General features: G+C 42.6%; 49 protein-coding genes (2 of these 49 only partly in view). 28 read left to right on the plus strand and 21 right to left on the minus strand.

The window, feature by feature from the left end; translation table 11 throughout:
- The 7 genes from infC to V6M43_RS10810 form a co-directional block, all read left to right on the plus strand.
- Positions 1-209, plus strand: partial view of a translation initiation factor IF-3 gene (infC, locus tag V6M43_RS10780; RefSeq protein ID WP_332735111.1) — the end only. 382 nt of this gene lie to the left of the window's left edge; only the last 209 of its 591 coding nucleotides appear in the window; its start codon lies off the left edge, out of view; its stop codon occupies positions 207-209.
- Between the two features lie 133 nt (positions 210-342).
- A complete protein-coding gene (locus V6M43_RS10785) occupies positions 343-5604 on the plus strand; it encodes a S8 family serine peptidase (RefSeq protein WP_332735113.1) in 5262 nt (1753 codons plus the stop codon).
- 116 nt (positions 5605-5720) lie between these two features.
- On the plus strand, positions 5721-5921 hold the full coding sequence (gene rpmI, locus V6M43_RS10790) for a 50S ribosomal protein L35 (RefSeq protein ID WP_039129490.1): 201 nt from the start codon (positions 5721-5723) through the stop codon (positions 5919-5921).
- 33 nt (positions 5922-5954) lie between these two features.
- The gene (gene rplT, locus V6M43_RS10795) at positions 5955-6299 is read left to right on the plus strand and encodes a 50S ribosomal protein L20 (protein ID WP_039129487.1); all 345 of its coding nucleotides are present in this window, start codon (positions 5955-5957) and stop codon (positions 6297-6299) included.
- 182 nt (positions 6300-6481) lie between these two features.
- On the plus strand, positions 6482-7885 hold the full coding sequence (locus tag V6M43_RS10800; RefSeq protein ID WP_332735116.1) for an arginine decarboxylase: 1404 nt from the start codon (positions 6482-6484) through the stop codon (positions 7883-7885).
- A 101-nt stretch (positions 7886-7986) separates the two neighbouring features.
- Complete coding sequence (locus V6M43_RS10805) at positions 7987-8859, plus strand: DUF6089 family protein (protein ID WP_332735118.1); 873 nt, start codon at positions 7987-7989, stop codon at positions 8857-8859.
- A 9-nt stretch (positions 8860-8868) separates the two neighbouring features.
- Complete coding sequence (locus V6M43_RS10810; protein ID WP_332735119.1) at positions 8869-9768, plus strand: TraB/GumN family protein; 900 nt, start codon at positions 8869-8871, stop codon at positions 9766-9768.
- A gap of 90 nt (positions 9769-9858) precedes the next feature.
- On the opposite strand, the gene V6M43_RS10815 is transcribed toward V6M43_RS10810, so the two are convergent.
- A complete protein-coding gene (locus tag V6M43_RS10815) occupies positions 9859-10275 on the minus strand; it encodes a nucleoside-diphosphate kinase (protein ID WP_039129479.1) in 417 nt (138 codons plus the stop codon).
- Positions 10276-10334: 59 nt separating this feature from the next.
- On the opposite strand from V6M43_RS10815, the gene V6M43_RS10820 reads away from it, so the two are divergent.
- Together V6M43_RS10820 and V6M43_RS10825 are read left to right on the plus strand one after the other, a co-directional pair.
- The gene (locus tag V6M43_RS10820) at positions 10335-11348 is read left to right on the plus strand and encodes a DHH family phosphoesterase (protein ID WP_332735122.1); all 1014 of its coding nucleotides are present in this window, start codon (positions 10335-10337) and stop codon (positions 11346-11348) included.
- A gap of 3 nt (positions 11349-11351) precedes the next feature.
- On the plus strand, positions 11352-12290 hold the full coding sequence (locus V6M43_RS10825) for an FKBP-type peptidyl-prolyl cis-trans isomerase (protein WP_332735124.1): 939 nt from the start codon (positions 11352-11354) through the stop codon (positions 12288-12290).
- A 197-nt stretch (positions 12291-12487) separates the two neighbouring features.
- On the opposite strand, the gene folP is transcribed toward V6M43_RS10825, so the two are convergent.
- Positions 12488-13264, minus strand: a complete 777-nt coding sequence (gene folP / locus V6M43_RS10830; RefSeq protein WP_332735125.1) for a dihydropteroate synthase — start codon at positions 13262-13264, stop codon at positions 12488-12490.
- A gap of 106 nt (positions 13265-13370) precedes the next feature.
- On the opposite strand from folP, the gene V6M43_RS10835 reads away from it, so the two are divergent.
- Genes V6M43_RS10835 through V6M43_RS10845 form a run of 3 tightly spaced genes read left to right on the plus strand, consistent with a single transcriptional unit; the run spans position 13371 to position 16139 of the window.
- Positions 13371-13916 (plus strand): DUF1599 domain-containing protein, encoded by a 546-nt coding sequence (locus V6M43_RS10835; RefSeq protein WP_332735126.1) that lies wholly within the window; start codon positions 13371-13373, stop codon positions 13914-13916.
- Positions 13917-13949: 33 nt separating this feature from the next.
- On the plus strand, positions 13950-15071 hold the full coding sequence (locus V6M43_RS10840) for a BT_3928 family protein (protein ID WP_332735128.1): 1122 nt from the start codon (positions 13950-13952) through the stop codon (positions 15069-15071).
- Positions 15072-15098: 27 nt separating this feature from the next.
- Positions 15099-16139, plus strand: coding sequence for an ABC transporter permease (locus V6M43_RS10845; RefSeq protein WP_332735130.1), 1041 nt, complete (start codon positions 15099-15101; stop codon positions 16137-16139).
- Positions 16140-16147: 8 nt separating this feature from the next.
- On the opposite strand, the gene V6M43_RS10850 is transcribed toward V6M43_RS10845, so the two are convergent.
- Positions 16148-16429 carry a DUF721 domain-containing protein gene (locus V6M43_RS10850; RefSeq protein WP_332735132.1) on the minus strand — a complete coding sequence of 94 codons (282 nt, stop codon included), beginning with the start codon at positions 16427-16429 and terminating at the stop codon, positions 16148-16150.
- Between the two features lie 402 nt (positions 16430-16831).
- Complete coding sequence (gene recF, locus V6M43_RS10855; RefSeq protein ID WP_332735134.1) at positions 16832-17971, minus strand: DNA replication/repair protein RecF; 1140 nt, start codon at positions 17969-17971, stop codon at positions 16832-16834.
- Between the two features lie 62 nt (positions 17972-18033).
- Between recF and pdhA the strand changes: the two genes are divergently transcribed.
- Genes pdhA through V6M43_RS10875 form a run of 4 tightly spaced genes read left to right on the plus strand, consistent with a single transcriptional unit; the run spans position 18034 to position 20973 of the window.
- Positions 18034-19029, plus strand: coding sequence for a pyruvate dehydrogenase (acetyl-transferring) E1 component subunit alpha (pdhA, locus tag V6M43_RS10860; RefSeq protein WP_332735136.1), 996 nt, complete (start codon positions 18034-18036; stop codon positions 19027-19029).
- Positions 19030-19047: 18 nt separating this feature from the next.
- Complete coding sequence (locus V6M43_RS10865) at positions 19048-19731, plus strand: YfgM family protein (protein WP_332735138.1); 684 nt, start codon at positions 19048-19050, stop codon at positions 19729-19731.
- Between the two features lie 14 nt (positions 19732-19745).
- Entirely contained in the window at positions 19746-20246 is a 501-nt protein-coding gene (ribH, locus tag V6M43_RS10870) for a 6,7-dimethyl-8-ribityllumazine synthase (RefSeq protein ID WP_039129454.1), read from the plus strand.
- 4 nt (positions 20247-20250) lie between these two features.
- The gene (locus V6M43_RS10875) at positions 20251-20973 is read left to right on the plus strand and encodes a (Fe-S)-binding protein (protein ID WP_332735140.1); all 723 of its coding nucleotides are present in this window, start codon (positions 20251-20253) and stop codon (positions 20971-20973) included.
- 15 nt (positions 20974-20988) lie between these two features.
- On the opposite strand, the gene V6M43_RS10880 is transcribed toward V6M43_RS10875, so the two are convergent.
- Positions 20989-21561, minus strand: a complete 573-nt coding sequence (locus V6M43_RS10880; protein WP_332735142.1) for a fasciclin domain-containing protein — start codon at positions 21559-21561, stop codon at positions 20989-20991.
- Positions 21562-21690: 129 nt separating this feature from the next.
- Between V6M43_RS10880 and V6M43_RS10885 the strand changes: the two genes are divergently transcribed.
- The 4 genes from V6M43_RS10885 to V6M43_RS10900 are packed head-to-tail and all read left to right on the plus strand — an operon-like array spanning position 21691 to position 24769.
- The gene (locus tag V6M43_RS10885) at positions 21691-22104 is read left to right on the plus strand and encodes an EVE domain-containing protein (RefSeq protein WP_332735144.1); all 414 of its coding nucleotides are present in this window, start codon (positions 21691-21693) and stop codon (positions 22102-22104) included.
- A 2-nt stretch (positions 22105-22106) separates the two neighbouring features.
- The gene (locus tag V6M43_RS10890; RefSeq protein WP_332735146.1) at positions 22107-22796 is read left to right on the plus strand and encodes an SIR2 family NAD-dependent protein deacylase; all 690 of its coding nucleotides are present in this window, start codon (positions 22107-22109) and stop codon (positions 22794-22796) included.
- Between the two features lie 58 nt (positions 22797-22854).
- Complete coding sequence (locus V6M43_RS10895; protein WP_332735148.1) at positions 22855-24147, plus strand: hypothetical protein; 1293 nt, start codon at positions 22855-22857, stop codon at positions 24145-24147.
- A gap of 43 nt (positions 24148-24190) precedes the next feature.
- Positions 24191-24769 carry a porin family protein gene (locus V6M43_RS10900; RefSeq protein WP_332735150.1) on the plus strand — a complete coding sequence of 193 codons (579 nt, stop codon included), beginning with the start codon at positions 24191-24193 and terminating at the stop codon, positions 24767-24769.
- A 61-nt stretch (positions 24770-24830) separates the two neighbouring features.
- Here the strand turns inward: V6M43_RS10900 and V6M43_RS10905 are convergent, their stop codons facing one another.
- The 3 genes from V6M43_RS10905 to V6M43_RS10915 are packed head-to-tail and all read right to left on the minus strand — an operon-like array spanning position 24831 to position 26310.
- Positions 24831-25034: a dodecin family protein gene (locus tag V6M43_RS10905; RefSeq protein WP_039129435.1), complete on the minus strand. Its 204-nt coding sequence runs from the start codon at positions 25032-25034 to the stop codon at positions 24831-24833.
- A 25-nt stretch (positions 25035-25059) separates the two neighbouring features.
- Complete coding sequence (locus V6M43_RS10910) at positions 25060-25374, minus strand: hypothetical protein (protein ID WP_039129432.1); 315 nt, start codon at positions 25372-25374, stop codon at positions 25060-25062.
- 48 nt (positions 25375-25422) lie between these two features.
- Complete coding sequence (locus V6M43_RS10915; RefSeq protein ID WP_332735153.1) at positions 25423-26310, minus strand: hypothetical protein; 888 nt, start codon at positions 26308-26310, stop codon at positions 25423-25425.
- A gap of 212 nt (positions 26311-26522) precedes the next feature.
- Here V6M43_RS10915 and gyrA point away from each other — a divergent pair, with 212 nt between their 5' ends.
- Positions 26523-29135 carry a DNA gyrase subunit A gene (gene gyrA, locus V6M43_RS10920; RefSeq protein WP_332735155.1) on the plus strand — a complete coding sequence of 871 codons (2613 nt, stop codon included), beginning with the start codon at positions 26523-26525 and terminating at the stop codon, positions 29133-29135.
- A 35-nt stretch (positions 29136-29170) separates the two neighbouring features.
- On the plus strand, positions 29171-30454 hold the full coding sequence (locus V6M43_RS10925; RefSeq protein WP_332735157.1) for a tetratricopeptide repeat protein: 1284 nt from the start codon (positions 29171-29173) through the stop codon (positions 30452-30454).
- Between the two features lie 247 nt (positions 30455-30701).
- Here the strand turns inward: V6M43_RS10925 and V6M43_RS10930 are convergent, their stop codons facing one another.
- Entirely contained in the window at positions 30702-31973 is a 1272-nt protein-coding gene (locus V6M43_RS10930) for an NAD(P)/FAD-dependent oxidoreductase (protein ID WP_332735159.1), read from the minus strand.
- A gap of 68 nt (positions 31974-32041) precedes the next feature.
- On the minus strand, positions 32042-33274 hold the full coding sequence (gene serA, locus V6M43_RS10935; protein WP_332735161.1) for a phosphoglycerate dehydrogenase: 1233 nt from the start codon (positions 33272-33274) through the stop codon (positions 32042-32044).
- Positions 33275-33413: 139 nt separating this feature from the next.
- Here serA and V6M43_RS10940 point away from each other — a divergent pair, with 139 nt between their 5' ends.
- From V6M43_RS10940 to V6M43_RS10950, 3 genes are read left to right on the plus strand one after another with little or no spacing between them, the layout of a single operon-like run.
- Positions 33414-34628 (plus strand): serine hydrolase domain-containing protein, encoded by a 1215-nt coding sequence (locus V6M43_RS10940; protein ID WP_332735163.1) that lies wholly within the window; start codon positions 33414-33416, stop codon positions 34626-34628.
- 39 nt (positions 34629-34667) lie between these two features.
- The gene (locus V6M43_RS10945) at positions 34668-36173 is read left to right on the plus strand and encodes an NAD(P)H-hydrate dehydratase (RefSeq protein ID WP_332735165.1); all 1506 of its coding nucleotides are present in this window, start codon (positions 34668-34670) and stop codon (positions 36171-36173) included.
- A gap of 7 nt (positions 36174-36180) precedes the next feature.
- Entirely contained in the window at positions 36181-37245 is a 1065-nt protein-coding gene (locus V6M43_RS10950; protein WP_332735167.1) for a proline iminopeptidase-family hydrolase, read from the plus strand.
- A 33-nt stretch (positions 37246-37278) separates the two neighbouring features.
- Here V6M43_RS10950 and V6M43_RS10955 read toward each other — a convergent pair whose 3' ends face one another.
- The 8 genes from V6M43_RS10955 to V6M43_RS10990 form a co-directional block, all read right to left on the minus strand.
- A complete protein-coding gene (locus V6M43_RS10955) occupies positions 37279-38442 on the minus strand; it encodes a sialidase family protein (RefSeq protein WP_332735169.1) in 1164 nt (387 codons plus the stop codon).
- A gap of 2 nt (positions 38443-38444) precedes the next feature.
- On the minus strand, positions 38445-39944 hold the full coding sequence (locus tag V6M43_RS10960) for a sialate O-acetylesterase (protein ID WP_332735171.1): 1500 nt from the start codon (positions 39942-39944) through the stop codon (positions 38445-38447).
- Positions 39941-41128, minus strand: coding sequence for an AGE family epimerase/isomerase (locus tag V6M43_RS10965; RefSeq protein ID WP_332735173.1), 1188 nt, complete (start codon positions 41126-41128; stop codon positions 39941-39943). The genes V6M43_RS10960 and V6M43_RS10965 overlap by 4 nt, the downstream gene beginning before the upstream one ends.
- Before the next feature lie 17 nt (positions 41129-41145).
- On the minus strand, positions 41146-42393 hold the full coding sequence (locus V6M43_RS10970) for an MFS transporter (protein WP_332735175.1): 1248 nt from the start codon (positions 42391-42393) through the stop codon (positions 41146-41148).
- Positions 42394-42401: 8 nt separating this feature from the next.
- The gene (locus V6M43_RS10975; protein ID WP_332735177.1) at positions 42402-43622 is read right to left on the minus strand and encodes a hypothetical protein; all 1221 of its coding nucleotides are present in this window, start codon (positions 43620-43622) and stop codon (positions 42402-42404) included.
- Entirely contained in the window at positions 43567-44508 is a 942-nt protein-coding gene (locus V6M43_RS10980) for a dihydrodipicolinate synthase family protein (RefSeq protein WP_332735179.1), read from the minus strand. The genes V6M43_RS10975 and V6M43_RS10980 overlap by 56 nt, the downstream gene beginning before the upstream one ends.
- Positions 44509-44640: 132 nt before the next feature.
- Positions 44641-46221 carry a RagB/SusD family nutrient uptake outer membrane protein gene (locus tag V6M43_RS10985; RefSeq protein WP_332735181.1) on the minus strand — a complete coding sequence of 527 codons (1581 nt, stop codon included), beginning with the start codon at positions 46219-46221 and terminating at the stop codon, positions 44641-44643.
- Between the two features lie 27 nt (positions 46222-46248).
- A complete protein-coding gene (locus tag V6M43_RS10990) occupies positions 46249-49632 on the minus strand; it encodes a SusC/RagA family TonB-linked outer membrane protein (protein WP_332735183.1) in 3384 nt (1127 codons plus the stop codon).
- A 137-nt stretch (positions 49633-49769) separates the two neighbouring features.
- On the opposite strand from V6M43_RS10990, the gene V6M43_RS10995 reads away from it, so the two are divergent.
- Entirely contained in the window at positions 49770-50477 is a 708-nt protein-coding gene (locus V6M43_RS10995; protein ID WP_332735184.1) for a FadR/GntR family transcriptional regulator, read from the plus strand.
- Here V6M43_RS10995 and V6M43_RS11000 read toward each other — a convergent pair.
- The 3 genes from V6M43_RS11000 to V6M43_RS11010 all read right to left on the minus strand — a co-directional run bounded on the left by V6M43_RS11000 (position 50453) and on the right by V6M43_RS11010 (position 55355).
- On the minus strand, positions 50453-52756 hold the full coding sequence (locus V6M43_RS11000; protein ID WP_332735185.1) for a GH92 family glycosyl hydrolase: 2304 nt from the start codon (positions 52754-52756) through the stop codon (positions 50453-50455). The genes V6M43_RS10995 and V6M43_RS11000 overlap by 25 nt on opposite strands.
- A 10-nt stretch (positions 52757-52766) precedes the next feature.
- A complete protein-coding gene (locus tag V6M43_RS11005) occupies positions 52767-54014 on the minus strand; it encodes a DEAD/DEAH box helicase (protein WP_332735187.1) in 1248 nt (415 codons plus the stop codon).
- 63 nt (positions 54015-54077) lie between these two features.
- A complete protein-coding gene (locus V6M43_RS11010) occupies positions 54078-55355 on the minus strand; it encodes a hypothetical protein (RefSeq protein ID WP_332735189.1) in 1278 nt (425 codons plus the stop codon).
- 135 nt (positions 55356-55490) lie between these two features.
- Between V6M43_RS11010 and V6M43_RS11015 the strand changes: the two genes are divergently transcribed.
- Both V6M43_RS11015 and V6M43_RS11020 read left to right on the plus strand, forming a co-directional pair.
- Entirely contained in the window at positions 55491-56834 is a 1344-nt protein-coding gene (locus tag V6M43_RS11015; protein ID WP_332735191.1) for an MATE family efflux transporter, read from the plus strand.
- Between the two features lie 403 nt (positions 56835-57237).
- Positions 57238-57671, plus strand: partial view of a C1 family peptidase gene (locus tag V6M43_RS11020; RefSeq protein WP_332735194.1) — the 5' portion only. Its footprint extends 724 nt past the window's final position; the window shows 434 of its 1158 coding nt (coding positions 1-434); the start codon lies at positions 57238-57240; its stop codon lies off the right edge, out of view.

A 57671-nucleotide genomic window follows, 5' to 3' on the forward strand; every position in this document is an offset into this window, starting at 1 on the left:
TGAAAGAAGGAAATAAGGTGAAAGCCTATGTCCAGTTCCGCGGTAGGGCCATCCAATTTAAAGACAGGGGTGAACTGCTCCTCCTGAAATTTGCAGAACGCCTTACAGATTTTGGGGTTTTGGAAGGGATGCCAAAAATGGAAGGTAAGCGGATGCTTGCCATCTGGGCACCTAAAAGCCAGAAGAAGAAAAAGGATTCAGGAGATTGATCCCTTTCCAAATAGTATAATTGTCAAAATCAATTGGGGAACCCGCATCAATGCGGGTTTTTTTATTATTTCTGGGCTTCTGCATAATAGAATCTACCCCCGGTTGTTTATATTGAGTCTGATTCCTGATTTTATGAGCATAGCACCTGTGATTTTGAGGGGATTGATATTCTGTACCATTTTAGTATTGGCCCTAAACGCACGAACTCAGGTAACCGAATCCAGCCCTATCCGTTTAAAAAACGGTCTGCCGGCCAAAAGCCTGGTACTGCGTTCCATTGATCCATTGGATCCCACACTCCGTGCATCAATAGCAGGCGGAAAAACCTGGGCAATTATTCAGTTTAAAGAACTTCCAGGTACCCGCAAGCAGGCGGAACTTCGCAGGCAGGGTATAGAACTCTATGATTATATTCCTGAAAACAGTTTCCTCGCAGGTATCAGGGGATCGTTTTCTGCCAGTGATCTTGGCGCAAAGGGCATCCATGCATTGGTTCCCATGAACAGGTCGCTGAAATCGGGTATATATGGTTTAGATGCAAATAACAGAAGGGATGTTTCTGCGGCCCCTTCCCGGAATTACCATCTTAAATTGATCCCGGGAGCTGATAGCACTGAAGCGAGAAATCTTCTGGAAAATTCTATTTCAACCTTTGGAGCGGATGGACAGGTAATAAAATTTCTAACGCCAGACCTTGCGGAATGCAGACTTAATGGGATGGTGCTCAACCATCTGCTCGATCAGCCATTTTTGCTCTACGTGATGGAAGCGCCAGCACTTGGTATCCTTAATAGTGAAGCAATTGATATCCAGCAGTCGGACCAGCTGCATACAGGATTTGAAGGTATGCCTGCCATTAGTGGGAAAGGTGTAGTGCTGGGTATAGGAGATAATGGAAGGATTTATCATATTGACCACCGATATAATGAGGAGGGACAATCCTATAACGGAGCATCTCATGCAACCCATGTTGCCGGAACTATGGGCGGGGCAGGCATTCTTGACCCGGCTATGAAAGGAAACGCCTGGCAATCCACTCTTATCGTAGATTATTTCAATACAATTATCGATCGCTCGCCCGAATATTACCAAAAGGGGATGGTGGTTACCAACAACTCCTATGGCGCTGGCAGCCAATGCCTTCCCTATTCAGGATTATATACAGGATATTGTGTTCAGGGCGATCAGCAATTACTTGACCTTCCCAACCTCGTACATGTATTTGCCGCTGGAAATGAAGGAGGATTGAAATGCGGTGACTTCCCTACGGGGTTTAGAACCATTGACAATGCCTTCCAGGCTGCCAAGAATGTAATAACTGTTGGCGCCACAAATAAGGATGCCAATCTCTTCCGCTGGTCCAAAGGTCCGACCCTCGACGGCCGACTGAAGCCGGAGATAACCGCTATAGGGGATGGTACCAGATCAACTGCCACAAACAATACCTATGCTATTGATTACGGAACCAGTATGTCGGCCCCCCAGGTGACGGGTGTTCTTGGGTTACTCTACGAACGTTACCGTCAACTCAATGGGAATGTTGATCCGCCGGGAGATCTGATGAAAGCTATTGTCTGTAATACCGCAACAGATATCGGAAATAAAGGAGTTGATTTCACCAATGGATTCGGTTTTCTCAATGCCCGCAAAGCGATTGAAGTTGTAAATGCTAAAACATATTTGTCTGGTACAGTAGACAATGGAGGGGAATCCAGGTTCGAAATTAACCTCCCTGAACAGGTGAAAGACCTGAAAATCATGTTATACTGGCACGACAATCCATCTTCTCTTTATACGTTTAAGAATTTGGTTAATGATCTGGATATCAGCATTATATCTCCTTCAGGAACCGAGATGGATCCATTGATCCTTGATACAAGTGCTGCTGGGGTTAATGCTCCCGCCATCGCCGGGAAAGATCATATCAACAATATAGAACAGGTGGTTGTCGAAAATGCAGCGCCTGGTATCTATACTATATTGGTAAAGGGTTTCAAGGTTCCGGCTGGTCCACAGTTGTTCAGGATTGTATATAACTGGGAAGAAACGGGCTTGCGTCTATTGCAACCTGCCGGGGGTGAAAAATGGAAGCCTGCCCAGCAAAAAGGCATTATCTGGTCGGCTGGAAATACTCCGGCTTCATCCATCACGGCAAGCTTTTCAGCGGATGGCGGCCTGAGCTGGACTGATATTAATGGTGGATCTGCCCATGCAAACAGGAAGGATTGGACCGTTCCTTCAATTAGTACTACCAACGCGAGGATCAGGATCCGGAATAATATTACAGGGGAAGAAATCATTTCGGAACCCTTTACTATTCTGCCCGATTATAATTTTTCACTTACAAGTACCTGCGCCTCAACCATTACTGCACGCTGGAAGCCGGCGCCAGGCATTGATTCAGTTCAGGTTTTACAATACGAAGATGGTGCCTATAAAGTAACTGCAACTACTGCTGATACATTTTTTGTCCTAACCGGACTACGGTCGGGCCCCAACTACTGGATCACCCTGCAACCCTTGCTGAACGGGATTCCCGGCGAGCGGAGCCTGGCAAAGCTTATTAGAACACCCGCCACCGTTTGTCCACCTGCTGGTGCAGCCGGAGACCTCGCTATAACTACGGTCCTTAATCCTTCCGTTCAGCGCTTTGCCACCAGTACTGATAGAAATGGGATTGATACGGTAATTATCCAGCTCCGCAACATGGGTAATTCATCAATCAGCGATACTGTTTTCCTCTCTGTGAACCAGGATGGAAATCTGCTTGGGTCAGATACGCTTATAAGAAATTTTACCCCGGGAGAAGTTTTTTCATGGAAAACGGCAATAATCCTTCAGTCAGAGATCGGTGAAGAAAAGCAGCTTAAGTATAGTATAAGCTCAATTAATGATCCCGAACCTTCCAACGATACCCTCGCCAATTTATGGCGTTATCTTCCTAATGAACCGGTGACCTTGCCATTATCGCTGGATTTTGGTGGTTTGAAAGACAGTACTTATTTAAAACCAGGCATTATTGGGGTATTTGGTGCATCGCAGATAGATTATTCAACTTCCTCACCCATCATAAAACTACATAGCCGATCAACAGGTATTCCCTTCACTGCCTCCAGCAAGGTGCACAACCAGGAAATGGTGTTGACTTCCACCTTTAATATGGCAGCGTACCAAGTTTCAGATGATATAAGACTGACGCTGGATATTCCCGAGTCAGGTAAAATGAGGCTGGAACTGTCTGTCAGGGGTTCCGACACATCAGCATGGCTGGTTTTGCCTCAAACTGACCCGGTCACTTACGTGAACAGTCTTGACCACATGAATATTACCCGGGTACTCGAAAAGGGTAGCCAGCAATTTTCCAGCAGTTTTCAGCTTAGGCTAAGAATCACCAAAACGAATTATGAAGATAGCCTGCCACTCCTGCGATCAATTCAACTTTTCAAGGCAAATGCCGACATGGCACTAATTGACCTTTACTATATTAAAAATAAGGTTACTGATGGCGATAGTTTGCGGTTCAGGGTCAGCGCCCTTAATCTTCGCTCCGTGGGAACAGGAAGTTTCATCATTGGAGTAATATCCCCTGATGGTAAACGCCAGTCCAGTAGCTTCGATAGTATTGCTGCAAATGATACTGCCCATGCTGAATTCACGGTTCCAGTCAAGGACTGGCCTTCAGCAGTTTCCGGTGTGTATGCTTTTGTTACAGCCGTGGGTGATATAAACCAACAGGATGATACTCTCTTCGCACCACTGGCCTACGCGAAGTTAATGAACCAGTTCCCCTACCTGCAGGGTTTCGAAAATGGCAAACAGGGATGGGGCTCTACCTATATGTATGATCTTGCAGAAAATCTGCAGGAAACTGTTCAACCTTTTAAAGCTGCCAATGGAAATGGATTCTGGGGTACCCGCCGGCTGGAAAACTCTTCAGGAGTGGCTTTTGTTGTAGCATCGGGATACCTGGTAAGTCCGCTTTTCGATCTTCGCCAATTGCGGGCGCCACATCTTTCCATGAGTGTTAATAAGCAGCTTTGTGATGGTAAGGATTCTGTGTTCCTGGAATTTTCTGCTGATACCGGTCGAACCTGGCAACGATATATAGCCCCCGTTCAACAATCCACCAACTGGTATACTGCGCAACAGCAGGCATGGAAAGATTGTGGTAATGATTACTGGCAGGTGGTTTCTATGGCATTGCCCACCGGCTGGGCCACCCTTCAATTCAGGATTCTTTCACTGGAGCGTTCAGATCTTAGCACCGCCACACCAATTGTTCCGGGGGGATTATTGTTGGATGAGGTACATATTTTTGATTTGGATCATCCTGTTGACGCTGGACTCACCGATTTCAGTTTTGAAGGGAGGTCGAAACCGCTGCAGTGGACCCCGGTGATAAGAAATGGTGTCATTCTTTCTGCCGCTCAATCTGCAGAAGGGGAGCAGGCATTCCGTTTTAATTACCATTCAGCAGGTGAGGGTAATTTATTCCAGGGAAATCCGGTTCTTAAACAACGCTGGGTGTTTTCAGGATCCAACAATACGGCAGGAGGTAAGATTAGGTTATTCATTACCGATGATGCGGTAAGGCAATGGCTGGACGAAAACCCTTGCGATACCTGTGCAATAAAGAGAAGCGCCTATGATTTGTCTGTATTCAGGTACACGGGACCCCCATCCACACTAAATGAGAAAACCTCAGATAACCTTCCGGGATTTGAAACAGTTTGGACGGCTGACCAGTTTGAACTCATTCCTTATGAAAAAGGATATTATGCAGAGATCCCATCTGAAGTTTATGGTGAGTTCTATTTCGGGATAAATAATACCCTATCCACCGTGGTGCTTGAGGCAACGGGAAGGCAGGAACCAATTTCATCTCTGCTTCAATGGGATGCGACCGCTAACCTGGGGATTCTTCGTTTTGAAATTGAACGGGCAAACGGAACCGGCAGCAGTAGTGGTTTCCAAACCATTACCACCATACAAACCCAACCCAATGGCAATTATAGTTTCACGGATGCGGGGGTAATTTCTCCAGGCAGTTACCAGTACCGGCTGAAGATCATTTATGAAAATGGCCAGGTCAGGTATTCCAACATCAGTTCGGTGAACTTTGGTGAAGGCATGAGGCTTAGGGTTTATCCCAATCCTTCCCCCGCTGCTGAAATGCTTCTGCTGGTGGAGAACCTTGCAGGCGAAACCCTGCATATGGCCCTGGCGGATGTGGCGGGGCGCACCATTTGGCGAAGGAAACTGGATATTGCGGCAAGCGTTCAGGTGGTACCTTTGCACCAGGCAGGTCCGCAACTGGCGCCAGGTATCTATTATCTTCGCGCCCAGAACGGAAAAGAAATAAAGACCATACGGTTGGTTATTTCAGGAAACTGATATACCTTTGCGCTCCCAAAAGGGTGCCATCGAAAGATGGTGACATTGCCCAAATGGCTCCATAAGTCCCTGCCTGTGCGGGGCGCCAGCAGGGCGTAACTATTTCAGTTATCAAGATGCCAAAGGTAAAAACCAATTCAAGCGCCAAGAAGCGCTTCAAGGTGACCGCTTCAGGAAAGATCACCCATCAGAAAGCGTTCAAACGTCACATTCTCACCAAAAAGTCAACCAAGCGTAAGCGCGGCATGCGTAAAGCAGGTGTTGTATCAAAACCAAACATGGATTTCGTTCAACGCCTCCTGGGTCTTAAGGGGTAAATCATTTAATCACAACTTAAAACTATTTAGCATATGCCACGTTCAGTAAACGCCGTTGCCTCAAGGGCACGCAGAAAAAGGATACTCAAGCAAGCCAAAGGATATTATGGCAAGCGTAAGAATGTATATACAGTTGCCAAGAATATTGTTGAAAAGGGTATGACCTACAGCTATGTTGGTCGTAAACTTAAGAAGCGCGAATACCGTGCTCTCTGGATCGCACGTATCAACGCAGCAGTTCGCGAAGAAGGCCTTACTTATTCTGTTTTCATCCACAAGCTGAATGAAAAAGGAATTGGTCTTGATCGTAAAGTTCTGGCCGACCTCGCCATGAACAATCCTGAGTCTTTCAAGGCGCTGATCGCTTCTGTAAAATAAGCAGATGATCGAAGCATCAACTCATATTACCGGCTTCCAACAGGGAGCCGGTTTTTTTATGCTTCTAACTATCCGCTCTAAGCACGATTATAGCCCTGAAATTTTGTTGGCGAATAATTCTGCATTTTATATAGGTTTGTAAGCTATTAATATATCACCCAACTAACCACGTGTACAACTAGATGAACAATACCTACTACGACCTGGTAGACCAAACCTTCAATTTTCCCCAGGAAGGATTTGAGGTAAAAGACAAATACCTGCAATATAATGGCCTCGATATAAAAGCGCTGATTGACAAGTATGGAACGCCCATGAAGCTGACCTATCTGCCTAAGATCGGCATGCAGATCAATAAGGCCAAGCAGATGTTTGCCAATGCTTTCAAGAAGCACAAATACGAGGGCGAATATTATTATTGTTATTGCACAAAGAGTTCTCATTTCTCTTTCGTTGTGGAAGAAGCGCTGAAACATAATATACACCTGGAAACTTCTTATGCATATGATATCGAGATCATTAAAAAACTCTATGCAAAGAAGAAGATCAATAAGGAAACTTTTATCATCTGTAATGGTTTCAAGCAAAAACCTTACACTAAGCGGATCGCAGGCCTGATAAATTCAGGCTTCAAAAATGTAATACCAGTACTTGATAATGTGAATGAACTGGATGATTACAGAAAAACCGTTCGCGCCCCTTTCAAGCTCGGTATAAGGGTAGCAGCAGAAGAGGAACCTTCCTTTCCATTTTATACCTCACGATTAGGCATACGCGCCAAAGATATCCTGGAGTTTTATGTTGACCAGATTGAAGGATATGAAAATAAGTTCCAGCTTAAGATGCTCCATATTTTCCTGAACAAGGGAATTAAAGATGATATCTATTACTGGTCTGAATTAAATAAGGTCATCAACCTTTATTGCCAGTTGAAAAAAATATGCCCTGAACTGGACAGTATTAACATTGGAGGTGGATTTCCAATCAAGCATTCTCTTGGATTTGATTATGACTACCAGTTCATGATTAATGAAATTGTCGGCAATATCAAGAGTGCCTGTAAAAAGGCCAAGGTTCCCCTGCCGAATATTTATACCGAGTTCGGCTCCTATACGGTAGGGGAGAGCATGGCGCATATCTATTCAGTGATTGCCCAAAAAACCCAGAATGAGCGCGAGATCTGGTACATGATCGATTCCTCTTTTATTACAACACTTCCCGATACCTGGGGTATTGGTGAACGATTTCTCCTGCTGCCCATTAATAAGTGGGATGAGGAATACCAACGGGTTGTTTTGGGAGGGATAACCTGCGACAGCCATGATTATTACGATTCAGAGGAACATATTAATGAAGTATTCCTCCCCAAGGTAAATGGGGGAGGAACAGAACCTTTATACCTGGGATTCTTCCATACAGGCGCCTACCAGGACCAGATCAGCGGTTATGGTGGTATCAAGCACTGCATGATTCCATCGCCCAAACATATCATTGTTGGGCACGATAAGAACGGAAAACTGGTAGATTGGGTTTATGCCAAGGAGCAGACGGCACAGAGTATGTTAAAAATACTCGGTTACAAATAAGCAGTTATGAAATCCCCTTAAAAAAGGGGATTTTTGTTTAAAGGATATCCTGCCAACTGTTTGGTTTAATTCTTGCGTAAGAACCATTACAATTTATTAAAATGAGGAAAATCATTGTGTTGCTGGTTGCGTTATTACCACTTACGGTAATGTCACAGCGCTGGCATATCACCGGATTTGGGGGAATTTCAAATTACCAGGGCGACTTCCAGGAAAAAAGACTCACTACCAACCAATCGCACGGTGCATTTGGACTCGGTGTTCAATATGATGTGAACGGTCATGTTTCTATCAGAAGCGGACTCGTTTATGGGAGAATAAGCGGTGATGACAAGCTAAATAAACAGGAAGATCTCAGGCTTCGAAACCTGAGTTTCAATTCGAGGTTACTGGAAGGGAACCTGATGGCGGAATTCAGATTGTTTGATCTGGATGAAAAAAGATTCACTCCATTTGTATTTGCAGGTCTTGGCGTTTTTGGATTTGATCCCTATACATATGACACGCTTGGACAAAAGCATTATCTCCAGCCCTTAAGTACAGAAGGGCAGGGGCTTAGCGCATATCCCGATCTCAAGCCTTATAAAAGAGTACAGCTCACACTTCCATTTGGTGCGGGACTACGATTCAGGGTAAACGAACAGGTGACACTTGGGTATGAGATCGGATTAAGAAAAACATTCACCGATTACCTCGATGACCTCAGCAAGCGATATGTTGACCAGGCGGTACTTTTGGCAGAAAGAGGCCCTAAGGCTGTTGAACTGGCTTACAGGAGTGGCGAACTAAAAGATGGCAATCCTGTTTATCCTGTTGAAGGAACCGTAAGAGGAGGAGAAGATGTAAAAGACTGGTATTATTTCCAGGGCATAACGATCGGTTTCAGGTTAGGAACAGGAAGTGGTGGAGGTGGTTCGCTTTTCAATCGCTCCAAAGGTGGAAAACAACTCGATTGTCCCCGTAACGTTTATTAGTAAAACAACATGCGTTTATACTTAGCCGTAATAACATTATTTCTATCAGGTTTTTCACTGAAAGCACAGCAGTCACCCGCTGCTCCTAAAACTTCATCCCTGTTATGGGAGATCAGCGGCAACGGGATGCAAACCCCTTCCTATTTGTTCGGCACCATGCATATCCTCTGTGCCCGCGATGCAGGATTGAGCGATAGTCTAAATCATGCGATCGATAAGTCTTCCCGTGTTTTTTTTGAGATCGATATGGATAATATGGGAGAGATGATGGGCATTTTCAAGTACATCAGGATGAAGGACGAAACCCGATTGAAGGACCTGATGACCGAAGAAGAATATAAGCGGGTAAAGGATTATTTCGCCGCAAACAGGTCAATACTACCATTATCTATGATGGAGCGATTTAAACCTTATTTTATTGCGGCAATGCTCAGTGAATCAAAAATGCCCTGCGAAACAAAGAATGGCATGGAAGAGGTGATCATGAAAGCGGTTAAAAAGCAAAAGAAGGAGATATCAGGATTGGAGACAATTGAGTTTCAGGCCAGCATTTTCGACAGTATTCCTTATTCGCAGCAGGCGCGTGAGTTGTTGCAGGCAATTGACAGCAGTGGTAAGGAAGATACTGTTACAGCAAAGATGCTTGAAGTATATCGTAGCCAGGACCTCGATGCAATTGAGAAGCTTACAAAGATGGAGGAGGGGGGATTAGGATCTTATATGGAGCTATTTTTATATGGCCGGAATAAGAAATGGATCCCTGAAATGGAAAAGGCAATGAAAAATGGAACGATTTTATTTGCTGTTGGAGCTGCCCACCTTCCAGGATACGAAGGAGTAATTAATCTTTTACGAAAAGCCGGCTATACATTAAGACCGATGCGTCATTCAGTAGCACAAACATTATAAAGAAACGATCGGTCTTAAAGATGAATCCGGTAAACCATGATCCTGAACGCCTGGCGTTTATAGATCATAGTTTACCGGATCTTTTTTTTATTAGAATTTCTCCAGACCGCTGAAAAAGAAGCTGCCTTCAATTGCTGCATTCTCATCGCTGTCGCTGCCATGAACGGCATTCTCTCCAACAGATGTTGCAAAGAGTTGCCTGATAGTTCCGGCTTCTGCCTTAGCAGGATCAGTAGCACCGATAAGCGTTCTGAAATCTGCTACAGCATTGTCTTTTTCAAGGATGGCTGCAACAACCACACCGCTGCTCATGAACTCAACGAGTTCGCCGAAGAATGGTCTTTCTTTGTGGATAGCATAGAATTCACCTGCTTTTTCTTCACTAAGCTTGGTCATTTTCATCGCCACAATGCGAAATCCTTCCTTGATAAAACGATCAAGAATGGCACCGGCATGACCGTTCTTCATGGCATCGGGCTTGATCATTGTAAATGTTCTGTTGCTCATATATAACTTGCTATTTGGGGCGCAAAGGTAGCCAAATTTCAGTACATTTGCCCCGCTTTATGCAGCCAATACACCATATTTTTTCCCAACTGGCAACTGTACGCAAGGTAGTTATCACTACCCACCAGAAGCCTGATCCTGATGCCATGGGTTCCTCCCTTGCGCTTTATCATTTCCTGAAACAGTTTGGACATGAGGTCACTGTTATCTCCCCAACAAACTGGGCCGCTTTTCTTGACTGGATGCCTGGCTCAGATAAGGTTCTGAACTTTGAGATAACCCGTGAAAAATCGGAGGCTATAATTATGGCAGCGGATTGGATATTCTGTCTCGATTTCAATATGCTCGCACGTACCAAAAGCCTGGCACCTATTATTGAAAAAGCTACTGCCACAAAAATTCTGATAGACCATCACCAGCAGCCGGCTATAGAGAGTTTCCATTTTGGTGCCAGCGATACCAGCAAGAGCAGCACCTGCGAAATGGTATTTGATTTTATTGTGGAAAGCGGTCATCCTGAACGGATCAATCTGGAAATTGCGGAATGTCTTTATGCTGGACTAATCGGTGACACGGGTTCATTCCGGTTTCCGGCAGCAACTGCCAATGTTCACCGCATGGTGGCCGAGTTGAAGGAAACAGGCTTACAGCATACAAAAGTCCATGAAAATATCTACGATAATTTCATGGAGAACAGGCTTCGGTTTATCGGCCATGTGCTCACAAACAGAATGGAGATCTCCTATGAATATAATACGGCATTGATTTATGTTCCGAAATCAGACCTTCTTCGGTACGATATTCGTACTGGAGATACAGAGGGACTGGTAAATTATCCCCTCAGTATTCAGGGGATCCGGATGGCAGCTATCGTAATTGACAGGGATGAGGAAAGAAAGTGGAGTTTCCGGAGCAAGGGTAATGTAGATGTCAATACCTTTGCCCGGCGCTTTTTTGAAGGAGGCGGCCATTTCAATGCAGCCGGTGGCAGGAGCAGTGCCCCTCTCGATGAAACAGTCCGGACCTTTAAAAAAGTATTAAAAGAAAACGCATCAGAATTTCAACTGACATAACAAATGACAAAGACCTCTTTATTTACAACAGCAATTGCGGCCCTTATGATGGCAGCCTGTGGTAGTGCCGACTACAGTAAAACAGCAAGCGGCATAACGTATAAGATCGTTGAAAAAGGCAGTGGCCCGCAGGTGAAAATCGGTCAGTTTCTGAAGGTTCATTATACACAGAAGCTTAATGATTCCATCATAGGAACTTCCCAGGGTGGGATGCCGGCTTTTGCCCGTGTTGACAGTATCGGACCCGTTTACAATCCAGCCGAGGTATTCCGGTTTGTGCATAAGGGAGACAGCGTGGTAGTGGTACAGGAAGTGGATACACTTCTCGTGAAAAATCCTGGTATGCCTCCATTTATGAAAAAGGGTGATAAGATGTACCTGAGTTTTCGTGTAGTTGATGTTTATGACAATGAACAGCAGGTGCAGGAACAACAGGATGCAGAAGCAAAAGGGCAGGAGGGGCGTGATAAAGCAATTCTTGATGAGTATCTCAAAAAGAATAATATCAATGCAACTAAAACTGGTCTGGGTACTTATGTAGTGGTTGAGAATGCCGGTACTGCCCCGATGGCTGATTCCGGAAAGTTCGTTTCCGTAAAATACCGCGGTAAGATCCTCTCTACCGGTAAAGAGTTTGAATCTACAATGGAGCCTGAAAAGGAGCCGATCGGATTTGTACTTGGCCAGGGCAGGGTTATCCCGGGATGGGATGAAGGTCTGAAACTGTTTGGTAAGGGTGGAAAAGGAACACTTTATATTCCAGGCTTCCTGGCATATGGAATGCGCCCGGGTCCGGGTGGACAACCAAATGAAGCACTTATTTTTGACGTTGAAATGGTAGATATCGCCAACCAGGCACCTGCTCCCAAGCAGAACCCAATGATGCCTCCGGTGGAGAATATGCCACAGGGTCATAGCAAGGACGATGGTCATAACCATTAAAATATTTACACCCGTTTCTTCTGGTATTGAAGAATTCGTAAAAAAAACCGCCTCAGAATTGAGGCGGTTTTTTTGTTGAGGCAAAGTCCTGAAAATAGGGACCAGATAGGGACCAGATAGGGACCCGGAGCAAGGATACTCATACGAGTGACGGCACCGTGACGGCACCGTGACGGTACCGTGACGGCACCGTAATTCTAATCTACACCCAACGATTGGACAAGTTTAATAGCTTCCATGGCCTCTTTCACATCATGCACACGCAAAATAGAAGCACCTTGCATTAACGCTATGATATTCATAACAGTGGTGCCGTTTAATGCCTCTGCCGGGGTGATGCCGAGCGTTTTATAAATAGTGGATTTGCGCGAAATACCCACCAGAATAGGGCAGGAAAGGACCTCCAATAGCTGCAACCTTCGCATCAGTTCGAAATTCTGAGAAATGTTCTTTGCAAACCCAAATCCCGGATCAATTACAAGATCCTTAATTCCGGCATCGTGGCATATCCTGATCCTTTCAATAAAATAATCGATCAGTTCAAGTGTAATGTTTTCATATGATGCCATCATCTGCATAGTTTGCGGTCTCCCCTTCATATGCATACAGATATAAGGGACTTCCAATGACGCTACCGTTGGAATCATATCGGCATCCAACAAACCACCACTCACATCATTTACTATACTCACTCCTTCATTAACTGCATTTCTGGCCACTTCATGATGAAAGCTGTCAATGGAAAAAAAAACATCCGGGAAATTTTTTGTTAGTTCAGGTAGTATGTTACTGACACGGCTCCATTCTGTGGATGCATCAATCCATTCACTATTGGGCGTGGTGCTCTGAGCTCCTATATCTAATATGGAAGCGCCTTCGTTAATCATTTTATCTGCCTGTTTGAGGACATCATCCAACTGCTGTTTCCTGCTGCCCGCGAAAAATGAATCGGGAGTGATATTGATGATACCCATTACAATGGGTTTACTTATAACAAGAAGCCGGCCTTTACAATTGAGCGTGAACATGGTAGTGAATCCTTACTTTTGAAGAATAAAGATGATTATTTTTCAAACAACTATGTCAGGTACTAATACCCAATACGAAAAAGTTATACAAAGCTGCCGCGATATATTCTTACATAAGACCCGCGATTACGGAACCTCCTGGCGGGTGTATCGACCCATCTCGATAGTTGATCAGATCTTCATTAAGGCCAAACGAATCAGAACTATCCAGGAAAATAAAAAGCAACTTATAGGGGATAGTATTCAATCAGAATTTATGGGGATACTGAATTATGCAGTGATAGGCCTCATACAACTTGAAATGGATAACTCAATAGGGGATGACCTTAGCGTGGAAGAAACTACTAAATGGTATGATATTCAGGTTAAACGCGCCAAAGACCTGATGGAGCAAAAGAATCATGATTATGGGGAAGCATGGCGCGACATGAGCCAGGAAAGTTTTACTGACCTGATACTCGCAAAACTTCTTCGGATCAAGCAGATTCTTGCCAATGATGGCCAAACACTTGTGAGTGAAGGTATAGATGCCAACTATCTTGATATCTTTAATTATGCTGCTTTCGCACTTATCCTTATGGATGAAGGAAAACATTGACTGACCAATTTGCAATAATTATTACACCAAAACATGAAAACAATTCTGACACTGAGCAGGTATATCGTAGGGATACTTTTCATTTTCTCCGGACTTGTAAAAGCCAATGACCCCCTTGGACTGAGTTATAAAATGCAGGAATTTTTTGAAGTGTGGGGATTACATGGATTAAATGATTTCACGCTTGCATTTTCCATACTCATGATCGCATTTGAAATCATTGCAGGCGTTGCTGTTATCATTGGCTGGCAAATGAGATTATTCAGCTGGTTGCTACTTTTACTGATTGTTTTTTTCACTTTTCTTACAGCATATGCACTTTTTTCCGGCAAGATCAAAAGTTGTGGTTGCTTTGGCGATTGTTTGCCGCTTACGGCAGCCCAGTCCTTTATGAAGGACCTGCTCCTGCTGGCACTTATAGGCCTGTTATTTGCCAACAGAAACAGGATACAAACTTCCATGGATACCCGAAGAAGCGTTCTGCTGCTTGGACTTACAACTCTTTTCAGTTTTGGCTTTCAATGGTATGTACTAAGACACCTTCCGGTAGTTGATTGTTTGCCTTATAAGAAAGGCAAACAGATTGCGGAACAAATGAAGATCCCCGCCGGCTCTATTCCTGATAGCACGGTCATTAGTTTTGTTTATAAAAAAGATGGGAAGGAGTTGGAGTTTACTGCTGATAAATTCCCCGCCGATTTTGATGAATCAACCTACAGTTTTGTAAAACGATATGATAAGGTGATCCGTAAGGGTAATGCAGAACCCCCTATTAAAGATTTTGTATTACTGGCCCCTTCAGGAAATGATACTACACAGGCACTGCTTGCCGAACCTGGTATAAAGCAGTGGTTATTTATTAAAGAAGTGAGGGAAGGTGACAGGGAATCTCTCACGGAAACAATCCGGCAAATGAAGGAGATCGCAGTTGCCAAAAATATGCCCTTGTTTATTATTACTCCTGCTGCAGAGCAGGTTATTGGATCATTAGGGTCAGTTCTGGATGGCGTTCTGGTTCTTCGCTCCGATGCAGTTGCGGTGAAAACAGCAGCCCGCCATTCGTCAACAATTTACCTGATAAACCAGGGGGTTATAGTAGATAAATGGTCATTACCGGATTCGGATAAGGCAATCCAGCAAATGCAGAAAATGTAAATCAACAAGAACTATTTATATATCCAATTGCGTTTCTTCAATAAACTCCTTTATAGCTTCCTGGTATTACTTGGTGTAGTAATACTTGTGTTTGTACTGTTCCAGGGATTTGGAGATCCATCTCGCCTGGTGATGGGACAAACAGGTGATGCATCAACGCGTGAGAACATACGACGCGACCTTCATCTCGATAAACCCAAATGGAAACAATTGGTATTCTACCTTAATGATATTTCGCCCATTGCTATTCATTCTGCAACTGATATTAAGAACAAAGAACTCCGGGGTTATTTTGTTGGTGGACAAACAAAAATCGGTATTAAAATCCCCTATCTCCGTAAATCGTACCAGAGCAGGAGAGAAGTAGGTGCAGTAATTATGGAAGCTTTACCAGGCACCATTATGCTTGCCACGGCGGCCATGTTATTAGCTACTATGGTTGGCATAACGCTGGGTGTAATTGCAGCTATCTACAAAGGTACATGGATAGATGCCGGCGCAATTTTTACCAGTATACTTGGTATTTCGGCACCTTCATTTTTTATGGCAATTGCTATCGCATACCTTTTTGGATTTGTATTGAACGAATATACAGGTCTGCATATGACAGGTTCCTGGTTTGACCTTGACACCAGCACGGGAAGGCCCTATCTCACACCCGCAAATCTTATTCTTCCCGCAATAACCCTTGGCATCAGGCCCCTGGCGATAATTGCGCAACTGACACGCGCATCCCTTCTTGATGTAATGGAACAAGACTATATAAGAACCGCAGTTGCAAAGGGATTGCCTAAAAGGATCGTTATATGGAAACATGCACTGCGGAATGCACTGAACCCGGTTATTACTGCTATTACAGGATGGTTTGCAGAATTGCTAGCTGGCGCTTTCTTCGTGGAATATATTTTTGGATGGAAGGGATTGGGAAAGCTAACTGTTGATGCCCTCGAAAAACTTGATTTCCCGGTTGTTATGGGTGCGGTGCTTGTTTCAGCCTGTTTTTTTGTAGTAGTGAATTTTTTAGCGGATATGCTTTATGGTTGGGTTGATCCGAGAGCGAGATTGTAGCAATTTGATTACTGGATTATAACTTCTTTAATTGTTTTTTCTCCCAGGGCCTGGTTCACCCGCTGGATAATATTTTCTTTCTGGTACATAAGTTCCTGCTTCAGGGGGGCTACGGTAGTTTTGATATATAATTTATCACCATAGATCTTGATGCTTTCTGTATACCGGGCAACTGTTTTACCCATTATGGATTCCCAAACATCTTCTATCTGAAGCGCCTGGATAGACCCTTTAAGCCTGCTTTTTTTAAGAAATTGCTGGATTGCATCCCCCAATGAATATTCTCCCATAATTCAAAGATAGGTGGTGTGTTGAAATATTATCATTTCTGACCCCGAAAGGCAAGACAATAACCCGTTTTGGCTATAATATGTTAAATGGACACAATGTGTTGGTTGTTGATGCAACCAAACTTTATATTTGCACTTCTTAATGGCGTACCTGAACATAAGGGCTGTAAACACACACATGAGTATCTGGTCCCGTTTTTAGATCCAATCCTTTTCACAAGTATTCCGTACCCGCCCCTATGGCCTTGAATCCACCCCTTGAAACCTATATCCGTATAATTTGAAGATTTCCTATTTTTAGGATCGCGTTAAATGTCCCGTTTTTATATCCATCCAATGCAGACCGGTGATCCGTACCCGACCCCCTATGACTCCCCCTATCCCTGACCGTATTTTTTTACTTTATTCCTTCTGGGTTTCGATTTCCTGGTAGGAGACTCCTAGTTGTTGAAAAATCCCTGCGATCCTTCCCTGGTGGGTGTCCGTAACAAACACCTGCCCATCATTTTGAATGCAAACCTCCTGCAATAAGTTGAGCATTCTTTTTTCATCCAGTTTCTCAAATACATCATCGAGCAAAAGCAATGGTGAGAATCCTTTGTATTGTTTTAGCATATTGAATTCTGCAAGCTTAAAAGCAAACAAAAGGCTTTTTCTCTGTCCCTGTGAGGCTGTTTGCCGGAAGGGCTTATCGCCCAGAATAATACCAATATCATCGCGGTGAATACCTGCATGTGTTCTCTGGGAATAAATATCGCGGTTCCGGTTTTGTTGCAATAATTCAGGAAAATCTAACTGGAGTAATGGGCTTTCATAGAAGAGTCTCAAATCATAATTTTCCCCCGCAATACTGCAATACCTGTTACGTACCAGTTCAAGCAGATCCTTAAGGAGCTCTTTTCGTTTTGTATGAACATAGGTTGCGGGAATGGCCATCTGCTGGTCAATTACTTCCAGCAGGTCGAACTGTTGCTGTCGGGTCTCAGCTATTTGCTTTAAAAGGCTGTTTCGTTGCTGCAGTAATTTATTGTATTGCATCAGTTGCAGGAGGTATTGATGATCTACCTGGCTGAAGAGTGCATCCATAAATCGTCTTCTTTCTTCACTACCATTGGTGATGATCTGAACGTCGTCGGGTGCAATCATTACCGCTGGAAAATTCCCAATATGGTCGGCCATTTTTTCACAGGGCTGTTCATTTACCCTGAATTCTTTTTTTCCTGTCTCCCTTAAAACAGCTGTGATCTGGAATGGATTCCCTTCGCGATCAAACCTGCCTTCCAGCCTGAATCCATGGGCTCCATGGTGTACGAGCAGGGCATCAGAGCGTTGAAAATAACTTTTAGTAAAGCATAGGAAATAGATAGCATCCAGTAAGTTGGTCTTGCCGCTGCCGTTACGCCCCGTGATTCCCACGATCCGATCGCTGAAGGACCAGGATTTTTGCAGGTAGTTTCTGAACTGGTATACTGATATGGATTCTATTGAAAACAAAGCGCTTGCAAGATAATTACCGGCTTCCATACTGCAATTAGTAATCATCTGTCAACTATCATCAATTAATTCCCATTTCCCTTATCTTTGCCCGTCTCAAAACTAATCAAGTGGCAACAAAATTTTCAAAGGAGACCTATCTCTACTGGTATGAGCTGATGCAGCTTATCCGCCAGTTTGAACTTAAGGCTGAAGAGAAATACAAAATGGAAGGCAAGATCCGTGGATTTTTCCATGCCTATGTAGGGCAGGAAGCCATTGCCGCAGGCTGTATGACCGCAACCAAGCCGGAAGATGCATTCATCACCGCTTATCGCGATCATGGGTTGGCACTTGCTAAGGGTATAAGTGCTAAAGCCTGTATGGCAGAATTGTACGGAAAGGCAACCGGATGCGCCAAAGGAAAGGGAGGAAGTATGCACTTCTTCGGAAAGGAAGAGCGATTTTTTGGTGGTCATGGTATTGTTGGTGCACAAATTGGTACCGGGGCAGGAATAGCATTCGCTGAAAAATATAAGGGAACAGATGCTGTTTGTCTTACATTCTTTGGAGATGGTGCCGCACGCCAGGGTATGCTTCATGAGACCTTTAACCTTGCGATGCTTTGGAAACTCCCGGTTATCTTCATCTGCGAGAATAATAATTACGCAATGGGAACTTCTGTAGAAAGAACTTCCAATGTTGTTGATATCTATAAGCTAGCCGATGCCTATGAAATGCCTGCTGATTCCATTGATGGAATGAGTGCTGAAGCAGTTCATGAGAGTATCGCTCGTGCAGTTAAGCGTGCCCGTGAGGGAGACGGACCAACCCTTATTGAGATCAAAACTTACCGTTATAAGGGGCACTCAATTTCAGATCCCCAGAAGTACCGTACCAAAGATGAAGTTGATGAATACAAGCAACGTGATCCTATCGAGCAGGTATTGAAATCAATCCTTGATAATAAATTTGCAACCCAGGAAGAGATTGATGCCATCAATAAGCGGGTGGAAGCACAAGTGGAAGAGTCTGTTACTTTCGCAGAAGAAAGTCCCTGGCCCGACGACAGTGAAGTGCTAAAAGACATTTATGTAGATCAGAACTATCCATTTATTGTTGACTAATTTTCATAACAAACCATCATGGCTGAAACTAAGAATACCCCTGTAGAAAACACAAGAACAATTGAAGCGGAAGATCGTATAACCGGTTTCTGGCAGAAAAATAGCCGGAACATTATAGTGGGACTGGCAGCAGTGATCATTGTTGCTGGTGGAGTTGCTGCCTATAAATATTTTATAGCCGGGCCTAAGCTGCAAAAATCAGATGAGGCAATTTTCCGTGCAGAGAATTATTTCAGGATGGACTCCCTGCAACTTGCATTAAACGGCGATGCCGTTAATCCGGGATTCCTGAAGATCATAGACAGGTATAGTGGAACTCCTGCTGCTAATCTTTCAAAATTTTATGCTGGAGCCAGTTACCTTAAATTGGGTGATTTTAAGAATGCCGAAAAATGGCTAAAGGATTTCTCCACTAATTCTGTGCAGGTAAATGCAAGGGCAAAAAGCCTGCTGGCTGATGCCTATGCTGAACAAGGCAAGAAAGAAGAAGCTGCATCGCTTTATGTTGAGGCTGCTAATGCCTTCGAAAAAGATGAGTTCAATGCTGCAGAATACCTTTTCAGGGCTGGATATTTGTATGAGAGCCTTGGTAAGAATAAAGAAGCCCTTGATGCATACAAGTCCATTAAGGAAAAATATCCACGCACCGAAAGAGGTTTTGAAATCGATAAATACCTTGCAAGATTGGGCGAAACGAATTAAAAATTAGAATCAGTATGGCTAGTACAGGCAGTACAGATCTATTAAAGATAGAGGCAGGCATCCTTCCGAAGGATGCCTGTATCGTTATAGTGAAAACCGATTGGAATGCAACTATAACCGGAGAACTTGAGGCAGGCTGCAGGAGGGTTTTTGCATCTAATGAGATCTCTCGTGTTGAAACGATTATTGTTCCCGGTGCCGTTGAAATAGGTTTTGGTATTCGTAGTTACTGGGAGGCGAAAAAATATTGGGATGACAGACCCCATGCGTTTATTGCACTGGGCTGTGTAATCAAAGGGGATACACCACATTTTGAGTTTGTTTGTAAAGCTGTTACAGACAGCGTGGTACAGCTTAACCTTACCTTACCCGTACCCGTTATTTTTGGCGTTTTAACAGTAAATACAAATGAGCAGGCACTTGAACGGATTGGTGGTATTCATGGCCATAAGGGAGAAGAAGCTGCACTCACTGCTCTAAAAATGATTGCCTTGCAGCGCAGTTTTAAAAAATAAGACTTTGAACGTACAGCTTTTTATACCTTGTTTTGTTGACCAATTGTTTCCGGAAACAGCTTTCAATATGGTGAAAGTGCTTGAAAAATTGGGCTGTACTGTTAGTTATAATGAAGAGCAGACATGTTGCGGACAGCCGGCCTTCAATGCTGGTTTCTGGGATGAGAGCAAAGTTGTGTGTGAGAAATTAGTGAGCGAAATGAAGGGGAGCGATGATTTTATTGTATCACCCAGCGCTTCCTGTGCTGGATTTATCAGAAATTATTATCCAAAGATTTTTGATAATGCCTCCATACATAATGAAGTAAAAGACATACGGTTACGTACATACGAATTCTCTGAATTTCTGGTTAATGTCCTCAAAGTGGAAAAACTAGGCGCAAGCCTTTCACTAAAGGCTACTTACCATGATTCCTGTGCCGCATTGCGCGAATGCAAAATCAAGGAGGAACCTAGAAAATTGCTTGCTAATGTTGCGGGATTAGAATTAATAGAGATGCAGGATGTTGAAACATGTTGTGGGTTTGGTGGCACCTTCGCTATTAAATATGAACCAATCTCCATCAGTATGGCCGACCAAAAAGTGAACAATGCATTACAAACAGGTGCAAGTGCAATTATATCAACAGATCTTTCCTGCCTGATGCACCTTGACGGATATATAAGGGAGAATAATATTCCCCTCACTACCATGCATATTGCCGATGTTCTGGCCAGTGGATGGTAGGGAGGGGAATGGTAATTATTTGCCTTTTGGTAAAGCAACCGCATCAATTACATGAATAACGCCATTGCTTTGGTTCACATCTGCAATGCTTACTGTAGAGATTCCGCCCATACCATCTTTAAGCATTACCTTGTTTCCCTTAACCATAGCTGTTAGGGTGCCGCCATTAACAGTACTAAGGGTTGCCGTACCATTTCCTTCTTTGATCATCTTTAAAAGGTCCTCAGCATTGATACGACCCTGAACAACATGGTAAGTGAGTACACTTGCCAGCATTGCCTTGTTCTCGGGTAACAAAAGCATATCAACTGTTCCTTTTGGCAATTTTTCGAATGCCTTGTTGGTAGGGGCGAATACGGTAAACGGGCCAGCGCTTTGAAGTGTCTCAACCAGACCCGCTGCCTTTACAGCTGCAACAAGTGTTGTATGGTCTTTTGAGTTCACTGCATTTTCAATAATGTTTTTTGATGGATACATAGGGGCTCCACCTACCATCACGGTCTTTTCTTTTGCCATGGTCTGAGCATGAGTAACATTCGTGAGAAATACTGCTGCAAGCATGCATGCGCTAAGACGGATCGTTCTCATAAAAATGATTTTTTTAATTATTGATTTATGGAGATACGCAGGGCATTAAACTTTAGATTGCATGATTTGTTATTTTTACCTGCTATAACCAAAGGGTGTTAAATTCAACCTGTACCTAAATCTGTATATATGTCTTACTGGTTAGTGAAATCCGAACCATTTAAATACAGCTGGGATCAATTTGTAAAGGATAAAATAACCCATTGGGATGGTGTCCGGAATTATGCAGCGCGCAATAATTTGCGCTCAATGAAGAAAGGAGAAAAAGTCCTTTTTTATCATAGTAATGAAGGCGTTGAAATTATCGGCATTGCACAGGTGGTTAAGGAAGCCTACCAGGATCCTACAACATCTGATGAGGCCTGGGTTGTGGTTGATCTGAAGCCGGTAAAACGGTTAAAGAAAACTGTTCCACTCACTATCATAAAATCGGATGCAAGATTGGCTTCCATGGCGTTGGTAAAACTAAGTCGCCTTAGTGTTCAGCCGGTAACTGAGGAAGAATGGGAAACAGTGATGGAATTGGCTAACGAGAAAAAATAAGCATGAAGAAGATCATTGTTCTGACTGGTGCCGGCATAAGTGCCGAGAGCGGATTGAAAACCTTTCGGGATAGTGATGGACTCTGGGAAGGCTATGATATTGAAGAGGTGGCAACACCCAGGGCATGGAGGCGTGATCCAAAACTGGTGCTTGAATTTTATAATATGCGCCGGCGAAACGTTCTTGAAGCAGTTCCCAATGCAGCACATAAAGCCCTTGCCGATCTTCAGAATGATTTTGATGTACATATTATCACACAAAATATAGATGACCTTCATGAAAGGGCGGGATCAAAAAAAGTATTGCACCTGCATGGTGAGATCCTGAGCATGAGAAGCGAACATGATCCATTCCTTGTAAGCCGGGTTTCTACCGATATGGAATTTGGAGCGCTTGCTCCTGATGGCTACGCATGGCGTCCTGATATAGTTTGGTTTGAAGAACCCGTTCCGGCAATAGGAAAGGCTGTACCGCTTGTAAAAGGCGCAGATATATTTATTGTTGTCGGAACTTCACTCCTTGTTTATCCTGCTGCAGGTTTGGTGGATTTTGCCCCTTATGATTGTCCGAAATTTATTGTCGATAAAAAGATACCCTCATCGGGTACAATTCACCATCTGGTAAAAATTGAGGCGCCTGCTTCAGAAGGGATCCCAATGCTCGCTGAAAAACTGAGAAACGGAGAGTTTTAATTTTTTCCTAACAGCAACACTGCTGTTTATAAGTTCTATTTGCAACATGAAACGGTACATGTCCGCATTGCTATTCACGATTTTTCATTCTATTTTACTTTCTGCACAAGATTTCCCTGCCTCCCTTAAAGCACTCAAATCCTTTGCAATAAATCATGCAGACACAGCATCCGTAGATAGTTTCGGACACTCTTTGTTTAGTTCTAAAGGCATTAATTATCTGGCGCCAGTGGTTGACAGGCTTATTAAGCCCGACTCCCTGAACAGGCAAAATCCTTTTCAGGCAGCTCTTGATATGGCCTTTATCAATGAATATAAAATGAGCTTGCGGTATGAACAAATGGGATATGATTCAATGCCCCTGGAGGCCTACAGGGATGCGGAAATTTATGTGGATACAGTGAAGACGGTAAGTTTTGATAATGCTGCCCGGTACATCTTATCCAGAACCGGACGCGAGAAGATTGTGATGATAAATGAAGTACCCTATAAGCCTCAGCACCGGGTCTTTGTGGCAAGCCTCTTAGATTCACTTTACCAACAGGGATTCCGATACCTGGCAATGGAGATAATCGGAAATGGGAGAGGAGAAGCTATATCTAAAATCAGTATGCTCAATGGATGGAAAGCTGCCCAACCAATTTCAGGAGAACTTATCCGAATGGCTATCGGCCTGGGGTTTAAAGTAATTCCTTATGAAGATCAAACCCCGGGAAAATATACACCTACAGGAAGGGCAGCCATGGAGGCACAGAAAATTGCCGATATTATAAGGAAAGACAGTTCTGCAAGGATACTTGTTTTATCAGGGATCACTTCCGCCAGTGAAAAATCCCTGGGTGAACAGAACTGGCCGATGGCCTACCAACTGAAACGCTTTACCGGGTATGACGCATTAACGATTGATCAAACTGAATTAACTGAAGGAAGTAATTTCGAATATGGAAGGTATTTCTATGAGAAGTTAGCTGATCGGATCCAGCTAAAGGAAGCAATGATAGCATTCAGGAAAGATATTCCGGTTTCATTACTGGACAATGATCATTATGATCTGCAGGTTATTCATCCTCGCACCGGTTCCATAAGGAATAGACCATCATGGATAGTTATGAATAATAACAGGAAAGAATTTGCTATCCGCCCTACTTTAAGAAATATGTTCATGGTGCAAGGTTATTACAGCAATGAATATTCCCCTGCTTCCCTACCTTTTCTGATTCCCGCCGACCAGACTATAAGCGCAGACATTGATGGATATTACTATCTCTATTTGAAACCCGGAATATACACATTAGTATATAGGGATATGAATTATCAGGTATTAAGTATTAAAGAAATAACAGTTATGTAATGGTTTCTCTTTATTTTTGAGAAACTAAATCAAACTGTCATTTATGAAAAAGTTATTAATCTTTTTTTTTCTGGGTTTCGCGATGACCTCGAATGCTCAGAAATTTCAATTGGGTGCAAAGGGCGGGGTGAATATTAGCAATTATACCGGAGATGACATTGAGAGTAATGCCCTGGTAGGCTTTCACCTCGGAGCCTTCATTAATTTCATGTTTGGTGATAATTTATCTCTTCAGCCCGAAGTGCTTTTTTCAACTCAGGGAACCAAGTTTGAAGATGCCGGTGATGAACAGGATTGGAAAGTGAATTACCTTAATATCCCCGTTATGTTGAAATATCGCTTCAATAGAGGATTTTTTGTGGAAGCTGGTCCACAGATTGGTTTGAAACTCTCTGAAGATCTGGGTGGAGAGACTTCGGAGGATTTAATTAAAAATTCAGATGTTTCCGCCGCGGTTGGATTAGGTTTTCATGGAAAAAGTGGCCTGGGTATCGGAGCAAGGTATAATATGGGGCTTTCAAAAATTGCTGATTTCGAATTTGAAGGAGTGAAGCCTGATGTTAAGAACAGTGTTATTCAGTTAAGCATTTTTTACACCTTATTCAACAATAGGGACCGTTAAGCAGAGGTTATCTATATTCCGTATAAATAATAAGTCCCGCATTGCGGGACTTATTATTTGATTATGATTCCAAACGGAAGGAGATCTTACATATAAGTCCATAGCTGGAAACTTTTCCATCTTTCACATGAACTTTAATGTCTTTTACATATACAGAATCAATGTTCCGAATAGTCTTAGAAGCCTCAGCTACAGCATTCTGTATAGCATCATCGATGCTTTTTTCTGAAGAGGCGATAACCTCGATCACTTTTACGATTGGCATATGTTTGGTTTTATATAATGAGAAATTACTGAATTAACTTAATGTTACCCAGTTCCATCGTGTTATTATTATTTATCTGTATGTCTGCAAACTGATGATCTTTATAAGGGGCTACGGCATCTATTAGAAGTGTATATTTTCCAGGCTTTACAGATAGATTAAAACTGCTCCCAATGTGGCGGGATTGAATAGTGTCTTTCCCATTAATTAACCATACATTGCGTAAAGCCATTGCTGGTACAACCTGGCCTTTAATATTACAAACTGTTCTCTCTTTTGCTGCTTCCAGTGTAGTGACTGCTGCAATGGTACCCAATAGTACCCATGTTGATTTGGTCATGATTTCCCTGATTTTTAAATGCTAACGGTAAGGGATGGAGGAAAAACGCTAGTATTCAATGACCGTGCCAAGCCCATTGATACCGATGATGCGGGTGCGGATTGCAACGCCATATTTGCTTTCAGGGACAGCTATTGTGATTGTCTGGGAAGGTTGGACTGATCCAATTAAAACGTTTTCGGTATGGTGTATCACCTGGTTCTTCTGGATGAAATCAATTGCCACCACAACATCTTGCAGAGGTTTAGCGCTGGTATTGGTAACAGAAAGTTTGAGGCCTGATATCCCTCCAAAAAGGCCAACTGAGTAATCGGATCTCACTATAGTGAGATGCCTCTTAAGGGAAGCAAATTCAAGAACCGGGTTAGGTGGAATTGTTGATAGGTTATTATCATCATTATTATTTCCCGGCATATTTGAAACCATGGAAGCCATCTCGGGAACTATATTATCCCGGCTCTCGTCGTTTTTTTGTTGTGATCGTTTTCCGGAGGTGCCGAAGTAGATTCCAAAAGAAAGAAGTAGTATAAGTGCACCGGCAATGTATATTCTGTTTCCTTGCTTTTCTGAATGATTCTGGACACTAAGTTGACTTTCTAGGCTCTCTGTCACATTGGCTGAAAACAAGCCTTCATCTGTAACGGCGGATGTTATTTCCCTTGCCGGAAGAATGACCGATACATATTTTCGAGTATATGTTCCCAGTTGTGACCTCGGCCAGGATGAATTTTCATGGTGGTGAACAGTGCTATAGAGGTCATCTTCAGCTACTGGTGCGTAAGCCACAAGTTCTTCAAATTCACAGGGGTATTTCCATGATGCGCTTTTCCCTTCTGACCAAACAAGGTCGTAGGCTTTAAGTTGCAACCGGACCAACTCTTCAAAAGAATATGGTCCGGATTCAATGTTATTTCGCAACAATCTATACTGTTGCATACCCATCATTTTTGTAGTTATAAATCAGGCAAGACTGTAAAATATCCCGGACTATAAATGTACAAAAAAGCCTTGGTACCGAAGGTGGAAAAAATGGGTTTAAAATGGTCATTTTGTTAAGGTTTTAAGGCTTAAAAATGGTAGATTTGCCAACCTTTTGGGAAGCTATTTTCACAATAATCAAATACCGCACCGGCGGTTAAATATTAAGCATGGAAGAAAATCTGACGCCACTGGAAACAAATGACTCCAACCGCATCGTCCAGATCAATATTGAAGAACAGATGAAAACGGCCTATATCGATTATTCGATGTCGGTTATCGTTGGTCGCGCACTTCCCGATGTTAGGGATGGTCTGAAGCCGGTTCACCGCCGCATTCTTTTTGCGATGAACGATCTGGGTATGTCCTTCAATAAGCCCTTTAAAAAATCAGCGCGTATTGTTGGAGAAGTATTGGGTAAGTACCATCCACACGGAGATTCTTCTGTATATGATGCAATTGTGAGGATGGCACAGGAGTGGAGTATGCGTCACACACTTGTTGATGGCCAGGGAAACTTTGGTAGCCAGGACGGTGATGGCCCTGCCGCAATGCGATATACGGAGGTTAGGATGCAACGGATCGGGGAAGCGATGCTTCAGGATATTGAGAAAGATACCGTTGACTTCCAGTTAAACTTTGATGACTCGCTCCAGGAACCAACGGTTTTGCCAACCCGCATTCCACAGTTGCTGGTGAATGGTTCAACTGGTATTGCCGTGGGGATGGCTACTAATATGATGCCGCATAACCTGGGTGAAGTTGTTGATGGATGTATTGCATATATTGATAATCGTGAACTCACGGCAGAAGATCTGATTAAATATGTAAAAGCTCCGGATTTTCCAACCGGTGGAACAATTTGGGGAATGGATGGGGTAAGGCAGGGATTGCTCACTGGCAGAGGCAGGGTAGTGCTGCGTGGCAAAATGCATGTTGATACTAAGCCCAGCGGGCGTGAGCAGATAATAATCACTGAAGTTCCTTACCAGGTGAACCGGGATGCACTTTGTGATAAGATCGGACAGCTGGTAGTTGGAAAAGTAATTGAAGGCATTGCGCATGTAAACAATGAATCAAACCAGAAAGAAGGTACCCGTATCGTTATTGACCTGAAAAGAGATGCAGTAGCCAATGTGGTTATAAATATGTTGTTCAAATTCACTGAACTGCAAACTTCATTTGGTATTAATAATGTGGCATTGGTAAAAGGTCGTCCCAAGACACTTAACCTAAAAGAACTGATCCATGAATTTGTTGAGTTCAGGCATGAAGTGGTGGTTCGGCGTACAAAGTTTGAACTGAAAGAGGCCCAGAAACGAGCTCATTTATTGCTTGGTTACCTGATTGCTCTTGATCATCTGGATGAGGTAATAGCACTGATAAGAAGTTCTGCAACTCCCGACATTGCCAAAGAAAACCTGGTAAATGCCGGATGGGGCCTGGATGAAATACAAGCTAAAGCAATCCTTGAATTGAGATTACAGAGGCTTACTGGTATGGAGCGCGACAAGATCCGTGAAGAATATGATGAACTGATGAAACTTATCACGCATTTGCAGGAATTACTTTCGAATGAAGGAATGCGTTATGACGTTATAAAAACGGAATTACTTGAGGTTAAGGAAAAGTTTGCAACACCTCGTAAATCAGAGATTACATACCTGGCAGATGAAATGAATATCCTTGATTTCATCGCTGAAGAAGATGTAGTTATTACGATTTCCCATCTGGGTTATATCAAAAGAACCTCCGCAACAGAATACCGTCAACAACGCCGCGGAGGCAGGGGGGCAATTGGAGGTAAAACAAGGGACGAGGATTTTATTGAGCATATTTTGGTTGCATCAACCCATCATAGTTTGATATTCTTTACGGAGAAGGGAAGATGTCATTGGATGAAGGTTTATGAAGTGCCTGAAGGAGAAAAGAATAGTAAAGGCCGTGCCATTCAGAATCTAATGCAGCTGCCCCCTGATGACAAGGTTCGGGCAATTATTGATGTGGCTAATCTGGATGATAAGGATTTTGTCCAGAGTCATTATATTGTACTTTGTACTAAGCAGGGAATTATTAAGAAGACCCTTCTTGAAGATTTTAGCAGGCCACGTCAAACTGGCGTAAATGCTATTACCATTGTGGAGGGCGACCAGTTGCTTGATGCCCGCATGACCGATGGGAGCAGTGAGATCATGATGGCGGTTAAAAGCGGTAGAGCCATCCGATTCCCGGAATCCAAGGTCCGTCCAACCGGCCGTGGAGCAATTGGTGTTACCGGTATCGAAGTGGATGAAAAAAATGATGAAGTTATTGGTATGATTTGTGTCAAAAAGGACGATATTGAAAAAACTGTCCTCGTGGTAAGTGAAAAAGGATTTGGTAAGCGTACTGAGATTGATGAATACAGAATTACAAATCGAGGTGGTAAAGGTGTCAAAACAATCAATGTTACCGATAAGACAGGCCCGCTTGTGGGTATTTTGGATGTAACTGAGAAAGAGGATCTTATGATTACTTGTAAGAGTGGATTGACGATCAGGACCTCCATTGCAGATATCCGTGCAGCAGGAAGAGCCACCCAGGGTGTAAAACTTATTAGTCTCCAGGGAGCGGATGAAATTGCGGCAATTACTAAGCTTGATGAGGTGGAAGATATTCCGGCAGTAGAAAGTGAAGGAAATGTGAATGCTTTTGTAGAAGGAAGCTCTGACACAACCAATCAGGAAGGAAATCCATCTAATGACGCGGAGAATACCGGAGAAGAAGAACCTCAAAACAATTAATTATTTTTAAAACCTTCAAACATAAAAATAGTCTGATGAAAAGATTCCTACTTACGACGTTGCTTGCAAGTGCCATTCTGGGTGCATCAGCGCAGAACCTGGAAAAGATAAAGGACCAGGTTAAGAAGAAAAATTATACTGAAGCAAAAACCCAGATTGACCAGTTCCTCGCAAATGAAAAAAATGCCAAGAATTCGGAAGCATTGTATACAAAGGCCAAGATCTACAACGAGATTGCTCAGGACCCGGCTTTAGCGGCGAGCAATCCGGATGCACGGTGGACAGCATTTGAAACACTGAAGCAGTATGTCGCTTCTGATGAAAAAGGCGAAGTAGTATTGCTGCAACTAGATAATTACAAACCTCTGATGGATATGTACCAGGGTTACTTTAAGGCAGGGGCAGAAGACTATAATGCAAATCGCTTTGAGCCGGCATACGGCAATTTCAAGAATTGCCTGGCGGTAAGTGAGTATATGGCTGAAAAAAAATGGAGCAACGTTTCCCTCGATACAACGGTTGTGCTTTATGCCGGAATTAGTGCAGAAAAGTCTGGTAAGCGTGACGACGCGGCCCTCTATTATGGTAAACTTGCTGAAGCGAAGGTTAGTGGGGAAGGTATGGTAGAGATCTACAAATGGTTGGTGGATCATCATTATAATCAGAAAAAAGACCCTGCTGCTGCAAGTAAGTATCTGGAACTCGGTAAATCAATATACCCAACAGATCCATTCTGGGCGGCCTTTGACCTGGATATGGCCCGCGATAATGGTGATAAAAAAGTGCTATTTGAAAAATACAGATCCGTTTTAGCTACTGATCCTAACAATACTTCAATCCGGTATAATTATGCCGTTGAATTATACCAGGAAGGCTACAAGCCCGATGTTGCTCAGCGCCCTGCAGACGCCGACCAACTGATAGCGCAAGCAAAGGAAAACCTGGAAAAAGTGATTGAATTGAAACCTGATTATGCTGCTGCATATTTAGTTCTTGGACAAATTCAGTATAACCAGGGGGTGGATTATAACAATCAAAATAAAGCTATTCGTCCTCCGGCAGGTGGTAAACTCAAGCCGGAAGAACTTAAGAAAAAGGAAGAACTTCGCGGATTGATCGCTCAAAAATTCGATGCAGCAGTACCTCATTTTGAAAAAGTAGATGAACTGCTGGGCTCACAGGGTAAATTAAAAATGGATGATAAGGGATATCTTAAAGATGCCTATGATCTCCTTATAACTATTTATGACAATAAAGGGAATAAGGATAAGGTAAAGATCTATGAAGAGAAGTTTAATAATGTTGATAAAGTCCACTAATACTTTCTCATAAAATGGAAGCCGTCTCATATGAGACGGCTTTTTTATTATCTCATTGATCCACATATATTTATTGAATACTTCAATTGTTTTATAACAGTTTTGGGATATTGGTATTGCGATTAATGGAGTATGCATTTGCAGCTTGATAAGCAATGTTAAATGAGCTTACTCTCGGACTCCTAATAGACTATAATTTATATTATGTTAAATAGTATTATCCTTGCTGAATGCGATTACTCTTCTATTAAGCTTCCGCAGGCTCTTTATGGAACTCTCTAAAAATAAGACGGAGCGACTGGTCATAGGTCATATAATTGTATAACCAGTTGATAAATACAAATAGCCGGTTTTTAACCCCCAGTATCAACATCAGGTGAAGGGCCATCCAAACTAACCAGGCAAGGAAACCTCCAAAATGTAATTTAGGCTTTGGAATATCAACAACTGCCAGATTTCTTCCAACAGTAGCCATGGAGCCCTTGTCTTTATATTCAAAAGATTTCAGATCCCCTTTTCCTTGTAATATAAGGTTCAGGTTATAAGCAATGTTGTCAGCTTGTTGCATAGCAACTGGTGCAACCTGGGGATGCCCATTTGGGTAGTTTTCCGTAGGCATCAAAGCAATATCACCTACTGCAAAAACATTCTCCAATCCATTGATCCTATTATATATATCAACAGGTAACCGGTTCCCTCGCTGAGGTAGTACATTTTCCAAGCCGGCAGGGATATGCCCCCGAATCCCCGCAGCCCATATAACTGTAGCCGTGGGTATTGAATTTCCATCCTTACTACTCAGATTTCTGCCGTCATAACCTGCAACCTGTGTATTAAGTAATAATGTTACACCTAATTTAGAAAGGTATTTAGCCGCCTGCTCTGAACTCTCTGAACTCATTGTTGAAAGCACTTTGCCTGAGCCCTCTACAAGATAAATGTTCATATTGCCGAAATCCAATTCCGGATAATCTTTAGGAAGTACATAATTTTTCATTTCAGCAATTGCACCAGAAACTTCTACACCTGTTGCCCCGCCACCTACCACTACCACATTTAATAGTCTTTGAAGTTCATCCGGGTCATTTTCGGTAACCGCCGCTTCCAGGTTCTCCATCAACCGATGTCTTATTTGAAGAGCTTCAACGGTTGATTTCATTGAGAAGGCGTGGGTTTCAATTTCTTTGTTTCCAAAGAAATTGGTACCTGCCCCCGTGGCAATAACCAGTGTGTCATATGGGATTGGACCTGAATCTGTGATGACAGCTTTGGCTTCAGTATCAATCCTTTCTATGTTGGCTAATCTTATCCGAACATTCTTACTATTGTGAAATACCTTCCTTAAGGGAAAGGAAATATTGCTGGCATCCAGCCCGGCCGTGGCAACCTGGTAAAACAATGGTTGGAACTGGTGATAATTAAACCTGTCAACCAATGTTACCTCGAACCCATTTTTGTTATTTAATTCCCTTGCTAAACGGAGTCCACCGAATCCCGCTCCTGCTATTACCACTTTCATTTTATGTGTTTTAGAAACATTTCACGGTTAGCGCAAAATGCAGGCCGTATATGGAATTTGCCGGAATCTTAATAAAGGAGGCGTACTTTAATAGTATCCTTTACATCTTTCAATAATTTTTGAGCCTGGCTTGATAATTTTTTGTCGACGTCCAGCACTACATACCCGATCTCTTCATTCGTTTTGAGATACTGACCCACAATATTGATCTTATGCCTCGATAATTCAGTGTTTATTGCAGAAAGTACCCCGGGCACATTTCGGTGAATATGCAAAATACGGTGAGTTGATTCCTGCGGCGGAAGACTAAGCTCCGGCACAGTCAATGAGCCGTAACTATTTCCCATTTCCAGATACTGGAATAACTTCATGCTAACATCTTCCCCAATATTTTGCTGCGCCTCTTCGGTTGACCCACCGATATGAGGGGTTAAGATAACATTGGGTAGATCCTGAAGAGGACTTTGAAATCTCTCCCCGTTTTTTTCTGGTTCCCACGGAAAAACGTCAATTGCGGCTCCACTTAATTGTCCTTCCACCAAATATTTGCGTAGGGCATCCAGATCTACTACTTCCCCCCTTGCATAGTTCAGTAAAATGCCGCCCTTTTTGAAATATTTCAGGATAGATTTGTTGATCATGTTTTTTGTCTGGTTCGTATCTGGCACATGCAGGGTTATTATATCAGATTCAGATACCAGTTCCTTAAGAGATTTGCAGGGAATAGCATTTCCCAGAGGAAGTTTTGTTAAAATATCATAATACTTAACCTTCATCCCCATTGCTTCTGCCATGATGCTTACCTGTGTGCCAATATTTCCGTAGCCAATGATTCCCAATGTTTTACCTCTTAATTCATAACTTCCTTTTGCATCTTTCATCCAAATTCCTTCATGGGCTGATTTATTTTTATCGGGTATCCGACGAATCAGCATAATTGAAAGTCCGATCACGAGTTCAGCTACTGATCTGGTATTTGAATAGGGTGCATTGAACACAGCGATTCCTTTTTTGGTAGCAGCTTTTAGATCGATCTGGTTTGTACCGATGCAAAAAGCACCAATTGCCTGCAACTTTGTTGCAGCTTCAAGCACTTTCTCTGTTACGATAGTCTTGGAGCGGATACCCAATAAATGGACGTCTTTGATTTCGCGAATAAGATCAGCTTCTGATAAAGCGCCTGTTAGCTTTCTTACCGAGGCGTATCCCTTCTGTTGAAAATTTTTAACTGCTTTGTCGCTAATGTTTTCGAGGAATAAAATGTTGATTTTGTCTTTTGGATAACTGGTTGTTGGTTCCATATTTTTTGCTTGCTATGTACAAATATCCCTGATTTAGCCCATAATTCCTTGCAGGAAAATACCTTGCGGCATAAGATTTGCCTATCCCAATGCGTTATATTTGTCGAATCCAGATCCTTACCAGATAAAAAACAATGTATTGAAAAACAGATTAGTACAATTGATTCTGCTAAGTGCAGTCCTATATGGCTGCCGTCAACAAGCGGACAAAAAAATTGCCAGTGAAGCTGCAACCCAGCCCCCTGTGGAAGTTTTTCAGGTTGGGTATGCCGATAAAATGACGGCTGTTAAATACGAATCTGCTATTAATACTTTTTTTAACCGGAATTTAGGTTCAAGAGGGTTTAATGGTTCCTGGCTGGTTGCAAAGGATGGTGAGATTATTTCTGAAGGATACAAAGGTTATCGCGATCCCTTGCAGAAAGACAGTGAACTGACCTCAACTGATGCCTTTCACCTCGCTTCAGTGTCAAAAACCTTCACTGCAATGGCGGTCCTTAAACTCTGGGAAGAGGGCAAACTTTCACTGGATGCAGATCTCTCAACATTTTTTGCTGAATTTCCTTACCCCGGCACCACTGTCAAGATGTTGCTGAACCATCGAAGCGGTCTTCCCAACTATACCAATTACCTCGATGTTTATAAGTGGGATAAGAAAAAGCTGGCAACAAATCTGGATGTTCTTACTACCCTCTACACCCTTAAGCCAGGATTACAATTTCCAACTGGCAAGCGCTTTAGTTATTGTAATACAAACTATGCCCTGCTTGCTCTTATCATAGAAAAGGTATCAGGTCAAACATATCATGATTACCTGACGGAAACATTTTTCCGCCCGCTCCAAATGAATGATACCTATGTGTTTCGCGAGGTGGATTTTGATCGTTCTCTCCCCTCCTTTGAATGGAATAACCGGAAATATGGCCTTGAATTCATGGATCTGGTTTATGGTGATAAGAATATTTACAGTACCGTTCGCGACATGCTTAAATGGGACCAGGCGCTTTATAACAATAAGCTATTCAAAGATTCAACACTGTTGGCTGCATTTTCGGGTTACAGTTATGAAAAGGCAGGAACACGTAATTATGGTCTGGGCTGGCGTTTAACCGAAGTGGAAAATGGAAAGAAAATCGTTTATCACAATGGTTGGTGGCATGGTAACAACACTGTTTTTATAAGGCTTCCTGAAGAGAATGCAACTATCATTGTTCTAGGTAATAAATTTAATAGAGGAATTTACAAGGCAAAGCAACTCTGTGATCTTTTTGGAGATTACCGCCAAAGCAATAATCGCTTTCAGGATAAGGAAATGGAGAACAACGAGACAATGGTTGGAGGCGGCTCCAATTAAAGCAAACAATTCACTACATTCTTTTTTGTACATTTCGGTATGGTAGTGTTATCAGCCGAACAAGTTCATGGTTGGGATAATTTCACCATGTACAAGGAATCAATTGCTTCCATCGATCTGATGGAAAGAGCCTCTTTAAAGTGTGTTGAATGGATTGAATCCAATGGGCTATTAAATCATCAATTTGCTATTTACTCTGGTAAAGGCAATAATGGGGGTGATGGACTTGCCATTGGTCGACTTTTACATGAAAAAGGATGCCAGGTTGAAATTTATATCCTTGAGTTTGGGCATTTGGGCACACATGATTTCCAGCAAAACTTACAAAGGCTCCATGCCCTACCAGTTAATATACACTTCCTTCAGCCCGGCACCAATCTTCCGGAAATTCCTGATGAAACGATTGTGGTTGATGCCTTACTTGGTACGGGAATCAATCGCGCTGCAGATGGTTTTATGGCCGGCCTCATTCAACATATCAATGCCTCAAAGAATATTGTTATCAGTATTGATCTGCCAAGCGGTATGTTTTGTGATATTGCCACCATTCCTAATACTTGTATTGATGCAACTGTAACACTTAGTTTTCAGTGCTTTAAACCTGCCTTCCTCGTTGCAGAAAATGCTTCTTTTTTTGGAAAACTTTTCATTTTGGATATTGGTCTTGCAAATGAATATTTATCAACAATAACACCAGAGTATGAGTTGATGGACAATGTTATCGCATCTGGGATAATCAGGCCCCGACCGCCTTTTGCACATAAAGGAAATTTCGGTCACGCCTTATTGTTTGCAGGCTCAGAAGGTAAAATGGGTGCTGCTATACTTGCGGCTAAAGCATGTCTCCGCACTGGCGCAGCTCTCTTAACCTGTATGGTGCCACATGATGGATTGGCAATCATACAAACAGCCCTGCCAGAGTCGATGGCCATTCTTGCTTCCAAAACCGATGCTAATCTTCCCCTACCCCCGCTCGATATGTATACTATTATTGGTGCGGGCCCGGGAATTGGTACTGGCGAATCAAGTGCCCAACATCTGCATGAAATTCTAAAGGCATCTACGAAACCTATAGTGATAGATGCCGATGCACTGAATATTCTTTCTAAGAATGCAGACTGGCTAAATTTGCTTCAACCATTTTCAATTCTTACACCTCATCCAAAAGAGTTTGATCGGATTGCAGGATTACATGATTCCGATTTTGCACGTATAGCCACTGCAAGAAGATTAGCTAAAAAGTATCAGCTTATAATAATACTGAAAGGTCACAGGACCCTGATTGCCATGCCAGGGGGACGTGCGTGGTTTAATACAAGCGGGAATGCCTCCATGGCAAAAGGGGGAAGCGGGGATGTGCTAACGGGAATGATTACAGGCTTACTTTCGAGAGGGTATGCACCAGAACAAGCAGCCCTGCTGGGAGTTTATCTACACGGACTTGCTGGTGAACTTGCAAGCGATATTCATGGGATGGAATCTGTGCTGGCAAGTGATATAGTTGAAAATATCGGTAAGGCGTTTAAGGCATTAGAAAACAAATAACATTTATATGAAACTATCCTTTCCCAAGGTCCTAACAAGTTTAATGATCCTGAGCCTTTTTTCAGGCTCATGCCAAACCAACGAAAGTCAGGCACCTGAAGAAACAGACAATAAGAACTATTTTTTATCCAGCGAAGAAGGCGTAAGAACAGGTGGTGTAAAAATTATTCCGATCGAAACCCCAAAAGGCCGCTTCAAAGTATGGACGAAACGTTTTGGGAATAATCCCAGGATCAGATTATTACTATTAAATGGAGGTCCGGGTGCAACCCACGAGTATTTTGAGTGTTTAGAGAGTTATCTGCCAGCGGAGCAGATCGAATTCATTTATTATGATCAATTGGGCTGCGGCAATTCTGACAATCCAAATGATACGGCTATGTGGGACCTTGCACGTTATGTTGAAGAAGTAGAACAAGTTCGTAAAGCGCTTGATCTGAATAAGGATAATTTTTATTTGCTTGGTCATAGTTGGGGTGGAATTCTTGCAATGGAATATGCATTGAAATATCAGGATCAATTAAAGGGCCTGATAATTTCGAATATGATGTCAAGCTGTCCGGATTATGGTAAGTATGCCGATGAAGTACTTGCAGCTCAAATGGATCCGAAAGTACTGGATAGCATTCGGGCAATTGAATCGCGGGGCGACTTTGCAAACCCTCGTTACATGGAATTATTGATGCCAAATTTTTATGCAAAACATGTTTGCCGGCTACCGATGGATAAGTGGCCTGAACCCATGACAAGATCCTTAGGTAAAACCAATCAATCACTTTACGTAACCATGCAGGGGCCAAGTGAATTTGGCATAGCCGGAAAGTTAGAGAAATGGGATCGGAAGGCTGACCTTTCCCGGCTAACTATACCTGTTATGACAATTGGTGCAAAGCATGATACAATGGATCCCGAGCACATGAAATGGATGGCCGGCCAGGTTCAGAACGGCACTTATCTTTATTGCCCTAACGGTAGCCATATGAGCATGTATGATGATCAGGAAACCTATATCAACGGTTTAATTAAATTTTTGAAAGGTGTGGATGCAGGTAAGAATAAAAATGTTCTTTGATGGACGAATCAAAAATGTTGGTGTTTAGGCTTCTTACCATTTTATTGCTTTGAATACAATCCTGGAATAATTTTCTTTTTCATAAAGTACACCGATCTTCTTTCTTGATAATTTAGCAAGGTCAGAATAGGCTGTAAAATCTCTTTGTTTATCATTGTTACTCTTATCTACAATAATACTTTTTGAATATTGAAGTCCATCATTATAACTGATCCGTAATGTTAGATTATCTCGTCTTCTGGTGTCGGCAGCGTTGCAAAATGCTATGATATTCTTTCCTTTCTTTTTACCAACAGTGATGATGCTTCCCTGATTAACCGGATCTGGAAGATTGGTATCAAAATAGGTAGTATCCCAGCTTTCACCACCATTGCTGCTTATACTAACAATACGTGCACGAATATCACCCTGCTGATTACGCGAGTTCATCATTAGTTTGTCGCCAGACATTTCTGTAGCCATAGATTCATTTCCTCCCGGCGTACTCACTGTTTGGGATAGCCTGAAACTGCTGCCATGGTCATCTGTGAAGAAACCGTGTGCCTTATAATCCTCCGCTTTTGGTAGCGGATCTCCCTCGGAATGATTTGCTGCCACAAAAATCCTTCCTTTGTACTTTCCTGAACCAAATTGCATAGCGTGTCCGGGCGTATTTGCATAACTTCTCCAATCTTCAGAAAAATTATATGATGGATTCAATTGTGGCTGCCTGGGGCGATGTGTTTGTACAGTGATGTTAACAGGCTCTGACCATGTTAGTCCGCCATCCGTTGAAGTCTTGTACCATACCTCCCTAAGTCCATTACCTTTTCTTACCTCCCCTTCATGGTTATTGCCCGTATTGTAAAACAAGAAAATTCTGCCTCCTGGAAAAGCAGGATCATAAAGGTCAACTACTGGTGCGGGATTGCCTGCCTGCATCTGATCGTAGTCCACAACAGTCTGAAGAGTGCTCCAACTTTTGCCTTTATCAGTACTTTTCTTTAATACAATATTGATATCGCCAAAATCTCCCGCATTGTTTACCCGCCCCTCCGCAAAAGCAAGTAAGCTGCCGTCAGGAAGTTTTATAATTGCCGGTATACGATAACTCTTATGTCCCTCATTTCCGGATACAAAAACAGGAACTGCTTTATCTTGTCCAAAAGACTGAAGGGAGAACAATACTATTAAGATTGAGAAGATAATCTTAACCATGATTATTTTATTTTTACTTTAAATGTTGATGCAGGAAGCTTTTCGCTATTCACGAGATTGCCGTCACTAAATGGTTTCCAGCCATAATAGATATATTCAGGTTTGAAGTTAACGCTGACTATAATTTTCTTTTTAATAATTAAGGCCTTAACATCATTGATGCCATCCACAGAAAAACCACGTAGGCCATTTTCATCAGAAGTTTGAAGGCCTTTTATCGCATGTTTGAATCGCAGAATGACTTTACCTTTCTTGTACTTCACAAGTGTGGGTTTTGGACCTGAATATTCAATATCCCTATGCCCATAATGAAAGTGTAATGCCAGCTTTGAAAGCCTCTCCCCTACCGTTTTCTTATCTCTTGGATGCACATCATTTCGTGCTCCGATATCACTGCTTACTGCCATGCCTCCATACTTCACTTCGTCGGATAACTTACGTTGTTCATTACGGAACAAAGGCCAGTAGGTTGATCGGTAATTAGTGGTATCAATTGAGGAAAGCTGAACCCAGTAAAATGGCAACGCAGGCTGATTAAATGTATTTCGATAATCCTTGATCATAAGGTTCATCAGGCTCCGGTATTCAAAAACCCGCGACATTTCCAATGAATTTGTTTCACCCTGGTATAAGATAACGCCTGCAATAGGATAGTGCTTTATCGGTAAAATACCCGCCTCATAAGCAAATCCAGGTTTGTAAGGATGGTTTGGGCCATCTGGTTGTACATTCGCTTTTTCTACAGTAATATTCTGAAAGCCGCGTTCCCTTGACCATGCAGGTAATTCCTGGTTATATAACCAGTTACCTTCGATCTTCCTGCTAAACAATGAATCTGAAGACAATGCTTTTCTACTGATAAAAGTTTCCAGAGGCGCACCTCCTATGGACAGATTAATGAGCCCGATAGGGATGCCTTCTTTTCTTGTAAGTTCTTTTGCAAAGTAATATCCGATAGCACTCATATTCTTTACTGTATTGCTATCGCATTGTTCCCAATTACCCTGATAGAAATCTTCCGTATTCATCTTTTTCAATATAGAATCTGAAAACGGAATTCCATAAATTCCTTTCCCTGCATATACAGGATTGTAGAATCTTATAAGAGGTTGATCTGTTTTATTTATTTCCTCCCTATAGAAATTATCCTTTGAAAACGGCCATTCCATATTTGATTGACCAGTACATAGCCAGATATCCCCAATGAGTAGATTGTTTAAATAGATACTGTCATTTTCTGATCGGATTATGACCTTTGAAGGTAAAGTGCTTGCTTTTTGTTGAGGGAATTCAATCACCCAGGTAGAGTCAATACCAGTTATTGTAGTCTGTTCTTTATTCAGAAATTTAATGGTGACTTTTTTACCCGGCAGCGCCCGCCCCCTGAAATTAATGGGATGGTTCCTTTGCAATACCATATTATCAGAAAACAATTCATCAATCTGTAATTGTGAAAAGGAGATAACTGGTGTCAGCAATAAAAGGAATAAAAACTTTATCATGATTGCTGGAGGTGTTCTTTAAGTATCTGAGTGCAAATCCATTCCTGTCGGGGTAGGTGAAAAGGACCTTTAAAAAGATTTCCTTTTGCTGTTTGGGCAATTGTTCCATCTCTATGTAAGTATCCAAACCATTCTCCGTTTTCCCTGTCATGAAATTTGTTATAGGAATAATCATGTACCATCTTATGCCATTCAGCGTATTTAGAATTCCCTGTCATCAGGAACGCAAGTAAGGTAGCGATGATTGTTTCATTATGTGGCCACCAGAATTTCATGTCCTGCCAATATTCCTGTACCGGTTTATTATAAACATCCCTGAAATAAAGTATCCCACCATATTCTTTATCCCATCCCCTCTCCCACATATAATCCAACATACGGCAACCGAGAGAAATAAGATCAGGATCATTATTGCGCTTTCGGGCTTCATAAAGTATGAACCACGCCCCTTCAATAGCATGCCCGGGATTAAGTGTTCGGCCATCAATGTGGTCAATAATACTGCCATCAGGTGCAACCTGTTCCATCACACATTTTATATCATCCTTTACAAATTTATCTTCTATCTGACCTATCCAGGTACTAATCCATTCATCACAACGATCATCCCCAATCGTCTCCCGAAGTTGCTGAGCAGTATTCATCATGATCATCGGAACACCGATTCCAATGGAAGGGCGGGTATCAAAATATTTAGGCTGCAGCAGGCCCTTGGTGGTTGAATATTCAATACACTTTCCGAAAAGAAATCTGGATTTATTTGCCGCTTCCTTGTCACCGCTGGCAAGCGAATAAGCGGCCATGGCAATCACTGCGAATGTTTCTGAAAAAAAATATCGACGTTTACGAATAGGCCTTCCATCTCTCGTAGTATGGAAGAACATCTGGCCATCCGTATCGAAGCAATGATTTATGAGGAATTCATAACCCAGCTTTGCCCCATCTAACCATTCCTGCTTTTTCTCAACAGTATTGTATAGTGTAGAAAGAAGCCAGGTGGCACGTCCCTGAATCCAAACCGCTTTATCATCATCTATCAATCTCCCATCTTGATCGCGCATCAATAGAAATCCACCATGCTCAAGGTCATAGGATCGGGGAAACCAAAAAGGAACTGTATCATCCAGCAATTGGCGCGAATAAAAATCCTTCAGTTCTATTAATTCCTGTTTAGAGTATGACATCGTTGAAAAATATTATATTAATCAGTAGACAGCTCATCGTAGTTATTCACTTTTGGCCTGAGGAAATATAACTGGATCATCAGAACAACCAATACAATTACCCCAAGCATGGCAAAACCCTTTCCAAGATTACCCGCGTCCGTTGATTTGCCAAGCAGATCAGTTATCCAGGCGCCAAAGAATACGCCGGTCATATTCATTAAACCATAAGCAGTTGCTCTGTACTTTGAAGAAACAAACTGACAGAGTATAGGCATATTATTAGCATCAAACATTCCAAAACCAAATCCGAAACAGAAGGCTGCACCAATGATGTGGAACAGTGAGTGCCCAAAACCCAGAAATAATAATGCAGGGATTGTTAGCCCCAGACCTATGGCACTCGTATAGATTCGGCCCCGTATATTTTTTTGAACCCATTTGTCGGAAAGTATACCTCCGAATATTACGCCGATGAAAGAAGAAGCGGCAATTGTAATGGTGGCAATGGGACCAGCCTGCGCCATTTCAATATTCAGGTTCTGTGCAAACAATGTTGGCAGCCAGTTTTTGGTTGCCCATCCCGGAAGGCTCGGGATAGCAAAATAAAATAGAATGATCCAGAAGGATATATTAGTCAGTAGGATCCCCATCCCTTTGAAAATGGATTCTTTGTTAGCTCCAGGTTTTAATACCATGGGTGGATCCGGGTCTGTAGTTTTTTTCTCTCGCAGAAATAAGATCAACACGAGTGAATATAGTATCCCCACCAAACCAAAACTTTGAAATGTATCTTGCCAGGAAAACTTATCGGCGATAGTTGCTCCAAATCCGCCAAGAGCCTGTCCCATATAAAGTCCTGTCATATGAATACCAATCGCAAGTGACCTTGTTCTGTCTGAGTGAAAATCAGCAATTAAGGATAAGCCTGCAGGGATATATAGTGCTTCACTCACTCCCATTACAGCTCTCAGCCAGTATAATTGGTTGAAACTGGTGGCATATCCCATGGCAAAAGTTACGCCCGACCACACAAATAGGCTTCCAATTATTAACCATTTTCGATTGAACTTGTCGGCAATGATTCCTGAAACGGGACTCATGAGTCCATAGATCCAAAGAAATATAGCCATCAGAATACCAAAATTTTCAGCCGATTGAAGTTCCACTATATCAACCTGCATGGATGGCTTCATAGTGGATAGCATTTGCCTGTCCATATAATTCAGAAGAGCCACCACCCATAATAGTCCAACCAGGATCCATGGATATTTTTTGGAGTGCATGCCGATAGTTATTTTATAAATGTTTTACCCGATAAAATATTCGGGCTTCGTATACCTGCTTTGATTTCTCCGCTGGGTATGATTATCTCATCATTCCATTTTAATGCTGTTGTTGTAACAGGCGTGTTGAAAGGAATTGAATCAGTTCTTACCCATTCATTATTCGCTGTACTATATCGAAGAATTTCGCTGCTGAAGCCTGGATGACCAGCCTGCAATAAATTCTTTTTATCAATCAGTTCTTGCTTATGAACTGTATTCTCTTCCTTAGCTATTTCAGCGATCAGCCCCTCAACTTTTGTAAACGTATCTCCTGTATCTCCCCCAAAAAGAAAAATATCCTGACTGCCTATAGCCAGGCCTGTACCCGCTGCCATCGCATAAGGCATCGATGCTTTTTTTATCCATGTATTTTTTTCGGTATCGAAAGCAAACATGGTAGAGTAGATCTCACTCACTCCCCCCACAATTCTTTTCCTCCCGCCAATAAGATAAATATTGGTTTTATCTTTTTCAATATGATTTATTAGAACAGCATGAGAAACCCGGATAGGGAGTTCCGGCATTTGCTCCCATCCTTTCGATAGATTCTCTAGGTCAAGTCTTAGAAATTTATTTGAAACGGAATCAATTGTTTCTCCACCAGCCAGGTAAAGATAGGAGCCAATGGATGTAGCAGTAGCATTAGCAACCGGAACAGGCAAAGCGGGAAGTTGATCTATTCTGATCGATTTATTATCGGGAATGTATTGAACCTTCCAAACTAAATTGGCGAGTCCGTCAGGTGTTTCTCCGCCGGCATAAATGATTCCGCCGGGTGATGCAAAATTAGCTCCATAGGCAACCGGATAAGGAAGTGAGTCTGTATGTATGAGGATTAATTCTCCATGCTGACCCCGACCATATATATAAATGGACTTATGATATTCTTTCTTCCCCCCCTCCCATGGTAATCCAAATGGAAAATTAGCTCCCCCGCCAATTACGAGATGGTCATTATATATTCCTGCAAGAGGTCCGGCCAGGCCCGTTGCCTCAGCTTTTCCGCTATCTGCAGGTAATGCTGCAGCAATTTTCCATACAATGGAAATCTCCTGCTCACCTTGATCGCAGGAAGTGGTATATGACAACATAATTATGGCTATAAGGGAAATGATTCTTTCTTTCATTGCATCAGGCATTAACAGAAAGCGGCTGGCGTGAGCAGTAGCCGGTGAACCCCAATTCATTTACATCATTTTGAAACAATGCAAATGCTTTACTGTCCATATTTCTTACCGGCAGCCTGAACTCTCCACAATCGACCCCAACAATCTTCATATATGCTTTACCGGTTGCAATGCCACCATATTTCCCTAAAAGCCTGATCATGTCAATGGACATTTGTTGGAGTGAACGGGCAGTTTCATGCTGATTGTTTTCATAGGCCTCAATCAGATCATAGTATAACGGTGCGGCATAATTGAAGGTGCTTCCAACGGCGCCTTGTGCCCCCAACGAAAGTGCCGCGAGCATGTTCTCATCACGCCCCCAGAGCATATCATACTTTCCTCCCTTAAAACGCAGACAGGAGAGAAAATCCATGAAATCTTCATGCGTATATTTAATGCCTGCAAAGTTCGGAATCAGTCCATCCACCTTTTGAAGTAGATCGATCATTGGGAAGTTAACTCCTGTGAGTACAGGGATATGATAATAATAAAAAGGCATATCAGGAACCACAGCAGCTATTGTACGGCAACACTCTGCAAGCATTTCAACATTTGCCGGTTTAAAATAAAAAGGAGCAGTAAACGAGATTGCATCCAATCCTATTTCTTTTGCATGCAAGGCCAACTCAATGCAATCAGTAATACTGGTGCCCCCTAATAAAGGCATAACGGTGAAATCCGAATCCGATCTTGTACACTTTGCCCATTCTTCAGCAACAGCTTTTTTTTCTTTTAATGTCAGCGATACGCCCTCACCTGTAGACCCGCAAATAAAGGCGCCGGTTATGCCATTATGCTTTAGAAAGGAATAATAGGAAGGTATAATGGATAGGTTCAGATTGCCATTAGCATCCATCGGTGTGAATGGAGCCGCAATCAAACCTTTTAAATGATTGTTGTGCATAAAACAGGTTTATAATTTAGTGTGTTGCTATATATAATAAAAATCCATAAAAAAGCCGGAAGCAGGAATACTTCCGGCATAATAATGAAGAAGCATTATGAACCAACCTGGCTGTTACCAGCAGCCAGAGTATTATTGGGGTTTTGCTGTCTCATATCCCGGAGTCTGGTTAACGAGAGGATCGTTTGTCCAGATACTGGGTGGAATGGGCCATAAAACCATATGTGACTGTGTAGCTTTGTCTAGTACTCCGTAAGGATGGCTCGTGCTAATGAATACCATTGGTTCACCCCCAAACTGCATGCGGCGGAGATCATACCAACGCTTTCCTTCAAAAACAAACTCTTTACTACGCTCCTCAAAGATGGCAATCTCATTTGCGTCTTTGCTTCCATTTACAAAAGGAGCAGGATCATTTGCCAGTCCACCAAAAGCCCTGTTGCGTACTGGTTGTATGTACTCCGTTGGATCTCCACCTTCGGCATTAACGATCTCCGCGAGCATTAACAACCTGTCGGCCTCACGATATACCGGCCAATCGTCTGCAAAGTATCTTTTGTTCGCATCGATGGTACCCAGGAATTTTACCAACGCGGTATTCCTAACAGTTACAGTGTATGGTTCAGTTGATGTGTTTACTTTATAGTAATCATAAAAAGTAGCATCTCTTCTTTTGTCGGCCAGATCATACGACTGATATAATTCGAACTTATAACGGTAGCGCTGGATGATCTGCTGTGAATTGGTGGCTGCAATAACCAATGGATCAACCAGGAAATTACCTACTCCTGCACTAACAGTTGAATCCTTGTAATGCTGGCCGTCGAAATTGAAGGTGGAATAGGTGAATGATGATACCCCTGGCATTTCCACTTCCCCTACCCTGTACCTTACAGTGAAGATGATCTCATTGTTGCTTTTCTTATTATAAGCGAAAACATCCTTGAAATTATTTTCAAGTGCAGGGCCAGTGATTGACGTTAGTGCCATTTTCGCATCAGCTAGATCAGCCGTGGTTCCATATACTTTTGCCGACCAGAGATATACTTCTCCTTTCAACATCAGCGCCGCATTTGGACTCCACATTGTTTTATCAGTGGACGGGGCATTACCAAATAATTCTATCGATTTATTCACATCACTCTTTATCACAGCAAGTACTTCCGCTTCTGTTGCCCTTGCCCTGCGCAGTGTAACCTGGTCTGTATTACCATTTAGTACTTCAGGCTCAAGCCACACAGGTACGCCACCATAGGTTCTGAGCAGTTGAAAATAATAGTATGCACGCATGGCGTGTGCCTGACCAAGCAGGAAATTTTTTCTATCCTCCGCCAGGAAACCAACTTCATTTACCTTCTGGATAAAAAGGTTCAATTGAAGAATGGGATTATAAAATCCTCCCCAGTTACCGACTCCTGCTGAGTTTTCATCAAGCCTTTGTTCAATGATCTGCAGTTCATTGAGTGATGTATTCTGTACATCTATATTGCTGAAACTTCCTCCACGCATTTCACCAAGTCGCAAAAACATGAACTGGTTATTGCGGAACTGATTGTGTAATCCCACCATGAAATTGGAGACCTGTGATTCGTTCTGCCAGAAGTTTCCATCTCCAAAATAATCTTCAGGGGCTAGTTCCAAAGTCTTTCGACAGGAAGAGAATGCAACGATGGCAATCATTGACATCCATATTATATGTTTAATCTTATTCATGATCTAAAATTTTAGTATTTCGGAGATTTAGAATGTTAGGTTTGCTCCGAAAATCAGTGAAGTTGGAATGGTATATCCGCTATTCTGTGATCCTGTACGCTCAGGCAAATTCAGGAGATCATTTGAAAGATAGCCAAGGTTCTGTCCGGTTACAGTGAGAGTAAGTCCTTCAACCCTCGCCTTTTTTAGTAATGTTGATGGCACAGAGTAGCTAAGTGAAAGCTCCCTTAAAGCGAGGTATCCTGAATTGACCCAGAACATATCACTTGGACGATCAAAATTCTTTGCATTCAATTGGTCTGCCCAGGTATAGCGTGGATATTTTGCATCGGGATTTTCAGGTGTCCATGTATCCTTTACAATATCGGTGGCATTGAATTCGCCCTGAAAGCTTCCCAGTGCCCACATTTGCATGAAATCCTGCTGGATATGTCCCAGCGCAAAATCCACCCTCGCAAACAATGAAAGACCTTTCCATGAAACAGTTGTATTTACACCACCAGTCCAACGTGGGATAACCCTGCCCAGAGAAACTTTATCGCGGTAATCAATGGTATCATTTTTATCAATATCTCTCCACATCATATCACCCAGCTTTGCTGAGATATGGTTTGTGAGTCCCAATTCACTGATCAGTTTAGCACTGGCTACTCTCCTGCCTGCCGCACCACCATACTGTACATATCCTGCAGCCAGGTCAATTACATTATAGGCATCAAGGTCTTTTTGGTTGCGTATGATTCCATCACTCACATATCCAAATACTTCTCCGTATTCCTGGCCTTCCTGGTAACCGCCAACCCAAATAACACGTCCTGTTTTAGGGTCGTATATCTGCTCTCCACCCTGACGATTGTTTTCATTGCCATTGAAAGGAAGTTTTTCAATGGTATTCTTATTCCACGCTGCATTTGCACCGATGCTCCAGGAGAGGTTTCTCCCATTTACCAGTTTATAAGAAGCTTCCAGTTCTACGCCCCTGTTACGCATACTACCATTATTGGTGCGCAGCTGGCTGATTCCTGATGAGATCGGCAGGCCTACATATGCCAGTTTATCAGTTGTAAGTCTGTTGTAGTAAGCAACTGATGCATTCAGTTTATTATTGAGAAAACCCATATCAGCACCTACTTCAATTGTACTTGATTTTTCCCAACGAAGATCTGGTGTTGCTATCCCGGTTTGCAGGAATCCGATCACACCATTATACGCTGTTTGAGAGCCATAAGAACCCTGAAGTTCGTATAGGCCTATACCGTTACTTGTTCCTATTCCGATATTGCCATTCAATCCCCAGCTGGCACGCAGTTTCAGGAAGGAGAGCCAGTTATCTGTAGCGGCCATAAAGTTTTCACGATGTGCCATCCAGCCCACTGATACTCCGGGAAATGTTCCATACTGGTTGTCGCCTAACAATCGGCTATAACCATCTCGCCTGATCGTAAATGTTGCCAGGTACTTCCCATCATAATCATAATTGATCCTTCCAAAACCCGACATGATACGCTCCCTGAAATGATATGAATCAGTGCCCCTTGTTTGAGTTGTAGCATTATTAAGTGTAAGACCTAAATCCTGGAAATCATCTGTTGGGGCGAGGCTTCCACTGGCGGAAAATCCTGTTCCATAGAGATTGAAATATTCAAATCCTGCCATTGCAGCAATATTGTGCATATCAGAAAAGCTGGATGTATAATTCAGGATCGCATTATAGGTTTGACGTGTTGTGCGATCAAAACTGTTGGAACTGGATCTGGTTCTGTTCCAACCTGTATTTGGATTGGTATAGCTAAGTAATCCTGTACGGAAATCTTTATTGAATGCTTCATACAAACCCTCATCATACATCAAAATGCCACCGATCCGTGCATAAAGATCACGGGTGAAGTTTACCGTAAAAGCCTGGTTCATGGTAAACTTGTCGGTTTGATTATTGCGTTTGTACTTGTCCACATTGATGGCTGGGTTACCATCACTGGCATCACGACCAAGCAATAGTTCGCCATTCATATTGGTACCACGCATAGTTGGAGGTGCAGATAACATACGACCCCAGAAATTGCTTTCACCATTCTGTAAACTCTGATCTCTCCAGTTGGCTTTCGCAAACTGCAATCCGCTTTCTGATTTTAGCCACTCTTTGATCTTATACTCGCCATTCAAAGCCAGGTTAAGCCGGCGGTAAAAAGTTGCAATGGATAGTCCATCTTCATCATAGAAGCCTATGTTGGCGTAGTATTTTCCTCTGTCATTACCACCACTCATTCCGATATTATAATCCTGAACAGTTGCCTTATCTTTAAGACCATAATCCCCATAATTGAAGTCCTTGTAAATCAGGTCAGCAAATGTTCCATTGGGATCATATGCACCATTGGCATTCGTTGGAACAGCATCTTTCATGGTTTTCCATCCATCACTCAGCGTGAGCAGTTCACGGTTCACATCATCAAGACGCATGGTACTCCATACAGCACGACTATCATAATTACCATCAAGTATATTACCATTTGCATCTTTGTATAAATTACCCGTACCTCTTGGACCAACCGCTCCTAATGTTGTAGCTCCAAGCGTACCATTCTTGATGGCCTCCACAACTGCCCTCCGCTGCCAGATGATATAATCCTGGGCAGAAAGAAAATTATAGGGCACATTTAGATAATTAAAACCAGTTTTTGCTTTTAGCGTAATGGATGACTTGCCGGACTTTCCTTTTTTAGAAGTTATGAGAATTACACCGTTACTGGCTCTTGCACCATAAATAGCCGTGGCGGAAGCATCTTTTAATACTTCCATGCTTTCAATCTCTTCGGGATTGATATCACTGAGTGAGCCGCGTACCTGACCATCCATAATTATAAGCGGACTGCCGCTGCCATCAAAATCAGTACCTCCGCGAAGTATGATGGATGGCAATGATCCGGGGCGGCCTGTTCCGGTGGAAACCCTTAAGCCTGGAATGGTTCCTGCCAATGCCTGTGCAGGGTTGGATCTAACCCCCGTTTCAAGGATCTTGTTGTCTAACTTAGAAATTGACGAAGTAACCTTGGAACGCTTAATTGTTCCATACCCCACTACTACTACCTCATCCATTTTTTGACTGGATAAACCCAGCGACACGTTAAATACCGTTTTTTCCCCAACCGCTTCCTCTATGGATTCATAGCCCATATAACTGAAGACCAGGATATCAGCTGCTGCTGCCTGGATGGTGAATTCACCATCTGCACCGGTTTGGGTGCCGGTTGTTTTCCCTTTGATGGTTACGCTAACACCTGGGAGGCCTTTACCATCATCGGCGGAACTCACCTTTCCGGTAATCGTTTTAGACTGGGCAAAAGTGCCTACCCCAAATAGTAGTCCTGCGAACACCAGCAGGAAGCGCAGGCAAGTAATCGTTTTTCTCATAACAGTTTTTATTATTGCATTATGTATGACATAATAAAATTAGTTACTATTTTCACACTGACAAATTTTTTTTTATAGTTTGATCTGTTTAGCGGGGAAAAAACTGAATAGGCTATTTTTACAGAATAATAAACACAATGGCTATCAAGGCTTTAATAAATAATTTTAAAACAGTAGATACCAGTTCACTTGTGGATAAGGTGGAAGCGAAACTCGTTCAGCTGTTACAGGACAGGAAACTTAAGGTGGGTGATGCCATTCCCAAGGAAATTGAGCTGGCCGAGCGCCTCGGTGTGAGCAGAACTGTTATAAGGGAGGCCTTATTGAGATTAAGGGTAATGGGACTGATTGAGTCAAAGAAGAAAAAGGGGTCAGTGATCACCAGTCCAGATCTGTTTGGAGTGATGAGTAAGAGTATGAACCCCCATATACTCGATCAGGATACACTCAAAGAAATGTTTGAACTGCGATTGGTACTGGAAATAGGGATGGCTGATTTCATATTCCAGCGCATAACCCCTGCCGATATTGCAGAACTTCGAAAAATAGTGGCCAACGAACCTGATTCGGCACATATGCATCTTTTCAATATCGAACACGAAATTAAGTTTCATGGAAAACTTTATGAGATAACCGGCAATAGCACAATGAAAAAATTTCAGCGCTTATTACTTCCCGTTTTTGATTATGTTCACCATAGCGGTTTGCTGAAAAAACAACTTACACCTAAAAAGTTTGTATCACATAAAGGTCTTGTCGATATCCTCGAAAATGGCAACCCTGAAATGTTCCGTAATGGAATGCGTAACCACCTCGCTTCTCATTTCTCCCGACTCTTCGATTGATCATCTGAAAATGAATAAGGAAAGGCAGACGGTTTTGAACCTCTTTCCTTATTTGGTTCAGGAGCCATTTGATACAAAACTTCGCCACCATTCTGAAGCTGTTCATGCGAGAACCAGTTTTTCATGTGTGCTTTCCCGTTAACAAGGATCTGCCTGATATAAATATTTGTATCATTATTAGCCGGTGCCTTTAATGTTAACTTTTTGCCATTCTCCAGCATTATATCTAAAGAGGGAAATAGTGGTGTACCAATTACATACTCGTTGGTACCCGGGCACACCGGATAAAATCCCATTGCACTGAATATATACCAGGCTGAAGTCTGGCCATTATCTTCATCGCCACAATAACCATCAGGTGTTGGCTTATATAGTTTTTCCATGGCATCCCTTATACGGTACTGGCTTTTCCATGGTTGTCCGGCATAATTATATAAATAAAGCATATGCTGTATGGGTTGGTTGCCATGCGCATATTGACCCATATTCATGATCTGCATCTCCCTGATTTCATGGATCACTGATCCATAATAACTCTCATCAAAAATGGGTGGCATATGGAAAACGGAATCCAGCATACCTATGAAACTTTCTTTGCCACCCATGAGGTTAATCAGGCCAGCCATATCATGGAATACACTCCAGCTGTAATGCCAGCTGTTGCCTTCAGTAAATGCATCTCCCCACTTGAAAGGGTTAAATGGTTGCTGAAAACTGCCGTCCTTATTGCGGCCCCGCATCAGTTTACTCTGTGAATCAAAAAGGTTACGGTAATTCTGGCAACGTTTGGCAAACAGATCTATTTCCGATTGTGGCCTTTTCAATGCTTTGGCAAGTTGCCAGATGGCAAAATCATCGTATGCATATTCTAAAGTGCGGGCTGCATTCTCATTGATCTTTACATCATAAGGCACATAACCCAGGGTGTTATAATACTCCACTCCTTTTCTTCCGACAGCCGATAATGGCCCTTCATTATTTGCTCCTTTAACGAGCGCCTCAAATAAGTTATTAATATCATAACCCCTTAATCCCTTGATCCATGCATCCGCCACCACTGATGCCGAATTATTGCCTACCATAACATCCCGAAAACCGGGACTAGACCATTCAGGAAGAAATCCACCTTCCTTATAAGCGTTAACCAGGCCTTCCTGCATCTCTTTGTTTATGGATGGGAATAACAGATTCAACAGCGGGTATAAAGCACGGAATGTATCCCAGAAACCGGTGCCAGCATAAAAATAGCCCGGATGAATTTTGCCTGTATATGGACTGTAATGTATAGTCTTACCCTGCCCATCAATTTCATAATGTTTCTGCGGGAACTGTACCGTTCTATAAAGGCATGAATAAAAAGTACGTGTTTGTTCAATGGTACCACCAGTGGGTTTGACACGACTTAGTAATTTATTCCAGGTTAGCTTTGCTTTTGAAAGCGTGGCATCGAAACTGTCATTACCAACTTCCTGCTGTAAATTCAATTCCGCCTGCTGCTCACTAATAAAAGAAGATGCGGTCCTGACTGTTATCTTTTCTCCTTTATTGGTAGAAAATCCCACGATTGCTCCTACATGATCTGCCGTCACCTCGAGTGTGTCTCTGCTTATACGATCATTATTCCAGGTATGCGCAACTGAAAATGGCTTGTTGAAATATAAGATAAAATAATTTTTAAAATTCGCCGGCACCCCGCCACTATTGCGCGTTGTATAGCCAATGATCTTTCTCTCCGAAGGAATGATCTTTATGGATGAGCCCTTATCAAAGGCATCAACAACAATGAAAGCGCTATCAGTTCGGGGGAAGGTGAACCTGAATTGTGCGGCACGTTCTGTTGGTGTTATTTCAGTAGTAACATCTGCATCTGCGAGATAAACACTATAATAATATGGCTTGGCAATTTCGCTTTTGTGGGAAAACCAACTGGCCCGGTCATTTTCACGAAATGCTATTTTTTTTGTGACGGGCATTATGGAGAATTGTCCATAGTCATTCATCCAGGGCGAAGGCTGGTGCGTTTGCTTGAAACCCCTGATCTTGTCGGCGCTATACTGGTAGGCCCAACCATCACCCATCTTGCCGGTTTGGGGCGTCCAGAAATTCATTCCCCATGGAACACAGATCGCAGGGTATGTATTACCGTTAGACAGGCTGGGTTTGGAGTCAGTACCCATCAATGGGTTTACCCAATCAACCGGGTCGGTAATTTTTGTAACGGTCTGGCCTGCTAAAAGATAATGCGACAAACAAAGAATAGCGATCAGCAGTTGTTTCATATTGGGTCTTTTATTTCTTCTTCTTTTTCTTTTTTTGTGCTGCAGCGGCTGCTTTATTACCTTCTTCAAGTAATGCGCGCCAGTTATCGTGCGGGGTTTCTTCTGAGAATGCGATGGTTTCGCGATAGGCATTTTTGTCAATGGTCATCTCCCTGATATCTTTACCTATATAAGCCTGTATGGCTTCCAGTAATTCTTTTTCCTCCTTACTGCAAAAAGATACTGCCTGCCCTTTTTTTACTCCCCTGCCCGTTCTTCCAATGCGATGAACATAGTTTTCCGGCACGTCAGGCAGGTCGTAATTAACCACATAATCAACATCCGGTATATCGATGCCACGGGCATTTACATCAGTTGTTATCAAAAGTTTCACACCCCCGCTACGGAACTTTTCCATCACTTCCAGCCGATTGTCCTGTTCCTTGCCGCCATGCATCACGAGGCTTTCGATGTCTACTCTTTTCATGGCAGCTTCCACCCGCTCCGCTCTTACTTTAGTGCGCACAAAAACAAGGATCTTTGCATCGGGCAGCTCCTTTACCAGTCTTTCCAGGAAGAATCGTTTGTCATCCATCTCCACCCAGGCAAAAGCATGTTCTACATTTTTTGAAACAGGGTCCTGTGGTGATACCTGTATGCGTATGGGATTTCGAACCATTGCATAGGCAAGGTCTTTTATCTTAAGGTCGATAGTTGCGGAGAAAAATAGTGTTTGGTGCTGACGGGGAAGTTTCCTTTTCACGTCAGCGATATCTTTATTGAATCCCAGGTCAAGCATATGGTCGGCTTCATCCAGCACCAGAATCTGCACAGAACTAAGATCAATAAATTGCTGGTGTAACAGATCAAACATTCTACCAGGCGTTGCAATCAGAACATCAACACCTCTTTTCAAGGCCTTGATCTGTGTTTCCTGTTCAACGCCGCCAACAAGTCCAAGTATTTTCACATCCGTATACTGGCCTATTTGTTCAAAGACACCCGCAATCTGGATGGCCAGTTCCCGGGTGGGAACCATAACCAGACACCTCAAAAGATGCTGGGGTCTTTTACGCTCCAGCTGCTGCTGGATAATATGTAATACCGGAATGGCAAAAGCAGCTGTTTTTCCAGTGCCTGTTTGGGCAATTGCCAGAACATCCTCGCCTTTCAGGATGGACGGAATTGCCTTGTACTGTATATCCGTTGGCCGCTTAAAACCAAGTTCAGCAAGGCTTTCTTTTATATCAGGGGATATATTGTATTGTTCGAACTTCATGCAAATTTGATCCCCCGAAAGTAATACAAAAAGCATCATGGCAGTTAGCCATGATGCCTTCTATTAATATCCGTAAATCTTTGACTGGTATAATACCTCACCATCAAAGTTGCGAATGGTCACAACATAGATTTTATTTGATGACTGCTTTATATCCAACAGCACACTATTATTTGGATTCTTCAATTGGAAATTTTTACTTCCCGCAAGCATTCCATTAAGTGAATGAACGGTAATAGTTATATCCTTTTCTCCTCCCTGGTATACCTGGGCTTCAAGACGGTTGTTTGCAATGAGAAGCTGGTTAACTTTAAAAAGAGCTTCCGAAACACCGTTCACTGTAACAGATTTTGAGTAACTAATCCTTCCCTGCTCATCCGTTTGTTTTAGGCGGTAGAATTTTTTTCCTTGTGCCGCTTGTTTATCGATTACCTGGTATTTTTTCTTTCCCCTTGCCTGATGATTGCCACGGATCTTTTCAACAGGTTGCCAATTCTCCATATCTGCACTTCGCTGAACAGTATATTCAACCGGCTCATTCTCTTCATCCACCAACCAGTCGATTGTAATGAATCCATTGGTTTCCCTTGCTGTAAAGTCGAGCAGTTTAATTGGCAATATCACCAGTTGGTTCATAAAAAAGGGCCTGAAGAATATTGATGTATGCCTGGTTTGGTTTGTACTGCCTGAAGCAATTGCGCCATTCCTGTATACTATACTGGAAACATTCACAAAATTCATCTGGAACATCGCTTCCCTACGAGACGAATCGATCAGGTTGATAGTATTGACTTTTCCAATTGCCTTACTTCGGATACCATCAAAAGAAACTGTCAGTGTTGTAGGTGTCTGGATGGCATAACCGCCGGGCGTACCCGCTTCAATGAATTCTTTCAATCCATTACTGTCGCCATCAACATCAACTGCCGTTACCGCCAAACAGGGTAACACCGTATCTGTTTGGGTTCCCGCCTTTTTGAAGAAGATCTTCCATTCAAGATAGGATGTGTCATTGCCTTTATGATTATGACTCACATAAGGTTGCCAGGCATCATCATAACCTTGTCCCGCTGCAGATTTTGATGCATCCATCTGTGCCAGTGAAATGGTAGCATTTTTCATAACCAGTATCTCAATATACACGTCAATACCAGGTGCGGCTGAAGCAAAAATCCATTGATCGCCGATCTTGGTACTGCTTGGCAAGCCCTTTACTTTTTTGGGATTCTTCATCGAGAAATTCGGTGCATTGCTGCACTGGGCCGTTAATTCAGCAGTGGGAATCAGTAAGATCAGTGATAATAAAAATGAAGTGAAAATGAGGGTAGATTTAAGTTTCATAGGCTTTACGATTAAATTAGTTTACTAAATAGAAACCATTAGGATCTGTTCAAGAACGCAGGTCAGGAGAGCTTTAGTGTACTACCCGAAAAAATTGTCTGGCTCCAGTAAGTAATTGAAAATCAAATAGGTAATTTGCGCCGTAGAATTACTGATGGCATGTTACGAAAAGAGGCGAATAGTACGATAAAACTGGCCCTTCCCATAATAATCGGGGAGCTTGCCCAAATGGCACTGCATATCATTGATGCTGCCATGGTGGGCGCAATCAGTTATAAACATCTTGCGGCAGCCGCACTTGTACTTAATGCTATGAATATCCCGTTTGTGATCGGCATTGGCATGACCATATCTGTTTCCCAAATGGTATCAATGGCCCATGGCCGCAAAGACACACAACAGGTATCGCACTACCTGTTCAACGGTTTCCTGCTATGCACCGCAACCGCGCTGATAATCTCTGTCATACTGGTTTTGGGAAAACCGATCCTTTATCACCTCAGGCAGGATCCCGATGTAGTTGAGCTTGCACTGCCCTTTATGGAGTTGATGAGCATATCCATTATTCCCATGCTACTTTTCATGACATTGAAACAATTCACGGATGGATTGGAATTTACCCGAACTGCCATGTTGCTTTCCCTCGCAGGTATGCCAATTAATATATTCCTGAACTGGCTGTTGATCTATGGAAACCTGGGTTTTCCACGCCTGGAATTAGTTGGGGCGGGATGGGCGACGCTCATTACAAGATCCCTGATATTTATAGTTCTTGGTGCTATAATACTCAATCATAAAACCTTCTGGCGATATGTGGCCGTTCGGCAAAAGCAATGGAAGCTCCGCTGGCGTACCATGGGTGAATTGCTGCATATTGGGATTCCCAGCAGTCTTCAGATTGGTATGGAAGCGGGTGCATTTGCCGTATCCGGACTAATTATAGGAACCATCGGTGCCGTAGCACAGGCATCACACCAGATTGCGCTGAGTTGTGCATCTTTTACTTTTATGGTGTCAATGGGTTTGTCGCAGGCAGGTTCTATTCGGGTAAGCAATGCATTTGGACGTAAAGACCGAAACCAGATTTCCCTGATAGGAAAGAGTACACTTATTACAGCCCTTCTTTACGGTATTTTTTGTGCTATTTGTTTTACCATCTTCCGTCACCAATTACCAGTATTATTCAATAAGAATGAGGAAGTGGTACTGTTAGCAGCTTCCCTCCTTCTCTATGCCGCTATTTTTCAGATTTCTGACAGTACGCAGGCAATTGGTGCAGGTTTACTGAGAGGTATTAAGGATGTTAAACTGCCCACTATTTTTGTTGCCATTTCATATTGGGTGGTTGGTATTCCGGTTGGATATTTCTTCGCTTTTCAGGGCGGAATGGGTGCTGCCGGTATGTGGCTCGGCTTTATTGTGGGACTATCACTTGCTTCCGTGTTCCTGATTTTAAGATTTCTAAAAATGAGTCGTTAACATTTCTTTGCTGATAATCACATGATTGTGATTTTCTGGATATCATGTGGTAAAAATAATATCCCAGTATGTTCTCCTTGGCACTAATTTTGGTGCGTTGAAAGCAATTAAACATCTGTCAATAGGTAAATCTATTGGTTGGAGTCAGAATCGTAGAAGAAAGTTAATCAGACAGGACATAAGGCATAGTGTTGAAGTTGTTTAGTGAGTTCGTACCAGCTGTACCTGTTTGAAATATGCAATTCCTTACTTACAAGGAAGAAATATCATTAAACGAAGTTGGTATCAATTAAGAACTCTATTGTTCATTATTTATTTGCATGCTCTGCATATAAGTAATGGCCGATAGAATGTAAGGTTGTGGTCAGCAGACATTATTGAAACCAATAAACTTGAAAAACCGATGAAACGTTTTACGTTAAGAAGAGAGCTATTGCTCTTAGTGAGTAGTGCCATGTTATGGACCGCCTGTCAGAAAGAAGTGAGTCCTGAAACATTTGGAAATGAAACTGAAGTTTCAGGCATTGACCCGAAGTTAAGTGGAGTAGCAGAGGATGATCCGGAATTGGTTGGTCGTGTTCCGCTTATAATATCTTCCGCTTATAAAAATTCTGATCTTTTCGCAGCCCCCAGTGGAACTAAAGGCAAGAAACCAGTTGATAGTGATGGTGATGGTATTCCTGATAATTCAGATCTTTGCCCAACTCAAAAGGAAACTGTTAATGGTTATCAGGATTCCGATGGTTGTCCTGACGTGGTTCCTTCGCCTACTCCAACTGATTCCGATGGTGATGGAATACCGGATACATCCGATGCTTGCCCTACACAAGCAGAAAC

Origin of the sequence: Flavihumibacter sp., from assembly GCF_036676075.1 — a bacterium.
In the GTDB taxonomy this organism is placed as follows: Bacteria; Bacteroidota; Bacteroidia; order Chitinophagales; family Chitinophagaceae; genus Flavihumibacter.

Bases quoted from the DNA above. Each gene is read 5' to 3' on its own strand.
- V6M43_RS11005 (WP_332735187.1), bottom strand. From the start codon at position 54,014: ATGAAGTTCGAACAATACAATATATCCCCTGATATAAAAGAAAGCCTT.
- V6M43_RS10925 (WP_332735157.1), top strand. From the start codon at position 29,171: ATGAAAAGATTCCTACTTACGACGTTGCTTGCAAGTGCCATTCTGGGT.
- V6M43_RS10905 (WP_039129435.1), bottom strand. From the start codon at position 25,034: ATGCCAATCGTAAAAGTGATCGAGGTTATCGCCTCTTCAGAAAAAAGC.
- V6M43_RS10835 (WP_332735126.1), top strand. From the start codon at position 13,371: ATGTCAGGTACTAATACCCAATACGAAAAAGTTATACAAAGCTGCCGC.
- V6M43_RS10890 (WP_332735146.1), top strand. From the start codon at position 22,107: ATGAAGAAGATCATTGTTCTGACTGGTGCCGGCATAAGTGCCGAGAGC.
- V6M43_RS10915 (WP_332735153.1), bottom strand. From the start codon at position 26,310: ATGCAACAGTATAGATTGTTGCGAAATAACATTGAATCCGGACCATAT.
- V6M43_RS10910 (WP_039129432.1), bottom strand. From the start codon at position 25,374: ATGACCAAATCAACATGGGTACTATTGGGTACCATTGCAGCAGTCACT.
- V6M43_RS10995 (WP_332735184.1), top strand. From the start codon at position 49,770: ATGGCTATCAAGGCTTTAATAAATAATTTTAAAACAGTAGATACCAGT.
- V6M43_RS10865 (WP_332735138.1), top strand. From the start codon at position 19,048: ATGGCTGAAACTAAGAATACCCCTGTAGAAAACACAAGAACAATTGAA.
- V6M43_RS10840 (WP_332735128.1), top strand. From the start codon at position 13,950: ATGAAAACAATTCTGACACTGAGCAGGTATATCGTAGGGATACTTTTC.
- V6M43_RS10945 (WP_332735165.1), top strand. From the start codon at position 34,668: ATGGTAGTGTTATCAGCCGAACAAGTTCATGGTTGGGATAATTTCACC.
- rplT (WP_039129487.1), top strand. From the start codon at position 5,955: ATGCCACGTTCAGTAAACGCCGTTGCCTCAAGGGCACGCAGAAAAAGG.
- recF (WP_332735134.1), bottom strand. From the start codon at position 17,971: ATGATTACTAATTGCAGTATGGAAGCCGGTAATTATCTTGCAAGCGCT.
- gyrA (WP_332735155.1), top strand. From the start codon at position 26,523: ATGGAAGAAAATCTGACGCCACTGGAAACAAATGACTCCAACCGCATC.
- V6M43_RS10955 (WP_332735169.1), bottom strand. From the start codon at position 38,442: ATGGTTAAGATTATCTTCTCAATCTTAATAGTATTGTTCTCCCTTCAG.
- V6M43_RS10785 (WP_332735113.1), top strand. From the start codon at position 343: ATGAGCATAGCACCTGTGATTTTGAGGGGATTGATATTCTGTACCATT.
- V6M43_RS10965 (WP_332735173.1), bottom strand. From the start codon at position 41,128: ATGTCATACTCTAAACAGGAATTAATAGAACTGAAGGATTTTTATTCG.
- V6M43_RS10930 (WP_332735159.1), bottom strand. From the start codon at position 31,973: ATGAAAGTGGTAATAGCAGGAGCGGGATTCGGTGGACTCCGTTTAGCA.
- V6M43_RS11000 (WP_332735185.1), bottom strand. From the start codon at position 52,756: ATGAAACAACTGCTGATCGCTATTCTTTGTTTGTCGCATTATCTTTTA.
- V6M43_RS10975 (WP_332735177.1), bottom strand. From the start codon at position 43,622: ATGAATTGGGGTTCACCGGCTACTGCTCACGCCAGCCGCTTTCTGTTA.
- V6M43_RS10950 (WP_332735167.1), top strand. From the start codon at position 36,181: ATGAAACTATCCTTTCCCAAGGTCCTAACAAGTTTAATGATCCTGAGC.
- V6M43_RS10805 (WP_332735118.1), top strand. From the start codon at position 7,987: ATGAGGAAAATCATTGTGTTGCTGGTTGCGTTATTACCACTTACGGTA.
- V6M43_RS10850 (WP_332735132.1), bottom strand. From the start codon at position 16,429: ATGGGAGAATATTCATTGGGGGATGCAATCCAGCAATTTCTTAAAAAA.
- V6M43_RS10895 (WP_332735148.1), top strand. From the start codon at position 22,855: ATGTCCGCATTGCTATTCACGATTTTTCATTCTATTTTACTTTCTGCA.
- folP (WP_332735125.1), bottom strand. From the start codon at position 13,264: ATGGGTATCATCAATATCACTCCCGATTCATTTTTCGCGGGCAGCAGG.
- V6M43_RS10810 (WP_332735119.1), top strand. From the start codon at position 8,869: ATGCGTTTATACTTAGCCGTAATAACATTATTTCTATCAGGTTTTTCA.
- V6M43_RS10815 (WP_039129479.1), bottom strand. From the start codon at position 10,275: ATGAGCAACAGAACATTTACAATGATCAAGCCCGATGCCATGAAGAAC.
- V6M43_RS10900 (WP_332735150.1), top strand. From the start codon at position 24,191: ATGAAAAAGTTATTAATCTTTTTTTTTCTGGGTTTCGCGATGACCTCG.
- V6M43_RS10820 (WP_332735122.1), top strand. From the start codon at position 10,335: ATGCAGCCAATACACCATATTTTTTCCCAACTGGCAACTGTACGCAAG.
- V6M43_RS10800 (WP_332735116.1), top strand. From the start codon at position 6,482: ATGAACAATACCTACTACGACCTGGTAGACCAAACCTTCAATTTTCCC.
- V6M43_RS10985 (WP_332735181.1), bottom strand. From the start codon at position 46,221: ATGAATAAGATTAAACATATAATATGGATGTCAATGATTGCCATCGTT.
- V6M43_RS10980 (WP_332735179.1), bottom strand. From the start codon at position 44,508: ATGCACAACAATCATTTAAAAGGTTTGATTGCGGCTCCATTCACACCG.
- V6M43_RS10885 (WP_332735144.1), top strand. From the start codon at position 21,691: ATGTCTTACTGGTTAGTGAAATCCGAACCATTTAAATACAGCTGGGAT.
- V6M43_RS10970 (WP_332735175.1), bottom strand. From the start codon at position 42,393: ATGCACTCCAAAAAATATCCATGGATCCTGGTTGGACTATTATGGGTG.
- V6M43_RS10960 (WP_332735171.1), bottom strand. From the start codon at position 39,944: ATGATAAAGTTTTTATTCCTTTTATTGCTGACACCAGTTATCTCCTTT.
- ribH (WP_039129454.1), top strand. From the start codon at position 19,746: ATGGCTAGTACAGGCAGTACAGATCTATTAAAGATAGAGGCAGGCATC.
- V6M43_RS11010 (WP_332735189.1), bottom strand. From the start codon at position 55,355: ATGAAACTTAAATCTACCCTCATTTTCACTTCATTTTTATTATCACTG.
- V6M43_RS10825 (WP_332735124.1), top strand. From the start codon at position 11,352: ATGACAAAGACCTCTTTATTTACAACAGCAATTGCGGCCCTTATGATG.
- serA (WP_332735161.1), bottom strand. From the start codon at position 33,274: ATGGAACCAACAACCAGTTATCCAAAAGACAAAATCAACATTTTATTC.
- rpmI (WP_039129490.1), top strand. From the start codon at position 5,721: ATGCCAAAGGTAAAAACCAATTCAAGCGCCAAGAAGCGCTTCAAGGTG.
- V6M43_RS10880 (WP_332735142.1), bottom strand. From the start codon at position 21,561: ATGAGAACGATCCGTCTTAGCGCATGCATGCTTGCAGCAGTATTTCTC.
- V6M43_RS10990 (WP_332735183.1), bottom strand. From the start codon at position 49,632: ATGAGAAAAACGATTACTTGCCTGCGCTTCCTGCTGGTGTTCGCAGGA.